The sequence below is a fragment of the Shinella yambaruensis genome, assembly GCF_022899355.1.
GTDB lineage: Bacteria > Pseudomonadota > Alphaproteobacteria > Rhizobiales > Rhizobiaceae > Shinella > Shinella yambaruensis.
Window position 1 is genome coordinate 1 of sequence record NZ_JALJCK010000014.1, and the last position, 54,269, is coordinate 54,269.

Genomic DNA, 54,269 nt, shown 5'->3' on the forward strand with positions numbered 1-54,269 from the left:
GGCCTGGCGACGCTGCGCCAGCTCGCCATCGCCGACGACGCCGGCCACGTCAATCCGAACGGCGGCGCCATCGCGCTCGGCCATCCCCTCGGCATGTCCGGCGCCCGCATCACCGGTACCGCCGCGCTCGAACTGCAACTGACCAGCAAGAAACGCGCGCTCTCCACCATGTGCATCGGCGTCGGGCAGGGCATCGCCGTCGCGCTGGAGCGGGCGTGACGGACGTTCACCACTCTTGCCGCCGCCGCGAGCCCCCCTCTGCCCTGCCGGGCATCTCCCTCAAGGGGGGAGATTGAATGGGGGATCGTCTCGCCCACCTTCAGCGGTGCCGGTTAAGCAAGGTTTTCGCGTCTTGCCAATCTCCCCCCTTGAGGGGGAGATGCCCGGCAGGGCAGAGGGGGGTAGATCGGGCCACCGCGGCGCTCCTCCCCTCACGCAAGTCTTGCCCCCAGGCAATCCAACATTGACAGCACCCCCGGGCTCCTGCACCCATGCGGACCGTATTTTTCGCATCGATGACGGGTCCGCCATGTCCAAGACCACCCGCGCCACCCAGGCCCTTGCCAAGGCCGGCGTTTCCTTCACCGTCCATACCTACGACTACGACCCCGATGCCGACCGCGTCGGCATCCAGGCGGCCGAGGCGCTGGGGGAGGATCCGGGCCGGGTGCTGAAGACGCTGATGGCGGAGGTGGACGGCAAGCCGGTCTGCGTCATCGTGCCGTCGGACCGCGAGGTCAGCATGAAGAAGCTGGCGAGCGCCTTCAGGGGCAAGTCGGCCAACATGATGAAGCCGGCGGATGCCGAACGGCTGACGGGCTTCGTCGTCGGCGGCATCAGCCCGTTCGGCCAGAAGAAGCCGGTGCCGGCCGCGATCGAGGAGGCGGCGCTGGTCCATGACCAGGTCTACATGAACGGCGGGCAGCGCGGCCTGCAGGTGCGCCTTGCCCCGCGCGACGCGCTGGCGGCGCTGAAGGCGATCGCCGCAGCCGTCATCGCCTGATTGCGCCTTCTCTTTCGGCGCCGGGCACACTAAGTTTCCTTCATCCGAAGAGAACAGACAGGCATGCCATGACCTATCCCGCCAATTCCGCCCCCGCCGTCGATCCGCAAAAGCTCGACAAGCTCGCCGAAGTCGCCGTGCGTGTCGGCCTTCAGCTCCAGAAGGGGCAGGATCTCGTGATGACGGCGCCCATCGCCGCCCTGCCGCTCGCCCGCCTCATCACCAAGCACGCCTATATGGCCGGCGCCGGCCTCGTCAGCACCTTCTATGCCGACGAGGAAGCGACGCTCGCCCGCTACCACCATGCGCCGGACGAAAGCTTCGACCGGGCCAGCGACTGGCTCTACGAGGGCATGGCCAAGGCCTATGCCAACGGCGCCGCGCGCCTTGCCATTGCCGGCGACAACCCGATGCTGCTCTCCGGCGAGGACCCGGCCAAGGTCGCGCGCGCCAACAAGGCGAATTCCATGGCCTACAAGCCGGCGCTGGAGAAGATCGCCAATTTCGACATCAACTGGAACATCGTCTCCTATCCGAACCCGTCCTGGGCCAGGCAGGTATTCCCGAACGACCCCGAGGACGTGGCGGTCGAGAAGCTCGCCAATGCCATCTTCGCCGCCTCGCGTGTCGACGTCGCCGATCCCGTCGCCGCCTGGGCGGCGCACAATGCGGGCCTTGCCAGGCGCTCGGCCTGGCTGAACGGCGAGCGCTTTGCCGCGCTGCACTTCAAGGGGCCGGGCACGGACCTCACCGTGGGGCTGGCGGACGGCCACGAATGGCACGGCGGCGCCTCGACGGCCAAGAACGGCATCACCTGCAACCCGAACATCCCGACGGAAGAGGTCTTCACCACGCCGCATGCCCTGCGCGTCGAGGGCCATGTCTCCTCCACCAAGCCGCTCTCCCACCAGGGCACGCTGATCGACGACATCCAGGTGCGCTTCGAGGGCGGCCGGATCGTCGAGGCGAAGGCATCGAAGGGCGAGGCGGTGCTGAACAAGGTGCTGGACACCGACGAGGGCGCGCGCCGGCTCGGCGAGGTGGCCCTCGTGCCGCATTCCTCGCCGATATCGGAAAGCGGCATCCTCTTCTACAACACGCTGTTCGACGAGAACGCCTCCTGCCATATCGCGCTCGGCCAGTGCTATTCGAAATGCTTCCTTAACGGCGCGAGCCTGACGCCGGATCAGATCCGCGCGCAGGGCGGCAATGAAAGCCTCATCCATATCGACTGGATGATCGGCTCGGACAAGGTGGACATCGACGGCGTGCGCGCCGATGGCAGCCGCGTTCCCGTCATGCGCGGCGGCGAGTGGGCATGACCCATCTCGGCGTGATCGGCGGCGGCGGATGGCTGGCCGGGGCCTTGCTCCGGCCGGTGCTGGCCGACCGCCTCGTCATGCCGGCCGACCTCGTGCTGTCCTCGCGCTCGGGCAACATTTCAGGCTTCGAGGCCTGGCCGGGCGTGCACATGACGACGGACAACGCGATCCTCGTCGATGCCTGCGACATCATCGTCCTGTCCGTGCGCCCCGGCGATCTCGACGAGATCGACGTCGACCTGCGCGGGCGCTTCGTCATCTCCGTCATGGCGGGGGTGACGGTGGAGGAAATCGGCGACCGTTTCGGCGCCCGGCGCATCGTGCGGGCGATGCCGAATGCCTGCGCCGAGCAGCGCCTCTCCTTCACGCCCTGGTGCATGACCGACGACGTGCGCGATCCGGAGGCGGATTTCGCGCGACGCTTCTTTGCCGCTTCGGGCCGGCCGCATTTCATCACCGACGAGCAGGAACTCGACTATTTCACCGCGCTCACCGGATCGGGCGCGGCCTTTCCGGCGCTGATGGCGGATGCGATGATCCGCCATGCGATCGAGGCGGGCATCGGTCCGGAGACGGCGGTCCTTGCGGTACGCCAGCTCTTCCTCGGCGCCGCCACGCAGATGGCGAGCGTCAGCGACACGCCGGCCGATATCGTGGAACTGTTCATGGAGTATCATGGCACCACGGCGGCCGGCCTTTCCGCGATGATCGACGCCGATCTCGCCCATGCCGTCTTCAGCGGGCTGACGGCCGCGCGCCGGCGGGCGCAGGACGGCGCGGACTGACCTTGCCCGGCGCCGGGCGGGCGGCCTGGGCCTGCTGGCTGAGCCAGACGCTTCCAAGCACCACGAACATGCCGACGACCTGCAGGAGGCCGAGATCCTGCCCGAGCAGCACCCAGCCGAGCACGACGGCGACGAGGGGGCTCAGGAAGCCGAGCGGCGAGATCGTCGCCGGGTCGAGCCGCGCCAGGCCGCGGAACCAGACGATATAGGTGAGCGCGGCGCCGATCAGGCCGAGATAGAGGAAACCGAGCAGGTTTTCCGCCGTCGGCGCCGGCAGGGCCGGCTCGAACCAGAGCGCCACCGGCACCAGCAGCAGGCCGCCCGCGGTGAGCTGCCAGGCGGTGAAGGTGAGCGGCGGCACCGGCGGCTTCCAATGGTGCGACAGCACCGTGCCGAAGGCCATGGCGACCGCGCCGGCAAGGCCGGCGGCAATCCCGATCGGATCGAGGGCCGCCGAGGGCGTCAGCACCAGCAGCGCCACCCCGCCGATGCCGGCAAGGCCGGCGAAGACGGCGAGCGGCCGCACCGCCGTGCCGATCACGGCGCGGGAGAGCCCGAGCACGATCAGCGGCTGGATGGCGCCGACCGTCGCGGCGACCCCGCCCGGCAGGCGATAGGCCGAGACGAACAGCATCGCCCAGAAGAACGAGAAGTTCAGCGCGCCGAGCAGGACGGTCCGCGGCCACCACACACCCTGCGGCAGGCGCCGGACGAGGAGAAGCAGGAGAAGCCCTGCCGGCAGCGCGCGCAACATGGCGACGGTGAGCGGATAACCGGCCGGCAGAAGCTCTGTGGTGACGATGTAGGTGCTGCCCCAGATGGCCGGGGCGGTCGCGGTGAGAAGGACGTCGGAGGCGCGGGGCATAATTATCTCCAAACAAAGAATCTTGATATCAAGATATATCATTTTATCTTGACGTCAAGACAATGGCGCCGTTAAGTCGCGCCATGGATCACGTCGACAGAATTCTCGCGCAGTGGAAGCAGGAACGGCCGGACCTCGATGTCGAGCCGATGGGCCTGCTCGGCCGCCTCGCGCGGCTGCGCACCCGTCTTGCCCGGGAAACCGAGAAGGCGCTGGCGGCGCACGGGCTGAACGCCGCGAGCTTCGACGTGCTGGCGACCCTGCGCCGCGCCGGTCCGCCCTACCGGCTTTCGCCGGGCGACCTGCTCGCCACCACCATGGTCAGCTCGGGCACGATGACCAACCGGCTCGACCAGCTCGAAAAGGCGGGCCTCATCGAACGCGCGCACAATCCCGAGGACCGGCGCAGCGTCATCATCGCGCTGACGCCGAAGGGTTTCGCGCTGGTCGATGCGGCGGTGACGGCCCATGTGGAGAACCAGCATCGCCTGCTGGAGGCGCTCGGCACGGACGAGCGCGCGGCGCTGGACGGCCTGTTGCGAAGGTTCCTCGCCGCGTTCGAATAGCGCATGTCCGCTTTTCTCGACGCAGGACCGCTTGGCACCTTTGCTGGAATTGCTCCCGGTCAGATGCGGCCGGCGAGCCGCTCGACCCGCGCAAGATGCGCCTTGCGTTTTTCCTCGCTCGCGCGGTCCATGTCGTGCAGGCTCACCATCCTGAAATCGAGGCCCTTGGCGCAGAAGGCGGCGATGCCGCGCTTCAGGAGCCGCTTCACCGGATTGCCCATGTAGAGATGCACCACCCACCAGGGCGAGCCGGTCGTGGTGAACGCCCAGAACAGGCGGATATTGCCGAGCCGCGGCTGGATGCGCCCGCCGGCCGGATCGTTCTCGAAGGCGACGCCGGGCGCGAACACCCGGTCGAAGAAGCCCTTCAGGATGGCCGGGAAATTGAACCACCATTGCGGAAAGACGAGCACCAGCCCCTCCGCCTCTTTCAGGCGGGAAACGAAAGGTTCGGCTTCGGACGGGTCGTAGCCCGGCTCGAAGTAGCGGGCGCGCTCGGACGGCGTCAGGCGCGGGTCGAAGCCCTCGCGGTAGAGGTCGAGCAGATCGACCGCATGGCCGTTCGCCTCCAGCCGCCGCCGCACCGTGTCGGCGACGCTTGCGGCGAAACTTTCCTCCAGCGGATGGGCGAGCACGAGCAGGATGCGCATGCCGGCCTCAGAACAGCGAGCCCTGGCGGGGCGCGGGCTTCTCCTCCGCCTCGCCCTTCGCGGCCTTCCTGCGCGGCGGCGTGCCGCCGCCCGGCCCAGTGACGGCGTCCACCGTGCCGTCGGCGAACTCGATGGCGATGGCGCGGCCGGGGCCGAGGCCGGCGGCGCCCTTCACCGGCGCGCCCTCCTCGTCGCGCACCAATGCGTAGCCACGCTTCAGCACGTTGCGGTAGGAGAGCGATTGCAGCATGCGGTCCTGCGCCTGCAGGAGGGCGCGGCGGCGGGCGAGATCGCCGGCGAGCGCGCTTTCGGCGCGCAGCGCAAGGCCCGACAGGCGGTCGCGCGCCCGGCCGGTCTGCGCGGCGATGCGGGCGGGGGTCGCGCGCAGCGAGACGTCGAAGGCGGCAAGGCGCGCGCGGAGCTGGTCGAGCCGGCGCTCGACGATGCGTTCGGCGCGCTGCAGGCGGTCGGCGACGCGCTGGCGGCGCTCGGCGATGCGGGAGAGAAGCATGTCGGGCCGCAGATGCGCCGCCGTGCGCTCGAAGGCGCGGCGCTTGCCCGCCGTGTTCATCTGCAGGCCGCGGCCGAGGCCCGCCGCCGCCTCGTCGAACCGGCGGCGCGGCAGGGCGAGGAGCTGGTCGAGCGAGGGCAGCGCCCGGGCGAGCGCGCGAACGCCCTGCCGGCGGCTGTCCATCTGGCGCGCCGTGGCGCCGCGCAGGCGCGCGGTGAGCGAGGCGACCTCCGCATCGAGATCGGCCTTCACCGGCACTGCCATTTCGGCAGCCCCCGTCGGCGTCGGGGCGCGGCGGTCGGCGGCGTGGTCGATCAGCGTCCAGTCCGTCTCGTGGCCGACGGCGGAAATGAGCGGGATCGTCGAGGCGGCCGCGGCGCGCACGACGATCTCGTCGTTGAAGCTCCAGAGGTCCTCCAGGCTGCCGCCGCCGCGCGCGACGATCAGCACGTCCGGCCGCGGCACCGCCCCGCCGGGCGCAAAAGCGTTGAAGCCCTCGATGGCCGCGGCGACCTCCTGCCCCGAGCCCTCCCCCTGGACCTTGACCGGCCAGACGACGACATGGACCGGGAAGCGGTCGGCGATGCGGTGCAGGATGTCACGGATGACGGCGCCCGTCGGCGAGGTGACGACGCCGATCACCTTCGGCAGGAACGGCAGCGGCCTCTTGCGCTCCGCATCGAAGAGGCCTTCGGCGGCGAGCTTGCGGCGGCGCTCCTCGAGCAGCGCCATCAGCGCGCCGGCCCCGGCCGGCTCCAGCGCCTCGATGACGATCTGGTATTTCGAGGAGCCGGGGAAGGTGGTGATCTTGCCTGTCGCGATCACCTCCATGCCCTCTTCCGGCTTGAAGCGCAGGCGCGAGAAGCTGCCCTTCCAGATCACCGCGTCGATGCGCGCGCGATCGTCCTTCAGCGAGAAATAGGCGTGGCCCGAGGAATGCGGGCCGCGATAGCCGGAGATCTCGCCGCGCACGCGCACCTGGTCGAAGGCCTGCTCGACCGTGCGCTTGATGGAGCCGGAAAGCTCCGACACCGAATATTCGGCAAGATTGCTGGGCGAATCAGTCTCGGGGAAAAAGCTCATGCGGCAAAGTGTAGTGCGTTTGCCGGCGGATGACAGGGTGCCGCGGCCGGCATCCCCAGCCCACTTTGCCGTTCCCCCGCGCTATTCGGGCCTCACCCGGTAAAGACGCAGCACGGCGCCCTGCGTGGCTTCGACCGGTTCGAGATAGGCCGGCACCTCGCCCTTCAGGAGGCTGGCATAGAGCCCCTGCGGCTCCGCGTCGGCAATCAGGTTCGTCTGGGCGTTACGCGGGCAGAAGGCGAGCAGCGTCACATCGGCGCCGCGCAGGAACGCTTCGGCCTGCCGGGGATTGGACAGGCCGATATGCAGTTCCGTCAGCATGCCGCCCTGGTTGCGGTGGTAAGGCGCCGAGAGCACGCGGTGGCCGGTGAAGCGCAGGATCGGCGCACCGAGATCCGAGACGGCGGCGACCACGCCGACCGGCTCGCGGGCGAGCGGCGCCAGCACGGCCTCGTCGGTGCAGGAGGGCGGCTTCGCGCCCGCCGTAAACTGAGCGCGCAGCACGTCGCCCGACTGGCCGGGCAAGAGCGCGCCGGCAAGCGCCCAGGTGGCGGGCGTCGAGGCAAGCGTCAGGCCGGCAAAGGCAAGGCCAAGCTTCAGGTTCTTCGGCTCCGCATTGGCAGCGCTGCGCAGTTGGGCGATCATCCGGCCGAGCGGGATGGCCGCGAGCCCGTAGACGAAGATCGCGCCGCGGATCTGGATGATCGACACGGCGAAGGCGACGACCAGCAGCGCAAGCAGGATCAGGTGCATCTCGGCGGCTTCGCGGCGACGCACGCTCCAGAGGCAGGCGGCGATGGCGAGAAGGCCGGTGGCGTAGAAGCTGGCGATCGAGGCGGGATCGAGGCGGAACTGGGCGGCGGCCGACTGGGCCTCGATAACCATGTCGAGCCAGAAGGTCTTCAGAAGCGGGTCGAGCGCATCGAGCGGATTGGCAAGGCATCCGGGCGCGATCAGCAGCACCGCGGCGGCAACGACGCCGCCCGCGCCCGCAAGCGCGGCAAGCCGGCCGTAGAACGGCCAGGCGCTCGCCAGCGATGCCGTCAGGAACAGCGTGCCGCCGCCCAGCGTCGCCAGCGCGTAGAAACCATAGGACAGGCTGTCGCAGGTCACCTGCGTATAGTGCGACGGCGCGACGGTCGCGAAGAAGGCGCCGGTCACCGTCAGGGCGAGGGCGAGGCTGAAGGCGGTGGCCGCATCGCGGAAGGCACGGCCGTGCCAGGCCCAGCGCAGGGCGACGACGAGGCAGACCGTGCCGATCAGCGGCGTCGTTTCCGCGCCGATGGCGATGGCAAAGCCGGCAAGCACGCCGGCAAGGGCATGGTCGCGCGCCCGCATGTCGGGCGAGAGCAGCATCGCCGCAATGCCGGTCACCAGCGCGATCTGCACGTTGTGATGGTCGATCGAGCCGGGCTGGAAGCGATTGAGCGACACGACGAGGATGGCGGTCAGGACCAGCGTCGCATGCATCGCCATGGTGCCGCCCAGCCGGTAGCCGGCAAGCCCCGCGCCGAAGAGCACCGGCACGACGAGGAACGATGGCCAGACCGCGAGCGCCAGCGCCTCGGCCTGCCGCTGGCCGGCGAAAAGCGAGAAGAAGCTGATCAGGTTGGCGATCGGCAGGTCGACGAAGCGCGACCAGTGCATGGGCGTGCCGCCCGCAAGGCCGAGGCGGTATTGCGTCGTGTCGAACCAGCTCTGCCCGGCCAGGAGGTCACGCACCACGACGAGCCGCATCGTATCGTCATTGTCCGCCCCGACATAGTCGCTCGCGAAGGGCAGTGACAGCACGAGCAGCACCGCGATCGTCAGCAGGCTGTAGAAGGCGAGCACGCGCAAGGTCATCCCGGTGCGCCCGGCAGGCGCGTCCCCGGTTGCGAACGGCAGGGCCGCAGGCATGGATTTCGACACGTTTCGCCCCTTCGTCCGTCATTGGAAGCCAGCCGAAACCTAGCCTTAACCTTCTCAAGAAATAGTAAAACCGTGGGTCGCATGAGGCCGCCCCACACAGGAGAATGCACGCCATGACGGAAGCCTTGCTGGAAGACCTTGAGATCGCCGTGCTGCTGCCCTGCTACAACGAGGCGCAGACGATCGGCGACGTCGTGAGCGGTTTCCGCGCCGCGCTGCCCTCGGCCCGCATCTATGTCTACGACAACAACTCCACGGATTCGACCGCGCTGCGCGCGGCGCTGGCGGGCGCGACCGTCGTGCGCGAACGCCGCCAGGGCAAGGGCAACGTGGTGCGCCGCATGTTCTCCGACATCGAGGCCGACATCTACATCATGGCCGACGGCGACGGCACCTATGCCGCCTCCGACGCGCCCGAGCTCATCCGCACGCTGATCACCGAGGGTGCCGACATGGTGGTCGGCACGCGCCGCGGCGTCACCGCCGATGCCGGCCGGCAGGGCCACGCCTTCGGCAACCGCATCTTCAACACCCTCTTCCGCTCGCTGTTCGGCAACGATTTCTCCGACATCTTCTCCGGCTACCGCGCCTTCTCGCGCCGGTTCGCCAAGAGCTTCCCGGCCGTTTCCGGCGGATTCGAGATCGAGACGGAAATGTCGGTGCACGCCTCGCGCCTGCGCATGCCGATCGCCGAGCTGGAACTCGACTACGGCCGGCGGCCGGAGGGCTCGCATTCGAAGCTCTCGACCTTCAAGGACGGCGCGAAGATCCTCTGGATGTTCGCCATGCTGATGAAGGAGACGCGGCCCTTCGTGTTCTTCGGCGCGATCAGCGGCCTCTTCATGACGGCAAGCCTCACCTTCATGGCGCCGGTTCTGGCGGCCTATTTCCACACCGGCCTCGTCGAGCGCATGCCGACCTGGGTGTTTTCGCTCGCCCTGATGATGATCTCGTTCCTCGTCTTCTCCGCCGGCCTCATCCTCGATTCCCTGGCGCGCGCCAGAGCCGAGCAGCTGCGCATCCACTACATGAACCAGTCCGCCGGCCGGTACGTCCGCACCGCCCGCAAGGCGGACAAGGCGGCGCGGCATCTCGCGGCCTGATCGAACGGAAGACGACCATGAACAGGGAAACCACCAACCGCATCCGTTTCGTGATCGAGGACGTGCTGCCGCCGATCCTGCGCGATTCCGCGCTGTTCAAGCAGGCCGCAAGCCTCGTCTGGGGCAAGCATATCGGCAAGCTCGCGACGTTCCGCGAGCGCGCGCCCTTCCTCACCGCCGCGGAATATGAGGATCTTTATCGCGAACATCCGCGTGTCCATGCCGGCACGGACAATTCGCGGGCCTGCATCGACCGCATCGTCGCCTCCATCGTCGGGGACAGCGTCTGCGACGTCGGCTGCGGCACCGGCGCGCTGCTCAGCCACATCAAGGCGGGCAATCCCGGCCTGAAGCGGCTGACGGGCGTCGATTTCGTCGTGGAGGATGCCGCGAGCATCGCCGGTGTCGAATATGTCGCGGCGATGATCGAATCCCTGCCCTTCGCGGACGGCGAGTTCGACACGGTCGTCTGCACCCATGTCATCGAGCATGTGCTGGAATACCGCCAGGCGATCGCGGAGCTGCGCCGCATCGCCCGGCGGCGGCTGATCATCGTCGTGCCGCGGGAGCGGGAATACCGCTACAGCTTCAACCCGCACTTCAACTTCTTCCCCTATACGCATTCCTTCCTGCGCGCCGTGCATCCCGTGCCGCAGCGCCATGTCTGCGTCGATATCGGCCGCGACATCTTCTACATGGAAGACCGCGCGGAGCCGGACGCGTGACGACGAGCGCCTACAGCCCCGCGATCTGGGCCGGCCTCCTCGGCACGCCGCTCCTGATCGCGGCAGGACAGGTGCTGTTCAAGCTGACGAGCGGCACGACCGGCGACTTCGGCCTCAAGGGGCTGGCGGCGCTGGCGTTCAACCCGCTGCTGCTGCTGGCGCTCGCGATCTACGGGGCCGGCACAGTCATCTGGATCTTCGTGCTGAAGGCGGTGCCGCTGACGATCGGCTATTCCTTCATGGCGCTGACCTTCTGCTTCGTGCCGCTCCTCGCCAGCCTCTTCCTCGGCGAGGCGCTGACGCTGCGCTATGCGCTCGGCGCCTTTCTCATCATCGGCGGCATGCTCGTCATCAACGGCTGAGCCTATCCTTCGAAATGCGCCCGCGTCTCGGCATCCGCCGGGAAGAAGCTCTCGATCAGCACGCCCTGCACCAGCGCGTCCTGCGCCGAGCCGAAGGAAGTGAGCGTGGTGATCCAGTTGAAGTGCTTTGTCCCGATCTTCATCTCGATCGGCAGGATCGGCAGCCGGTCCGTCTCCGGAAAGGCCTCCAGCGCGGCCCGGATGTCGGCGGCGCCGGCCAGCCTTTCGATGCGCTTCGAAAGCGGGCTGCGCGGGCCCTGCAGCCAGGCCTCGGCGCGGATGCGATGCACGAGGTCGGCGGCCGATTGCGCCCAGTTGACGACGATCGAGCGCAGCGGCGTCGGGCCGAGATAGGCATCGAGGAAATTGTCGCCCGGCGAGACCGCGATGCCCGCCATGCCGGCAAGGCCGAGAAAGGCCTGGTTGGCGGCGAGCACGTTGTATTCATGGTCGAAGACGACGCCCGGATAGGGATCGTGCCGCGCGAGGATGAGGCCGATCGCCTCCGCCACGGCCGGCGGAAAGGCCGCAAGGCTCGCCGCCGGCGCCGTCGCGAAGCGCGGGCGGAAGCCGGCGGCGGAAAACAGCATGCCCTGGTCGCGCGCGGGAATGTCGAGCACGGCGGAGAGGCGAAGGATCATGCCTTCCGAGGGGCGCGAGCGGCCGGTTTCGAGGAACGAGAGATGGCGGGCGGAGATGCCGGCCTCGGTCGCCAGCTCCAGCTGGCTCATGCGCCGGTGGCTGCGCCATTCCTTCAGGTGTTCGCCGAATTCCATTGTCGCCTCCCGTTCGGTGCCCGCGTACTCAACAGGAAGCGCGGCATGATTTCCATTACCTCCAAGGTAATTGGTTTGCATCCCCGCCCTCGGCAGGATGGGCCCATCGAAACGAAAGGAGCCTACCATGTTCGCCACCCTCAACCGCAACCTTCTGAAGTCCGTCATGCTCTTCGACGGCGTCTTCTCGCTGGCCGTGGCCGCCGGCCTCTTCGCCTTCTCCGGCCCGGTCGGCGCCCTCGTCGGCCCGCATGCGACGCCGGCCGTCCTCCACGGCTTTGCCGCCTTCTTCGTCGTCTGGGGCGTCTTCCACGTCGCCGTCGGCCGGCAGGCGCGGCCTTCGCCCGCTGCCGTCCGCGTCGCCATCGCCGGCGATACGGCCTGGCTCATCGGCAGCCTCGCCGTCCTCGTCTTCGCCAGCGGCGGGCTGACCTTCGCCGGCATGGGCCTCATCGCGCTCGCCGCCGTCGCGGTCGCCGACATCATGCTGCTCAAGCAGATCGGCCTTGGCCGGCAGCAGCGCGCCGCGCTTGCCTGACCGCACCGATGCCCGCATCCCCTTCGCCCTCGCCAAAAGCGGGGGCGCTGCCGTTCCAGGTCCCGCGCAACGCGTCATCTATCACCTGGGGGAGATTCCCCTTCTCCGAAAAATGCACTACCGTCGCGCCCGATTGAACACGGGGAGCCTTTCATGCGCGTCATTTTTTCCGAGGACCACAAGCTCAGGAACGCCCGCAGCGAGCTTTACGGCGGCGAGCTGGTGGCGCCCTTCGAGGCGCCGTTCCGGGCGGAATGGATCCTGGCGGCGGTCAAGGATGCCGGCTTCACCGACGTTTCCGCGCCGGAACGCCACGGGCTCGAGACCGCGCTGAAGGTGCATGACGCCGGCTACCTTTCCTTCCTGGAAGGGGCTTGGGAGAAATGGAAGGCCGCCGGCTACAGGGGCGAGGCCATCGCCACCTCGTTCCCCGTGCGCCGCACCTCGCCGCGCATCCCGACCCAGATCGACGGCCTGCTCGGCTATTATTGCAACGCCACGGAAACGGCGATCTCGCCCGGCACCTGGGAAGCCGCCGTCTCCTCCATGCAGAGCGCGGTGACCGCGGCCGATATCGTCGCGGACGGCGCGAAGGCCGCCTTCGCGCTCTGCCGCCCGCCGGGCCACCATGCCGGCATCGACAGCTTCGGCGGCTATTGCTTCATCAACAACGCCGCCGTCGCCGCCCAGCGCTTCCTCGACAAGGGCGCGAAGAAGGTTGCCGTGCTCGACGTCGACTTCCACCACGGCAACGGCACGCAGGACATTTTCTACGAGCGGGGCGACGTCTATTTCGCCTCGCTGCACGGCGATCCGGCCGAAGCCTTCCCGCATTTCCTCGGTTATGCGGAAGAGACCGGCAAGGGCGCCGGCGAAGGCACGACGCAGAACTATCCCATGCCGCCCGGCACGCCCTTCTCCGTCTGGGAAGCGGCGCTCACCGATGCCCTGAAGCGCATTTCGGCCTTCGGCGCCGAGGTCATCGTGCTCTCGCTCGGCGTCGATACCTTCGAGAAGGATCCGATCTCCTTCTTCAAGCTGACCTCGCCGGATTACATCACGATGGGACGGGCGGTCGCGGCAAGCGGCGTGCCGGTGCTCGTCGTCATGGAAGGCGGCTACGGCGTGCCGGAAATCGGCCCCAACGTCGCCAACACGCTGAAGGGCATTGCCGGCTGAGGCCAGCATCAATTTTCCTGAAGCAAGGCGTCACGATTATCCATTTGCCGCGTGACGCCCCCTCCTCTAGAGCATTTCCAGCCGAAGCGAAGTCGCTTTTTGCGTCGGATAATGCGGTAAAAACAAGAATCTGGAGCACCGGGAGGGCTTTTCATGGCCGACCAACGGACAGCGACGGGCGGCGGGCTTTCGGGCTCGGGCAATGCGGGTCTCCTCACCGGCATCCTGCTATGCTTCGGCTCGATGTCGAGCATCCAGTTCGGCTCGGCTTTCTCGGCGACCGCGATCGATGCCTACGGCCCCTCGACCACCACATTCCTGCGCCTCGTCATGGCGGCTGCGATCCTGGCCCTGATCGTTCGTCCGCCGATGCGCGCCTACAGCCGCGACCAGTGGAAGAGCGCCATGCTGCTCGGCGCCACCATGGCGGCAATGACACTCTGTTTCTTCGCGGCGATCCACCGCATCCCGCTCGGCCTTGCCGTCGCCATCGAGTTCCTCGGGCCGCTGGCGGTCGCCACCTGGTCGCTCGGCGCGGGCTGGCGGTTGATCTGGCCTGGCGCGGCCTTTATCGGCGTCGTGCTGCTGTCGCATGACGGCGCGGGCTGGGTCGGCGATCCCATGGGCATGCTGTTTGCCTGCGGTGCCGGCGTCGGCTGGGGCACCTACATCATCCTCATGAAGAAGACCGGCGCAGCGTTCAAGGGGCTCGAAGGGCTCTCCATGTCGCTGGTCTTCGCGGCCATCGTCGCGGCCCCCTTCGGCCTGCCGCGCGCCGCCGAGGCGCTGAACCCGGAAGGGCTCGGCATGATCCTCGGCCTTGCCGTGCTCGTGCCGCTCCTGCCCTATGCGCTGGAGATGACCGCGCTGCGCCGCATGCCGATGTCGGCCTTCGGCATCCTGATGAGCCTGGAGCCGGCGCTCGGCGCGCTCGCCGGCTTCCTCGTGCTCAGCCAGCCGATGACGCCCCTGCAGATGCTCGGCACGGCGCTGGTGGTGGCGGCAAGCGCGGGTGTCACGTCCAGCGGAAAGGACGAAGGCGAGGGGAAAACCGCCTGAAAGCGGCCTCTTTCATGTTCCTGCCGCAATCGCTAGGTTGAAGCAGAATCATCGACGTTTCCGGGGACACTCCATGTACAAGAAAGTTGCGCTCGTCGCGCTCGCCGCGACCTACCTTTCCGCCTGCACGACGACGGATCCCTATACGGGCGAGCAGAAGGTTTCCAACACGGCCGGCGGTGCGGCGATCGGTGCGGGCGTCGGCGCGGTTGCCGGCCTCCTGATCGGCAACAACCCGGTGCAGCGCCGCAATGCCGCGCTGATCGGCGCCGGCGTCGGGGCGCTGGCGGGCGGCGCCATCGGCAACTACATGGACAACCAGGAAGCCGAGCTGCGCGCCCAGCTTCAGGGCACCGGCGTTTCCGTCACGCGCATGGGCGACCGCATCATCCTCAACATGCCGTCGAACGTCACCTTCGCCACCGACCAGGACCAGGTGATCCCGCCGTTCTATCCGACGCTCGATTCGGTCGCGCTCGTCTTGCGCAAGTTCGACAAGACGCTGATCGACGTCGACGGCCACACCGATTCGGTCGGCAATGCCGGCTACAACATGGACCTCTCCAACCGCCGCGCCAACTCGGTCGCCAACTATCTGGCCGGCCGCGGCGTCGACCCGCGCCGCATGTCGGCGATGGGTTACGGCCTGGAACGCCCGATCGCCTCCAACGCCTCGGAAGCCGGCCGCGCGCAGAACCGTCGCGTCGAGATCGCGATTTCGCCGCTCAAGCAGGGCTGATCCGTCGGCGGTTGGCGCGTCGGGCCGTCACGGCCCTTCGCGGCCCGGCCCCCATTCCAGCCGCTTGTAGTCGAAACCGTATTTCAAGGTCGGCTTGACGATCTCGAAATAGGGCGAGAGGTCGAAGTCGCGCGGCGTATAGAGCGAATGATGGCGGATATGCAGGATTTCCTCGCGCGAATAGGTCGAGGTCGCCGCGGCATGGCCGGGCGCGCGCGTGACGTCCGGCAGGATCGGGTAGCGGATCATCTCGAAGGCTTCCGCAATCAGCGTCGAGCAGATCGCCCGCGTCGGATCGCCTGAGCCGAAGGCGATCAGGCGGCGGCGCCAGCGCACCGGCACGGGCGGCGTCGGCAGGAAGTAGCGCAGCATGTCCGTGATGTTCTTCAGATCGTATTTCAGGCCGAGGCGCGAGACCATGAAGGCAATGAGCGCGTCGCGATCCTCCGGCGTCAGCCCGACCGGGCGGCAGATGCGCGTGTTGTAGGTACGGTACTTGGTGAGCGGCACGGCGACGCAGCCCTCGCCGAGATTGACCTCGATGAGCTGCGGGCGCTGCGTGGCGGGCAGCGCCGCCTGGTCCAGCGTCAGCGGCACCTCGTCGCCGACGAAGAACGCGGCATGGGACCAGGTGGACTGCGTCAGGTACTTGATCGCCGCCGAGACCTTCTGGTTGCCCTCCACCAGAAGCACGTCGCCGGGCCGCAGCGTGCGCGCCAGCGTTTCGGGGTCGGAGGGCGTATAGGGCTCGTAGCCGGAGGTCTGGCTTTGCAGCTTGTCGGCGAAACGGCGGCCGATGCGATCGAGCAGCGTGTCGCGGCTTGCGTTAAGCGGCTTCAGTCCGGCGGTCACGTCGCGTCCTTCGCAGTGTGGATCGTTTCCGCTTTTCCCCGAATCGCGAAAACGCTCCATCTGTTTGTCTTTACGCAATTCCGGACGCAAAACCGCTGCGCACTTTTGCTGGAATTGCTCCAGGCCCCGGCCACTCTAGCCTTACGCGCGACATCCTGTCGAGGTTGACCGGAGCAGCTTCGATCCTATATTTAGAATTATTCTAAACTGGATTGTCGTCAATGTTCTCCCGTCTTCTCCATCCCGGCAAACGCAGCCTCGAATCCCTCAGCGAACAGGAAATCCTCGCCCTCGCCATTTCCTCGGAAGAGGATGACGGGCGCATCTATCTCGCCTATGCCGATGCGCTGCGCGACGCCTATCCGCATTCCGCCCGCATCTTCGAGGAAATGGCGGAGGAGGAGAGCCATCACCGCCAGCTGCTGATCGACCGGCATGTGGCGCGCTTCGGCGACCGCATCCCGCTGGTGCGGCGCGAATATGTGCGCGATTTCCCCGAGCGCAAGCCGGACTGGCTGATCGCGAACATGCCGCTCGAGGCGATCCGCGCCCAGGCCGAGGCGATGGAGGAGGCCGCGCACCGCTTCTACCTCGCCGCCGCCTCGCGCACGCAGGACGCGGCGACGCGAAAGCTGCTCGGCGACCTGGCGCTGGCGGAAAAATCCCATGAATCGCTCGCCCGCCGGCTCGGCGAGCAGCACATACCCGCCGACGTGAAGGCGGAGGAAGACCAGACGGCGCGGCGGCAATTCGTGCTGACCTATGTGCAGCCGGGTCTTGCCGGCCTGATGGACGGCTCGGTCTCGACCCTCGCGCCGATCTTCGCCGCCGCCTTCGCCACGCAGGACACCTGGCAGACCTTCCTCGTCGGTCTCTCGGCCTCGGTCGGCGCCGGCATCTCCATGGGCTTCACCGAAGCGGCGCATGACGACGGAAAGCTCTCCGGCCGCGGCTCGCCGGTCAAGCGCGGCCTTGCCTCGGGCATCATGACGGCCTTGGGCGGCCTCGGCCATGCTTTGCCCTATCTCATCCCGAACTTCATGCTGGCGACGACCATCGCCGTCTTCGTCGTCTTCGTGGAGCTGTGGGCGATCGCCTTCATCCAGAACCGCTACATGGAAACGCCGTTCTTCCGCGCCGTTCTCCAGGTCGTGCTCGGCGGCAGCCTCGTCCTGGCCGCGGGCGTGCTGATCGGCAATGCGTAAAGGGATAAGTTCTACCGGCCTGTCGGGCGGTTCATGTCGCGCACCACCCAGCGGAAGAAAAGATAGACGCCGACGCCCATGATGGCGAGCGGCAGGAGATTGGCAGCAGAATCCATGTCGACCTCTATACCCTCCCGACAAGGGAATTAAGGTCTTGCTAACCAATCTTCAATCCACGAGCAGGCGACGGTCCGTTCACAAAATGCGACCGACGCTCACGAATTGGCAAGCGGGGCGTCGCCGCCCCGCTCCTGTCCCGGTCAGGCGCGCAGCGTGCCGCCCGTGGTCTTGGCGACATTGCCGACGATCCTGGCGGTGAGCGCCTCGAAATCCTCGTCGGTCAGCGTCTTGTCGGTCGGCTGGAAGACGACCTCGATGGCGACCGACTTCTTGCCTTCGCCGAGCGATGCGCCCTCGAAGACGTCGAAGACGTTGACGGCGGCGATCAGCTTGCGGTCGGCACCCGTTGCCGCGCGCACGATGGCGCCCGCTTCCACCGTCTTGTCGACGACGAAGGCGAAGTCGCGCCTGACGGCCTGGAAGGGCGAAAGGTCGAGCGCCGGCTTGGTGCGGGTCGCTTTCTTCTTCGGGTCAGGCATGGCGTCGACGAAGATCTCGAAGCCGCAGAGCGCGCCGGAGACGTCGAGCGCGCCGAGCGCCTTCGGATGGAACTCGCCGAAATATCCGAGTACGATCTTCGGCCCCATCTTGATCGTGCCGGACCGGCCCGGGTGATACCATGCGGGCGCGCCCGGCTCGATCTGCACATTGCCCATCGGCAGGCCGCAGGCCTCGATGACGGCAAGCGCGTCGGCCTTGGCGTCATAGACGTCGACCGGCTTGCCGCCGCCCTTGGCGGCGTTCGACCAGAGGCGGCCGGAACCGGAAAGCGAAGCCGTGCCGCGGCGCACGCCGCCGGCAACGCGGCGCTGCCCCTCGGGCCTGTCGTTTTCATAGGTGCCGGAGACCTCGAAGAGCGCGACGTCACTATGCCCCTTGTCGGCATTGCGCTGCGCGGCGGCGATGAGGCCCGGCAGCAGCGAGGGGCGCATGTCCGACATGTCCGACGCGATCGGGTTGGAGAGCGCCAGCGAGGCCGCGCCGCCGCCGAAGAGCTCCGCATGGGCCTTCGGGATGAAGGACCAGGTGACGGCCTCCAGCATGCCGCGCGCGGCAAGCGCCCGCTTGGCAAGGCGCGAGCGGATCTGCAGCGTGGTCAGGATGCGGCCGTTGACCGCCCCGTGGCTTTCGAGCGGCGCCGGCTTGATATTGTCGACGCCGTGGATGCGCATGACCTCTTCCACGAGATCCGCCTTGCCCTCGACGTCGGGACGCCAGGAGGGCACCGCGACGGAGACGCGCTCGCCCGCGCCCGTGACGGTGAAGCCGAGGCGCGTCAGGATGTCCACGCTCTCTTCCGGGGAGACGTCAAGGCCCGTCAGGCGCTTGACCTCGGAGAAGGGGAAGTCGACGACCTTGGCCGAAAAGCCCTTGTAGCCGACGACGTCGGTTTCGGCGGCCACGCCGCCGCAGAGCTCCAGCACCAGTTCGGTGGCGCGTTCGAGGCCGGGCACCATGTATTGCGGGTCGACGCCACGCTCGAAGCGGTAGCGCGCATCGGTGATGATGCCGTGCGCGCGGCCGGTCTTGGCGATGTTCATCGGGTCCCAGAGCGCCGATTCGATCAGCACGTCGACGGTGTTCTCGTCGCAGCCCGAATGCTCGCCGCCCATGATGCCGCCGATCGATTCGACGCCGTCATCGTCGGCGATGACGACGTTGGACGGGTTCAGCGTGTATTCGCGTGTGTCGAGCGCCAGCACCTTTTCGCCTTCCGCCGCGCGGCGCACGACGAGGTTTCCCTTCACCTTGGCCGCGTCGAAGACGTGCAGCGGGCGGCCCTGGTCGAAGGTCATGTAGTTGGTGATGTCGACGAGCGCGTTGATCGGGCGAAGGCCGATGGCGAGAAGCCGCTGCTGCATCCAGCGCGGGCTCGGGCCGTTCCTGACGCCGCGCACGAGCCGGAGCGCGAAGCCCGGGCAGAGATGATCGTCGCCGCCGAGTTCCAGCCTGACCTTGACCGGCGTCTCGCCTTCGACCTTGAAGGACGGTGCCTTCGGGGCCTTCAGCGTGCCGAGGCCGGCGGCGGCGAGGTCGCGGGCAATACCGAAAATGCTCGTGCAGTCCGGGCGGTTCGGCGTCAGGTTGATCTCGATGACCGGATCGTCGAGGCCGGCATAGGCGGCGTAGCTCGTGCCCACCGGCGCATCGGCCGGCAGGTCGATGATGCCGTCATGGTCGTCGGAGATCTGCAGCTCCTTTTCCGAGCACATCATGCCGCGGCTCTCGACGCCGCGGATGGTGCCGACGGCGAGCGTCACGTCGATGCCGGGCACATAGGTGCCGGGCGCGGCGAAGGCGCCGACAAGGCCGGTGCGCGCATTCGGCGCGCCGCAGACGACCTGGATCGGGTCGCCCTTGCCGGTGTCGACCATCAGAAGCTTGAGCTTGTCGGCGTTCGGATGCTGCTCGGCGGAAACGACCTTGGCGATGACGAAGGGCTTGAAGGCCGCCTTGTCGTCGACGTCCTCCACTTCGAGCCCGATCGCCGTCAGCTTCGCGCAGATCTCTTCGAGCGTGGCGTCGGTGTCGAGATGGTCCTTCAGCCAGGAGAGGGTGAATTTCATGATCTTTCTCCTTGGATGCCGGTTACGCGCTGAGGCCGCCGAACAGGGTCGGCATGTCGAGCGGGCGGAAACCGTAGTGGCTCAGCCAGCGGACGTCGGCGTTGAAGAAGTCGCGCAGGTCCGGCATGCCGTATTTCAGCATGGCGATGCGGTCGAGGCCCATGCCCCAGGCAAAGCCCTGGTATTCGTCGGGATCGAGCCCGCCGGCGCGCAGCACGTTCGGGTGCACCATGCCGCAGCCGAGGATCTCCATCCAGTCCGTACCTTCGCCGAACTTGACGATCGGACCCGACGAGCGGTCGCACTGGATATCGACCTCGAAGGACGGCTCGGTGAAGGGGAAGAAGGACGGGCGGAAGCGCATGGTGACGCTGTCGACCTCGAAGAAGGCCTTGCAGAATTCCTCCAGCACCCAGCGCATGTTGGCGACGTTCGCCTTCCTGTCGACCACGAGGCCCTCGACCTGGTGGAACATCGGCGAATGGGTGGCGTCCGAATCCTGCCGGTAGGTCTTGCCGGGAATGATGATGCGGATCGGCGGCTGCTGCGCCTCCATGGTGCGCACCTGCACGGGCGAGGTGTGCGTGCGCAGCACCTTGCGCTCACCCTTCTCGTCCGCCGGGAAGAAGAACGTGTCGTGCATCTCGCGGGCCGGATGGCCCTCCGGGAAGTTCAGCGCCGTGAAATTGTAGTAGTCCGTCTCGATATCGGGACCCTCGGCGATGGAGAAGCCCATATCGGCGAAGATCGCGGTGATCTCGTCGACGATCTGGCTGATCGGATGGATGCGGCCGCGCTCGGCGGGCGAGGAGCGCACCGGCAGGCTGACATCCACCGTCTCGGCCGCAAGGCGCGCCTCGATGGCGGCGTCGCGCAGCGCCGACTTGCGCGCGGTGATCGCGTCGGTGACGCGGGTCTTCAGCGCGTTGATCGCCGCGCCGCGGGTCTGGCGCTCTTCCGGCGACATGGTGCCGAGCGTCTTCAGGAGTTCGGAGACGGAGCCCTTCTTGCCGAGGGCGCCGACGCGCACGGCTTCGATCGCCGCCTCGTCGGACGCTTCGGCGACGGCGGAAAGGAGGCCATGTTCCAGTGTGTCGAGTTCAGTCATCTTTACCTGCTTTGCTTGCGTCGGCCGCGCGGGGCGGCAGGAGAACCTGCGACAGATAGCGGGTTGCGGCGAGGAAACGCCGCAGATCACTACCCATGTGCACGCGCCCGATCAATCGGGTGAGCCATAAAAACTTGGCGAGGAACGCCACGAGAAGACAGAGTTCGGCAAGCGCATCGCCCGGCGCGCTCTCCATCCAGGCGGAAAGGGCCCGGCCGGCGGTCGTCTCGCCCTCCAGCGCACTCGGCACGAGCTGGAGGAACAGCAGCCAGAGGTCGCGCGCCTGGGCGGTCGGCAGCGGCATGACGGCTTCCGGCTCCTCCTCGAAATCCATGTAGCCGACACGGCCGCCCTCAAGGAAGAGATCGCGCGGGTGCGGGCGACCATGACAGAGCCTTTTGGCATGCAGCGCGCCGAGATCGGCGGCGCAGGCGACAAGCAGGTCGTCGTGGTCGGCCGGATCGGCCGATTTCAAAACCCCGAGCTGCGCGCCGATCGTCGGACCGGCATCGGAGAGCACGAGCGCGCTGCCGGAGCGGTAGAGCACCTTCGGCACCGGCAGGCCCGCAGCCGCGAAGGCCGCGATCCGCCGCACCTCGCGGTCGACCATCGCCTTCCTGTCGAGCTGCGGCGAGGGCCGCAGGAAGGGTTTGCGGAACAGAAGGGCGAGAGCGTTTTGCGCCCACAACCAGAAAACCGGCCGCTCCGTGCCGTAGCGCTTCACCCAGACGGTGCCGAACGACATCTCCACGCGCTCGATACGGCGCGCGCCACGGGCAAGGACGGCGAGAAGCGTCTCGATATCCTTGGCCGTCGCGTCCGGGATCGCGGAAAGATCGTTCAGCCTGCCATCCATCTCCAGTCCTTTAGCGAGGCCGGTCCACAAAGCAAAACCCGCACCGGTTCCCCGGCGCGGGTTTCACAACGAAACGATGTTTTGGTTGTGGAAGCGCCGGTCAGTTGACGGCGGCTTCAAACTCGTTCTTCGTGCCGGCATCCTTGAGGTATTCCAGCGCCTTCTTGGCGGCTGCGACGAGCGCGCCGAACGCTGCGGTCTCATGGATCGCCATGTCGGACAGAACCTTGCGGTCGACTTCGATGCCGGCCTTGTTGAGGCCGTCGATGAAGCGGCCATAGGTCAGGCCGTGCTCGCGGACGGCAGCGTTGATGCGCTGGATCCAGAGCGCGCGGAAATTGCGCTTGTTGACCTTGCGGTCGCGGTAGGCGAACTGCTTGGAACGATCAACCGCGGCCTTGGCGGCGCGGATGGTGTTCTTGCGGCGGCCATAGAAGCCCTTGGCTGCCTTCAGCGTCTTCTTGTGCTTGGCGTGGGAGGTTACGCCGCGTTTTACACGTGCCATGTCATGATCTCCTTAACGTATCAAATCGCGCGATTAGTCTCAGAGACCGTTCGGCAGGTAGTTCTTGATGACCTTCTTGCCATCGGGCTCGGCCAGCACCATGGTGCCGCGCGCGTCGCGAATGAACTTGTTGGTACGCTTGATCATGCCGTGGCGCTTGCCGGCAGCGGCAGCGACGACCTTGCCGGTCGCGGTGATCTTGAACCGCTTCTTGGCAGACGACTTCGTCTTCATCTTGGGCATTTTGCTACTCCATTCTTCTTGAATTCGAGATGGCTGACGAGGCCATCTCCAGCGTAAAGAACGGCCACGGCATGCCCTGCCGGACCGTTCGGACGGCGGCTTGTAACCGATGTCCCCCAAAAGCGCAACCGGAATCCGTGAATTGCGGCATCCGGCGCGCAGAAACGGAAAAGCCGCCCCGAAAGGCGGCTTCGATCCGGTGGTCGTGAGGTCGCGATTACCGCGGAGCCAGCACCATCATCATCTGGCGGCCTTCGAGCTTCGGCTCGGCCTCCACCTTGGCGATGGTCAGCGTGTCTTCCTTGACCTGCATCAGGAGCTTCATGCCGAGTTCCTGGTGGGCCATTTCGCGGCCGCGGAACTTCAGCGTCACCTTGACCTTGTCGCCCTCTTCGAAGAAGCGATTCATCGCCTTCATCTTCACGTCATAGTCATGCGTGTCGATGTTCGGGCGCATCTTGATTTCCTTGATCTCGACGATCTTCTGCTTCTTGCGCGCTTCGGCCGCCTTCTTCTGGTTGGCGTATTTCAGCTTGCCCAGGTCAAGGATCTTGCAGACGGGCGGTTCGGAGTTCGGCGAAATCTCCACGAGATCGAGGCCGGCTTCTTCGGCCATGCGGAGCGCCTGATCGGTCGGGACGATACCGTGGTTGTTGCCGTCGGCATCGATAAGCTGAACCCGGGGAATCCGGATTTCCTTGTTGGAGCGCGGGCCGTCCTTGACGGGAGCTTCCGCTTTGAAGGGTCTGCGAATGGTCGTGTTCTCCTCGAACTGTTTCGATAGGTATGGATCTGCGTCGACCGGGCCGTTTGCCCGCCTGGCGGCGTTTTCCGGCAATGTGTTGATCGCGCTTGTGAAGTCAATAGCATGCCGCGTGGAAAAAATCACCACCTGTCCTTGCAGGCGCGAATCTGGTCTAGCTCTCGGCAAAAGACCGGCCAACGGGCGGTTTGCCGCGGTCGGGACACAGGACAAGGAGATAGGCATGACGGCGGCGAACGGCAATGGGACCCCGACAGAATTCATCACCGTCGGCGCGGGCGACGACGCCCGCAGGATCGCCGTCGCGCTGCAGCCGGCGGCCGGCGGCAACGGGCTTGCGCATTTCGTCTGGCTCGGTGGCTACCGCTCCGACATGACGGGCACCAAGGCGGTGGAACTTGCCGGGCTTGCCGCCCGTCTCGGCACCGGCTGCGTGCGCTTCGACTATTCCGGCCACGGCGCCTCGGGCGGCGCCTTCGTCGACGGCACGATCTCGCGCTGGCTGGAGGAGGCGCTCGCGGTGATCGACCACGCGGCAGGGACGCTCGGCACGCGCCGCGCCGTGCTCGTCGGCTCCTCGATGGGCGGGTGGATCGCGCTGCGCGCCGTGGCAGAGCTTGCCGCACGCGGCGGCATCGAGATTGCCGGCCTGGTGCTCATCGCGCCGGCGCCGGACTTCACCTCGGAGCTGATCGAGCCGAACCTGACGGAGGCCGAACGCACGGCGCTGGCCGAGCGCGGCCAGTTCGAGGAGCCGACGCCCTACGGCCCCGACCCGAACATCTACACGAGAAAGCTCATCGAGGACGGCCGCGACAACCGCGTGCTGACCGGCGCGATCGAGACCGGCTGCCCCGTGCATATCCTGCAGGGCATGGCCGATCCGGACGTGCCCTATGGCCATGCGGTGCGCCTGATGGAGCACCTTTCCGGCGACGACGTGGTGCTGACCATGATCCGCGACGGCGACCATCGCCTGTCGCGCCCGCAGGACATCGCCAAGCTCCTCGAGGCGGCGGAGGCCCTTGCCCGCGGGCAATGAGACCCCGGCCGAATCACATTTTAACCATATTCCCGCATCGCCAATTCTCATGATTGACGAAGGCCCCACCTGACCGTTAACTCTTTGTTAACGATTAGGGGACGTTTCATGGCACGAATGATTGGTGCGAAGGCTGGGGTTGCGGCGGTGCTCGCCCTCCTCGCTTCTTCTTCCTCGGCTTTCACCGCGCCGGCTTCGGCACTTGCCATGCAGACCGGCGGCATAACCTCCCAGCCGATCGGCCATTACGAGTTCTGTCAGGCCAACGCTTCGGAATGCCGCGCCGGCGTGCGCGGCCAGGCGCCCGCCAAGGTGACGGCGTACGGCTGGACGGTGGTGCGCGAGATCAACGCCGGCACCAACAACGCCATCACGCCGATGACCGACAAGGACCTCTACGGCAAGGACGAGGTCTGGTCCTATCCGGACGGCGCGGGCGACTGCGAGGATTTCGTGCTGCTCAAGCGCAAGAAGCTGATGGAAAAGGGCTTTGCCGCCGGCGACCTGCTGATCACCGTCGTGCGCAAGCCGGACGGCGAAGGCCATGCCGTGCTGACGCTGCGCACCACGCAGGGCGACTTCGTCCTCGACAACCTCAACAACGACGTCAAGCTCTGGACGGAAACGCCCTATCGCTACCTGAAGCGCCAGGCCTCGTTCCATGCCGGCCGCTGGGTCTCGATCGAAAACGGCGATGCCGTCATGGTGTCGTCGGTCGGCCAGTAAGACACGTTTTTCGCAGGGGGACTGCGAGGGCCGCGGAGCGATCCGCGGCCTTTGTCTTTTCCGGAGCCGCCTCGTCACGCCGCCAGGGCGGCCGCGCCGATCCGCTTGTAGAAGAAGGTCGTCGCGCAGAAGCGGCCGTCCGGATAGAGCGCATAGTCGGGGATGACGCCGGCGCGCTGCCAGCCGAGGCGCTCGTAGACGGTCTCGGCGGGGCTGCCGGTGGCCGTGTCGAGCACCAGCACGGTCTTGCCGCGCCGGGCGGCTTCCGCCTCGGCGGCGGCCATCAGCGCGCGGGCAATGCCGCGGCCGCGCTCGCTTTCCATGACGAGCAGCTTCTTCACGTCCGCCCGGTGCGGCTGGTTCGGCATCTGGCGGATGCCGACCTGCACCGTGCCGACGATGCGCCCCGCCCGCTCGGCGGCAAAGAGCAGCGTCGCCCCCTCGCCGACCGCCGCCGCCACGTCCCGCCAGAAGGGCAGCGCATCGGCCGGCCCATAGGGCGCCATGAAGCCGACGGAGGCCCCGCCGGTCACGCAATCGGCAAGCACATCCGCCAATTCGCCCATCCGGGCCCGGGTTTCCTCGGCATCGAGCAGCCTGATCTCGCTCATCTCGTCCTCATGGCTCAGGGGCGGCCGCGGTCCAGCACCACGGCATAGTGCGCCGGCGCGTCGCCGGGATTGTCGAAGACATGGCCCTCGGTGATGCTCATGTAGAGGCAATCGCCGGGGCGCAGGTCATGCACCGTCTCGCGAAGGGTCATGCGCAGGCGGCCCGAAAACAGCCAGACATGCTGCGTCATGCCCGCCCTGGCCGTTTCCGGCGGATAGGCGATGCGCGCGCCCGGCGGAAACGTCACCTCGATCACCTCGACGCGCGAGGCCGTGTTGGGCGCCGAGACGGCGCGGCGCTGGTAGCCCGTCTCGGGATCCCGCCAGACCACCTGGTCCTCGCGCCGCGACAGGGGATCGCCCGCCTCCCCGGAAAAGGCGAAGAAGGCGGAGAGCGTCAGGTCCAGCGCCGCGCAGAGCCTTGCAAGCAGCTGCGCCGTCGGGCTCGCCTCGCCGCGCTCGATGCGCGAGATCATCGCCCGGCTCACGCCGGAGGCCCCGGCGAGATCGTCCAGCGTCAGGCCGCGCGCCGTGCGCAGCAGCCGCACCCGCTCGCCGATGGCACTTTCCAGAGGGTCGATTCCATTTTCCATTATCATGGAATAATTCTCCCTTATAATGGAGTCAACGGGCAAACCCGTCCCGAAAATATTTTCCGGCCATGCCGCTCCGGCGACAATGCGACATCCTCCCGCCGGATAAGGTGCCGCAGCGAGAATCGGAGGGCGGGCGGATGACGGGTGAAGCACAGCGGGCGTCCTCGCTCTTTTCCATCACCGCCATCGTCGTTTCGATGACCTTCGTCGCCATCGGCAACGGGGTGATGCTGGCCTATGTGCCCTATGTGCTGTCGCAGGCCGGTGCGCCCTCCTGGACGCCGGGCGCGGCCGTCACGGCGATCGCCTTCGGCGGGCTGGTCGGCTGCGTCATCGCCGGTCCCGTCATCCGCCGCGTCGGCCATGCCCGCGCCTTTTCCTGCTCGCTGGCGCTGGTCATCATCGCCGCCTTCCTCGTCGCGCTCGGCGTCAACCCGATCCTGTGGATCCTCGCCCGCGGCCTCTACGGCGTGGCCGGCAACGCGAACTTCATCATCGCCCAGAGCTGGCTGAACCATGCCAGCGACAACCGCTGGCGCGGCAAGGCCATGTCCTTCTTCTACATGGCCTATGTGCTGGGGCTCGGCATCGGTGCCTGGCTGTTCGGCCGCATGCCGGCGGACGGCAACCTCGCCCCGCTCGTCACCATCTTCGTCACCACGATCGCCCTGCTGCCGATCGGCCTCACCAAGCTGCCCACCCCGCCGGCGCCCGCCCGGGTCAGCGTCGACTTCGCCATGGCCTGGCGCAACTCGCCGGTCGCGCTGATCGGCGTGCTGGCCGCCGGCGGCCTTTCCATGGTGGTGCAGGGTTTCACCCCGATCTACGCCGCCACCAACAAGGTCGGCCAGGCGGATGTCGCGCTCCTGATGTTCGTCATGCAGTTCGGCCTCATCTTCGTGCAATACCCGCTCGGCACGCTCTCCGACCGCATCGACCGGCGCATCGTGCTGATCGCCACCTGCCTGCTGATCGCCGGCACCGCGGTCGCCGCCCTCTTCGTCTCCTTCCAGGCCTTCGTCGTCCTGATGATCGTCTTCGCGCTCTGGGCGGGCGCCGTCGAGAGCGTCTATTCGATCGCCAATGCCCATGCCAACGACCGGACCGACCCGGAGGACTTCGTGCCGCTCGCCTCGACGCTGCTCGTTGCCTGGTCGACCTCGGCGACGCTGGTTCCGCTGGCCGTGACGGCGCTGACGCCGGCTTTCGGCCCGAAGACCTTCATCTATGCCGCCATGGCCGTGGCGCTCGCCTATGCCGCCTTCGTCGCCCAGCGCCTGCGCCTGCGCGAGACGGTGCCGCCGGAGGCGCGGGAGACCTTCGAGATCCGAAGCGCCCAGGTGCCGAATGCCGGCGCGCTCGTCGAAGGCGAAAAAGCCCCGGAATAGCGGCGTTCGCGCGCACGAAACCCTTCATTTACCGCTTTGCGGGAATCTTCCCCGCTGCTATATGGCGCGCATGAGCACCAACACTTCGACGCCCCTCGACCATATCCGCAACTTCTCGATCGTGGCCCATATCGACCACGGCAAGTCGACGCTCGCCGACCGGCTGATCCAGTCGACCGGCGGCCTTGCCGACCGCGAGATGTCGGAACAGGTCCTCGACAACATGGACATCGAGCGCGAGCGCGGCATCACCATCAAGGCCCAGACCGTGCGCCTGCACTACAAGGCGAAGGACGGCGAGACCTATGTGCTGAACCTCATCGACACGCCCGGCCATGTCGACTTCGCCTACGAGGTCTCGCGTTCGCTGTCGGCCTGCGAGGGTTCGCTGCTCGTCGTCGACGCCTCCCAGGGCGTGGAGGCCCAGACGCTCGCCAACGTCTACCAGGCGATCGACAACAACCACGAGCTCGTGACGGTGCTCAACAAGATCGACCTGCCGGCCGCCGAGCCCGACCGCATCAAGGAACAGATCGAGGAGGTGATCGGCATCGACGCCTCCGACGCCGTGCTGATCTCGGCCAAGACCGGCCTCGGCATCCCGGACGTGCTCGAAGCGATCGTGGAGCGCCTGCCCGCGCCGAAGAGCGAGGGCGGCGAGAAGGCCCCGCTGAAGGCCCTCCTCGTCGATTCGTGGTACGACACCTATCTCGGCGTCATGGTCCTCGTGCGCGTCATCGAAGGCCGCATCAGCAAGGGCCAGACCATCCGCATGATGGGCACGGACGCGAAATACACGATCGAGCGCGTCGGCGTGCTGACGCCGAAGATGGTGGCGATGGATAGTCTCGGCCCGGGCGAGATCGGCTTCATCACCGCCTCGATCAAGGAAGTGGCCGATACCCGCGTCGGCGACACGATCACCGAGGACAAGCGCCCGACGGCAAAGGCCCTGCCGGGCTTCAAGCCGGCCCAGCCTGTCGTCTTCTGCGGCCTCTTCCCGGTCGATGCCGCCGATTTCGAGGACCTGCGCTCGGCGATGGGCAAGCTGCGCCTCAACGACGCCTCGTTCTCCTTCGAAATGGAAAGCTCCGCCGCGCTCGGCTTCGGCTTCCGCTGCGGCTTCCTCGGCCTGCTGCACCTCGAGATCATCCAGGAGCGCCTGGAGCGCGAGTTCGACCTCGACCTGATCGCGACGGCCCCCTCGGTCGTCTACAAGCTCTTCATGACCGACGGTTCCGAGCGCGAGCTGCACAATCCGGCCGACATGCCCGACGTCGTCAAGATCTCGGAAATCCACGAGCCGTGGATCCGCGCGACGATCCTGACGCCGGACGATTATCTCGGCGGCATCCTGAAGCTCTGCCAGGACCGCCGCGGCATCCAGGTCGAGCTGACCTATGTCGGCACGCGCGCGATGCTCACCTACGACCTGCCGCTCAACGAGGTCGTCTTCGACTTCTACGACCGCCTGAAGTCGATCTCCAAGGGTTATGCCTCCTTCGACTACCAGATCACCGACCACAAGGAAGGCAACCTGGTGAAGATGTCGATCCTGGTGAACGGCGAGCCGGTCGACGCGCTCTCCATGATGGTGCACCGCATGGCCGCCGAAAAGCGCGGCCGCGAAATGTGCGAGAAGCTCAAGGAGCTGATCCCGAAGCACATGTTCAAGATCCCGATCCAGGCCGCCATCGGCGGCAACGTGATCGCCCGCGAGACCATCTCGGCGCTGCGCAAGGACGTGACCGCCAAGTGCTACGGGGGCGATGCCACCCGCAAGCGCAAGCTCTTGGAAAAGCAAAAGGCCGGCAAGAAGCGCATGCGCCAGTTCGGCAAGGTGGAGATCCCGCAGGAAGCCTTCATCGCCGCGCTCAAGATGGGCGACGAGTAAAGGCCGGCACCGCTGCCCTGTATCAGAACCCGAAAGCCCCGGATGCCCCTGCATCCGGGGCTTTCTCGCGATTGGAGGCAAGGGTTGTGCCGTGCGGGTGGATCCTCGGGTCGAGCCCGAGGATGACGGAGGGGAGGAGAAGCCCGGGACCCCATGGAACGGCACGGCATGCGGAACCGCTGCCTTCATCCGCCCCCCTTCCTTCTGTCGTCATCCTCGGGCTCGACCCGAGGATCCATCCGCACGGCACACCCTCTCCTCCCCGAAAAAACACGCCCCGTTTTCCCCGCCCGCCAGATCCGTGCCTACAATCCTCCCGTTCCGCCACGGATACGCTGCCAGGCGTGGCAGTGAGGCGGGGCCGGCGCTTGTGGCGGGGGAAGGACGTGAGCCCGCACCGCAAGGGCCTGCGGAAAATGGTCTCCCTCCGGCGACACGGGGGAAGCGGCGGGGCGTCGGACCGACCCTGCCGTTTCATGCCCCGGACGGCGCGCCGGGCGTGCCTGTGCGGCACACAAGGGGGCCGGGTCCGGCGGATGCGTCGGCATCGTCCGCCGGGGTGAAGCTTCTCCGGGAAGGGTGCGAGAGCGCCTTTCCGTCCGCAATCGCCATGGCGCGCGATCGCGGATGCCAAAACGGAGACGCCCATCCCGGAAACCGGCGACAGACATCCACGGGTCCGGCCCCTGCAGAGGGACCGCAGTCGCGGGCAAAAACCGCCGAACGGGGCGCTGAAAGGTGCCGCAGATACAATTTTTCAGATGAGGCAGCTTCCAGCGCCCCGTCCGATGCTCTTTGACAACCCCACGGGCGAGATCCGCCGCGTGGACCGTGGCGCATGGACTTCAGGCATTCTCGTAGAGCTGCTGTCCCGTCCGCAGCGCGGCGTCCAGCCGGCCGCCCTCGGGGAAGATCGCCAGCGTTTCGGGTTTCTCCACGCCCGCCACCAGCCGGTGACAGGTCTCGGCGGGGCCGAGCACGGTGGTGACGGGGATGACGCCGGCCCAGATCGGCAGGGCGAAATCCGCCTCGTCGTCGCCGACGCCCTTGGCGCGCACCTTGGCCGCCGCCTCGTCGATCGGCATGGCGATGATCGTCGTCGCCTTGGCCTCCTGCGGCGTGAGGGGGCGCAACAGCGCGCTGCGGCCCGGATAGAAGCGGTCGACGACGTCGCGCATCGCCTCGATCTTCTCCGCCGGGTCCTCGACGAGCCGCGCCGTGCCGAAGCACATGGCGGAGCGGTAGTTGGCCGAATGGTTGAAGCCGGAGCGGGCGAGCACCAGCCCGTCGAGATGGGCGACGGTGAGGCAGGCGGGCGTGCCGGCCTTCAGGTGCCGCAGCATGCGGCTGGCGGAGGAACCGTGCCAGTAGAGCGTGTCGCCCCTGCGCCAGAAGAGCGTGGGCGTCGCATAGGGCTGGCCGTCGATGACATAGGCGACGTGACAGAGCATGGCGGCGTCGAGAATGGCATGGACGCTTTCGCGGTCATAGCTGCCGCGCTCGTGCATGCGCTTGACGCGGTTGCGCGGGGTGACGGGATAGGCGGCGGTCTCGGTGCTCATCTGCGGGGCTTGCCTTTCAAGGGAGAGGCCGCCATGGTGCGCCATGGCATTGGATCGAAAAAGCACCAATTCCGAGCAAAAAATTCGGACCATTCTGCCGGACTGGTCCTCGCTCGTTCCCGTTCTTCCGGCGGCGGGCCGGCGCACGCCGGCGCTCTACCGCGAACTGCGGCGGCTGATCGAGGCGGGGGACATTCCGCCCGGCAGCAAGCTGCCGCCGACGCGGGACCTCGCGCAGCGGCTGAAGACCTCGCGCGGCAGCGTGGTCGCCGCCTTCGAGACACTGATCGCCGAGGGCTTCGCGGTCGCCCGCACCGGGGCCGGCACCTTCGTTGCCGACCGGGTGCCGACGATGAGGCCGACGGAACCGGTCGAGCGGGAGAGACACGCCCCGACAATGCCGCTGCCCGGCACGCTCGGCGTCGCCATGGCCGACGCACGCACGCTGAAACAGTTCCGCACGCTGCTGGCGCGCCATCTCGCCCGGCCGGGCCCCGAGCACTTCCACTATGGCGATCCGCGCGGCGGCGAAGCGCTGCGCCAGGCGGTCGCCGCCTATCTCCGGCAGGCGCGCGGCGTGCGCTGCGCGGCGCGCTCGATCGTCATCACCACGGGCACGCAGCAGGGCATCGACCTCGTCATCCGCAGCGCGCTGGCGCCGGGCGACCGGGTGATGATCGAGGACCCGTGCTATCCGAGCGCCCGGGCGGCCTTTTCCGGCAACGGCCTGGTGCTCTGCGGCCTTGCCGTCGACGGCGAGGGGGCGGATATCGCCCTGGCGGCACCGGGCGCCCGCGCGGTCTATGTCACGCCGTCGCACCAGTTCCCGCTCGGCGTCACCATGAGCATGCGCCGGCGGCTCGCCCTGATCGACTGGGCGCGGGAGACCGGCGGCTGGATCATCGAGGACGACTATGACAGCGAGTTCCGCTTCGCCGGGCCGCCGCTCGCCGCCATGCAGGGCATGGATGACAGCGGGCGCGTGATCTATCTCGGCACCTTCTCCAAGGTGCTCTTCCCGGGCCTCAGGCTCGGTTATGCCGTCATTCCCGATCCGCTGCTCGAGACGGTGGTGGCGCTGCGCGGCCGCAGCGACCGCAGCCCGCCGACGCTGGCCGAGGCCGCCCTCACCGACCTCATCCGCGAGGGCCACTTCGCCGCGCATCTGCGCCGCGCCCGGCGGCAGGCGCAGGCGGCACGCGACGCGCTGGTGGCCGGGCTCTCGACGGCGGGCGCGCTTTCGGTCGGCGTGCCGGACCAGGGCCTGCACCTCGTCGCCGGCCTGCCGGCCGCGCTTGCCGATACGGATGCGGTGGAGATTGCCGCGCGCGCCGGGCTCGGCGTGCGGGCGCTGTCGGCCATGGCCGTCACCAATCCGCCGCGGCAGGGCCTGGTCATCGGCTTTTCCGGCTTCGCCCCGGAAATCCTCAAGACCGCCGCATCGCGATTCGCGGCGGCGCTGTCCGGGTCCTAAGGCCGTATCCGCTTCAGGCGACCCGGCGGGTTGCGGCGGCGGCGATCGTCGCCACCCAGGCCCGCGCGATGGCAAGGCCCGTGGCGTCGGCGCGCGGGCCGTTCTCGTCGGCCAGCGCGGCACGCCGTGCAAGCCAGCCGGGCTGGAGCGTCTCGATGAGCTGCGGGAAGGTCTCCGCCCAGCCGTCCACCACCGCGCGGCTCGCCTCGAAATGGAACTGGGTGCCGTAGGTGGCGCGGCCGATGCGGAAAGCCTGGTTCTCGGCGGCACCGTTGGTGGCGAGGCGCACGGCCTTGTCCGGCAGCGTGAACGTGTCGCTGTGCCACTGGAAGATCGGGAATGCGCCGGCCGCCGCCGACAGGACCGGATCGCCGGCGCCGTCCTTCGTCAGCGCCACCGTGCACCAGCCGAATTCCGGCGCCGCGCCGATCAGGTTCTCCGCGCCATAGGCCCGGGCGAGAAGCTGGCTGCCGAGACAGACGCCGAGCACCGATTTGTCCGCGTCGCCGAAGCGGCGCATCAGCGCGGCGAGCGCCGGCAGGTAGCCGTGGCGTTCGTCGTCGCGGGCGTTCTGCGGGCCGCCCATGACGACGATGGCATCATGGGCCGCGTCGTCCGCCGGGATGGTGTCGCCGGCATGGGGGCGGCAGAGGTCGATCTCGGCGCCCGCCTCGTCCAGCGCGACGCCGATCTGCCCGAGCAGCGTCACCTTGTCGTTTTCCACCACCAGCACGCGCATGCGATACTCCCATTCTTCGACATGGCGCGAGACAAACACGGCCCTCCCCTTCATTCAAGGGCCAAACAAAAAGAACCCGGCTCTTTCGAGCCGGGCAAGTCGGGGGAGGATCGACGGAAGGAAGGGATCAGTGGCAGACGCGGATCTTCTTGACGATGACGTTGCCGTAGTAGTCGTAGGACTTCACCTTCTTGATGAAGCAGGAGGGCTGGTAGCCGTAGCTGTAGTAACCGGCCTGCGAGGGGGCCGCGAAGGAAACGGCGGCAACGAGGGCGACGGTGGCGGAAACGATGATCTTGCGCATGGGGTCTCTCCTGATCGGTTGGGGATGAGCCTCTCTCATCCGGTGATCAGAAGGTCTCACATCGCCCCGCCCCGCGCTGTTCCTCGGGAAACAGGGTCAGGGATAGATGACGCCCTTGCGCAGGATGACATTGGCATAGAGCCGCGGCTCGCTGGTCTGCACCAGCGTGTGGGCGGCGCGCACGCGGCCATAGAAGTCGGCACCGACGAGCGGCACGACCGCGCGATCCGGCGCATGGCGGGCGCAGCAGTCGATGATCTCGCGGTGCACGGGCTCCAGCGTGTCGCGCTCCTGGCGGAAGGTGGAGCGGAAGATCGCCTCCTCGACGAAATCGTCGATCGGCAGCACCGAAAGCACGGCATTGAGCGCGGGGACGAGCGGCACGCCGTCAAGGCGGATAAGGCGGCGGGCGTGCTCGACGCCCGGATAGTTGCCGTCGACGATGGCGATCTCGTCGCCGTGGCCCATGGCGCGCAGCGTCGCGAGCAGCTCCGGGCCCAGGATGGGGTCAAGACCTTTCAGCATTCAGGCAAGCTCCTTGAAGAGGACGTTCTGGTCCGGAAGATAGCGGGAAAAGAGCGGCAGGCTGGCTCCGCCGATCGAGCGCGCGGCGCTGCCGACCGCGCCCTCGACGATCTCGGGCAGGGTGACGCCCTGGAGGTCGAGGCGGGCGACGGCGGCCTGCGTCGCCGCGACCACGCGCTCGCGCACCCAGGCGGGAAAGCCGCCGTCGATGATGACGGCGGAGAAATCGATGACGGAGGCGGAGGCGACCACGGCCTGGGCAAGCGCGGCCGCCGTGTCCTCGATCCAGATTGCGAGCGGCGCACCGAAATCGATCCATCCGTCCGGCGAATACCAGAGCGGTTTGGGATCGATGCCATGCTCGCGCAGCAGGTTTTCCAGGCGGTAGATCGAGGCGATCTTCAGGAGCTGCACCGTCTCGCCGTCACGACCCTGCACCGGCAGGGGGCCGATGGCGCCGGCCGTGCCGGTGCGGCCCGTGAAGAGCGCCGAATTCAGCACCACGCCGCCGCCGATGAAGGAGCCGATGAAGAGATAGAGGAAATCGGGATATTGCGGGCCGAGGCCGAAGACGAGCTCGGCGGCGCAGGCGCTCGTCGCGTCGTTCTGCAGCACGACGGGATAGGGCACGCGGCTTGCGATCTCCGCCCCGAGGTCGACGCCGCGCCACTGGTCCATGTCGGCCTGCGGCGCGCCCACTTCGCTCGCCCAGCTCCAGAGCTCGAACGGCGCGGCGACGCCGAAGCCGGCGATGCGGGCGCGCTCCTCCGGCGTGATCGCGGCCTCCAGCTCGGCAAGCCCCTCCACGACGAAGGCGAGCAGCGGGCCGGGCATCGGATAGGGGTAAGTCCGGCGCACCTGCCGGCGGATGCCGCCGACGAAATCCATCATGACGATATCGGCGCTGCGGCGGCCGATCTTCAGGCCGAAGGAATAGACCGCATCGGGATTGAGCCGCATGGGCACGGAGGGCTGGCCGACCTTGCCGCGCATCGGCTCGCCGCGCATCAAAAGCCCCTCCGCCTCCAGCGCGCGCATGATGACGGTGACGGTCTGGGCGGAAAGGCCGCTGCGCCGGGCGATCTCGGCCTTCGACAGGCTACCGTGCCGGCGCACCAGCGACATGACCAGGCGTTCGTTATAGGCCCGGACGCGCACCTGGTTCGCGCCCCCGCTCGGATCGAGGATTTCGGCCGGCACGGCGTGTGCCGTCGCGTCCTTTCTGATCATCGTCTCCTCCCGTGCCGGACCGGGCGCCCGCGCCCTTTCCGGTCCTCTTATCGGCTGGCGTTCCGCTCTTCCACCGGAAACGCGCAGCCGGGCTTTTCGCCCGATCTTTCCTGCAGCATGCCACATCGAATTAATAATTCAATTCGATTTATTTATTGACAGGCATTTCTTTTGGTGTTCTCTTTATGGCCGGAAGCAAGGATCGGCCGGCGGAGGAGCCGCCCGCCACCCTGCGACCGGATGGCCCCAGGAGAGGGGTGCATCCCGTTTTGTCCTTGGGAGGATCTTATGAAGAAAACCGTGATTTCCGCCGCTCTCGGCGCGCTTGCGCTCGGCGTCGCCTTTGCCGCGCCGGCCTCCGCCGCCGATGTCGGCGCCTGCCTGATCACCAAGACCGACACCAACCCGTTCTTCGTCAAGATGAAGGAAGGCGCCGAGGCGAAGGCCAAGGAACTTGGCGTGACGCTGAAGTCCTATGCCGGCAAGATCGACGGCGATTCGGAAAGCCAGGTCGCGGCGATCGAGACCTGCATCGCCGATGGCGCGAAGGGCATCCTGATCGCCGCATCGGACACGAAGGGCATCGTTCCCTCCGTGCAGAAGGCGCGTGACGCGGGCCTGCTCGTCATCGCGCTCGACACGCCGCTGGAGCCGCTCGACAGCGCCGACATGACCTTTGCCACCGACAACCTGCTCGCCGGCGAACTGATCGGCAAGTGGGCCGCCGCAACGCTCGGCGATGCCGCCAAGGACGCCAAGATCGCCTTCCTCAACCTGACGCCCTCGCAGCCCTCGGTCGACGTGCTGCGCAACCAGGGCTTCATGAAGGGCTTCGGCATCGACGTGAAGGACATTTCCAAGATCGGCGACGAGGACGATGCCCGCATCGTCGGCCACGACGTGACCAACGGCAACGAGGAGGGCGGCCGCACCGCCATGGAGAACCTTCTCCAGAAGGATCCGTCCATCAATGTCGTGCACACGATCAACGAACCGGCCGCTGCCGGCGCCTATGAAGCGCTGAAGGCCGTCGGCAAGGAAGGCGACGTGCTGATCGTTTCCGTCGACGGCGGTTGCCCGGGCGTGCAGAACGTCGCGGACGGCGTCATCGGCGCCACCTCGCAGCAGTACCCGCTGATGATGGCGGCCCTCGGCATCGAGGCCATCAAGACCTTCGCCGACACCGGCGAGAAGCCGAAGGCCACCGAAGGCAAGGACTTCTTCGACACGGGCGTGACGCTCGTCACCGACAAGCCGGCAGCCGGCGTCGAGTCCATCGACACCAAGGCCGGCAAGGACAAGTGCTGGGGCTGATGCCCCCGCCGGCCCGGCTTGACCGGGCCGGCTTTCCGCTACGGACGCGGCCCGGGTCGCGGGTAAGACCGACCCTGCTTTGACATTCGCAACAAGACATGGGCACCCTTCTCCATGGGGCACGGCAACAGCCGGGGCCGCATAGGGAGGAGACCGCCCGGCGATGGCGGAAGGTGCGCAAGGCGCCCGACCGGTGCGTCCGTCTACCATTTCATCCGGTCAGCCGCGACGGTCGGCGCCGGAAGGGGAGGAACAGGATCATGAGTGAGACATCGACGGTCCCGCAGGGCGCGCAGCCCTCGCAGGGTTCGCAACCCTCGCAGGAATTCGAGAAGGTGCTGACCGGCAGCGCGACGCAGGTCGCCTCCTTCGATACGCACGACAAGACGCCCATTCAGAAATTCCAGCATTTCCTGCACGGCAGCCCCTCCGCGGTGCCGCTGATCGTGCTGGTGCTCTCGGTGGCGGTATTCGGCATCATCCTCGGCGGAAAATTCTTCTCCGCCTTCACGATGACGCTCATCCTCCAGCAGGTGGCCATCGTCGGCATCGTCGGCGCGGCGCAGACGCTGGTCATCCTCACCGCCGGCATCGACCTGTCGGTCGGCGCCATCATGGTGCTTTCCTCCGTCGTGATGGGCCAGTTCACCTTCCGCTACGGCCTGCCGCCGTCGCTCGCCGTGCTCTGCGGCCTCGCCTGCGGCGCGCTCTGCGGCTATATCAACGGCCTGCTCGTCGCCCGCATGAAGCTGCCGCCCTTCATCGTCACGCTCGGCATGTGGCAGATCATCCTCGCCTCCAACTTCCTCTATTCGGCCAACGAGACGATCCGCTCGCAGGACATCTCCGCGCAGGCCCCGCTGCTGCAGTTCTTCGGCAACAACATCCGCTTCGGCGGCGCGGTCTTCACCTACGGCGTCATCGCCATGGTGCTGCTGGTGGCATTGCTCTGGTACGTGCTGAACCACACCGCCTGGGGCCGCCATGTCTATGCGGTCGGCGACGACCCGGACGCGGCGGAGCTGGCCGGCGTCAACGTCAAGCGCATGCTGATCTCGGTCTATACGCTCTCCGGCCTCATCTGCGCGCTCGCCGGCTGGGCGCTCATTGGCCGCATCGGCTCGGTCTCGCCGACGGCGGGGCAGTTCGCCAACATCGAATCGATCACCGCCGTGGTGATCGGCGGCCTCTCGCTGTTCGGCGGGCGCGGCTCGATCCTCGGCATGATCTTCGGGGCACTGATCGTCGGCGTCTTCTCGCTCGGCCTTCGCCTCATCGGCACGGACCCGCAATGGACCTATCTCCTGATCGGCGTCCTCATCATCTCGGCTGTCGCAATCGACCAGTGGATCAGAAAGGTAGCAGGCTGATGGCTCTCGAACCCATTCTCACCGCCCGCGGTCTCGTCAAGCGCTACGGCCGCGTCACCGCCCTCGACCATGCGGACTTCGACCTCTATCCCGGCGAGATCCTCGCCGTGATCGGCGACAACGGCGCGGGCAAGTCCTCGATGATCAAGGCGATCTCCGGCGCCATCACGCCGGACGAGGGCGAAATCAAGCTGGAGGGCCAGCCGGTGCACTTCCGCTCGCCGATCGAGGCGCGCAGCGCCGGCATCGAGACGGTCTACCAGAACCTCGCGCTCTCCCCGGCCCTCTCGATCGCCGACAACATGTTCCTCGGCCGCGAGATCCGCAAACCCGGCGTCATGGGCCAGTGGTTCCGCAAGCTCGACCGCACGGCGATGGAGAAATTCGCCCGCGACAAGCTTTCCGAGCTCGGGCTGATGACGATCCAGAACATCAACCAGGCGGTGGAGACGCTTTCGGGCGGCCAGCGCCAGGGGGTCGCGGTGGCGCGGGCCGCCGCCTTCGGCTCGAAAGTGATCATCCTCGACGAGCCGACGGCGGCACTCGGCGTCAAGGAGAGCCGGCGCGTCCTGGAACTCATCCTCGACGTGCGCCGGCGCGGCATCCCGATCGTGCTGATCTCGCACAACATGCCGCATGTCTTCGAGGTGGCGGACCGCATCCACATCCACCGGCTCGGCCGGCGGCTCACCGTCATCAACCCGAAGGACTACACCATGTCCGACGCCGTCGCCTTCATGACCGGCGCCAAGCTGCCCGCGGAGGCGATCGCGGCATGATCGCCCCTGCGACGATCGTCGATGCCCTGCTGCGGCGCGCGGGGAACGCGCGCCGCTTCCTCGTCGGCCTTGCCGGCCCGCCGGCCGCCGGCAAGTCGACGCTGGCCGAAGCGCTGCGGGACGGCCTCGTCGCCCGCGGCGAGACGGCCGAGATCCTGCCGATGGACGGCTTCCACATGGACGACGGCATTCTCGCCGCACGCGGCCTCCTGCCGCGCAAGGGCGCGCCGGAATCCTTCGACGGCCGCGGTTTCATCGATATCGTCACGGCGCTGAAACGCGCCGAGGGCGAAGTCCTCGTGCCGGTCTTCGACCGGTCGCGCGAGCTGGCGATCAACGCCGCCCGCGCGATCCCCGGGGAAACCCGCTTCATCCTCGCCGAAGGCAATTACCTGCTCTTCAAAGATGCGCCGTGGGACAGGCTGGACGGCCTCTTCAACTTCACCATCTTCGTCGGCCCGCCCTACAAGATCCTGGAAGAACGGCTTCGCCAGCGCTGGATGCGCTACGCGCTGCCGGAGGACCAGATCCACTGGAAGCTCTACGGCAACGACCTGCCGAACGGAAGGCGCATCCTGGAGAACTCCCGCCCCGCCGACCTCTCCATCGACATGTTCTGAAACGATTGTCGTTCCGCCCCGCGGATGCTATCGCAGCCGCCAGAGCAATTTTCGCAAGGATGCCTGAACGTCTTGCGTGCGGGATTGCCGCAAACGCAAAGCCAAGGGCGGGAGCGACACCGATGACCACAGAACTCACCATCCGCCGGCCGGACGACTGGCACCTGCACCTGCGCGACGGCGCCATGCTCGAAGGCGTGATCGGCGATACCAGCCGGCATTTCGCGCGCGCGATCATCATGCCGAACCTCGTGCCGCCGGTCGTGACCACCGCGGACGCCGCCGCCTACCGCGACCGTATCCTCGCCGCCCTGCCGGAGGGCGACCGGTTCGAGCCGCTGATGACGCTCTATCTCACCGAGCATACCGACCCCGACGACGTCGAAGCCGGCTACGAAAGCGGCCTGATCCGCGCCGTCAAGCTCTATCCGGCCGGCGCGACGACCAACTCCCACGGCGGCGTGCGCGACATGGACAAGGCAATGCCCGTGCTGGAGCGCATGGCGAAGATCGGCCTGACGCTCTGCGTGCATGGCGAGGTGACGACGCCCGACGTCGATATCTTCGACCGCGAGGCCGTGTTCATCGAGACGGTGCTCGATCCGTTGCGCGCGCGCCTGCCGGAGCTGCGCGTCACCATGGAGCATGTGACGACGAAGAACGGCGTCGACTACATCAAGTCCGCCAAGGCGAACCTTGCCGGCTCGATCACCACGCATCACCTGATCATCAACCGCAACGCCATCCTGGTCGGCGGCATCAAGCCGCACTACTATTGCCTGCCCGTCGCCAAGCGCGAGGAGCACCGGCTGGCCCTGCGCGCCGCCGCAACCTCGGGCGACGGGCGTTTCTTCCTCGGCACCGATTCGGCGCCGCATGTCGATCCGCTGAAGGAATGCGCCTGCGGCTGCGCCGGCATCTACACCTCGATCAACACGATGAGCTGCCTTGCCCATGTCTTCGAGGAGGAGCGCGCCCTGGACAAGCTCGAAGCCTTCGCCTCGCTGAACGGCCCCGCCTGGTATGGCCTGCCGGCCAACGCGGAGACGATCCGTCTCGTCAGGCGCGCGCAACCCGCCGCCTTCCCGGCAAAGATCGAGACGGGCGCGGGGCCGGTGACGGTGTTCGACCCGATGTTCCCGCTGCACTGGGACGTCGCCTGAGCCATTCCAGCGGAACCGCACGCCGGTTTGCGTGCCGGGAACTGCGTTGGCGAGAGGGTCAGATGAAGGGACGGGGCTGCTTCTTCAGCCCCTCCCAGCCGGCCAGCGCCAGAAGTCCGTCGCCGTCGAGGATCTCGCACCCCTTGTCCTGCCAGCGCATCAGCTTGCGGTCGGCCAGCTTGCGCAACGTCTTGTTGGTGTGCACGAGCGAGAGGCCGAGCGTATCGGCGACATGCTGCTGGGTGATCGGGATGACCCGCCGCCCGCCATCAACGCCCGCCGAACGGGCACGCTGGTGGATGAAGGAGAGCAGGTAGGCCGTGCGCTCCAGCGCCGAGCGCCGGCCGACGCTGAGCAGGTGCTCATCGAGGATACGCTCCTCGTGCGCGGCGATCCAGGTGAGGTCGTAGGCGAGGGAGGCATGGCGCTCGAACAGCCGCTCCAGCTTCGAGCGCTCGAAGACGCAGAGCGTGACGGGCGTCAGCGCCTCGATGGAATGGTCCATTTCACCCAGCAAGCTGCCCTGTAGGCCGATGAGATCGCCGGGCAGCACGTAGTTCATGATCTGCCGGCGCCCATCCGGCAGCAGCTTGTAGCGGAAGGCCCAGCCGGAGAGCACCGTGAAGAGATGGGCGCTGTGCATGCCCTCGACGAGAATCGTCGCGCCCCGTTCGCTGGAAAGCTCGCCGCTCTTGAACTGCGAGACGAAGTCCAGCTCCTTCGCCGAAAAATCCCGGAAGGTCGAAAGGTTGCGCAGGGGACATTGCTGACAGGGCGTGCGCCATCTGGATTGCTGGTTGACCGCCGTACTGCCCGCCATTGCGCCCCCGCCTGTTCCGATCCCGCCCAGCCCCATGAGCTGGCCCGGAAAACGCGCAGCATGCGCGGTTGTTCCATCGCGCGGGCACTATGTCTTTTTTAAATGACACCCCCGGCAGGCAAGCCCAAAGTCCGCCTCCCGAACCGCCGCTTCTCCGGCGGTCGCACATGGACGAGGAGTGCGGCGCCATGAACCATTCACTTCCGCACATATTGATCGCCGAACGCGAATTCCTGATCGCGCTCGACGCGGAATACCTGATCAAGGCGGCGCTGGATTGCCGCACCACCCTGCTGCGGCCCGAACAGCTCGACCAGTGGGGCGCGGCCGCGCTGGCCGATGTCGACCTCTGCCTGCTCGACGTGCCGCTCGATGCCACGCAGATCACGGCGCGCATCGAACGGCTGGTGGCAGAAGGCGTGCCGCTTCTCTTCACGACCGTCGGCGACATCCATCGCGACGGCGTCAAGGGCTTCGAGGCCATTCCCGTCGTCATGAAGCCCCATGACGCCGAGACGCTTGCCGCAGGGGTCAAGCGGCGGCTGCGGCAGAGACCGCCACCGCCGGAAGAGGCCAATCAGAACTGACGGCCGAGCCTGGCGTCGACCGAATGGCTGTTGGCGCCCCGGATCACGAAATAGAACATGATCAGCGTCCACAGGATCGACTTTTCCGCGCCCATCAGGCCCTCGGCCTGCACGATGCCGTGGAAGTAGACGGTGACGGCGAGCACGATCATCGCCGCGAAGGCGGCCGGGCGCGTGAAGAGGCCGATGGCGATCAGGATGCCGCCGAAGAATTCCGTCGCGGCGAGCAGCGGCGACCAGAAGACGCCCGGATAGAAGCCGAGGCTCTCGACCATGCCGCTGGCGCCGAAGGGATTGAGGATCTTGCCATAGCCGTGCGTGACGAGCAGCAGGCCGGCGGCAACGCGCAGGATCGTTTCCGCGCTCTCGCCGAGCGCCGCGTAAATGCTGCCAAGCGAGGGGATGATGAGGCGCGGGTGATTGGTGGCAAGCTCTGACATGGGATCTCCTGTGGGATGTTGCAGTGCACCACGTCTCCTCCACGAATCGGGCTGCGACAAGATGTCCGCCAACAAAACATGATGAATTGAGTTGACAATTCTGTGAGAGGCGCGCGAGCCGGCGCGTGCCAAGACGCCCCCGCTACTATATGCTTTCGTCATCGATCAGGAGGTGACCATGTCCGGGGAAAAGCCGCGCGTTTCCATTCTCTACTGCACCCAGTGCAACTGGCTGCTGCGCGCCGGCTGGATGGCGCAGGAGCTGCTCTCGACCTTCTCCGACGGGCTCGGCGAAGTGGCGCTCATTCCCGGCACCGGCGGCAGTTTCGAGATCCGCGTCGGCGAGGCGCTCGTCTGGGAGCGCAAGCGCGACGGCGGCTTTCCGGGACCGAAGGAACTGAAGCAGCGTGTGCGCGACGTCATCGAACCGGGCCGGGACCTCGGCCACACGGACCGCGTCACCGACGCCGGCCAGGGCTGAAACCAAAACGGCGGGCCGAAGCCCGCCGTTCCCGCCGTGCTTATCGATAGGGCGAATAGCACAGGCGATACACCCCGCCGCCGGCATGGTAGCGGTTGGTGTAGGGGTCGTAGGTGCGGTAGCGGTTGGCGCACCAGTTCACATGCGCCCGGCGTCCGCCGTAATAGCGCGGCCGCTCGTAGCGCGGGCGATAGTAGCGACGCTCATAGCCGTAGTTCGGGCGATAGTGGCGACGATAGTAACGGCGGTCGCAGCCGTAACCATAGCAGAACTGCACCTGCGCCTGGGTGACGTCACTTTTCGTCTGTACCTTCATGTCCGGCACGGCGAGCGGAACGGCCTGGGCCGCACCCATGGGCGCGATCGCGGAGGCAATCCCCATCGCGCAACCGAAAACGAGATTTCGAATCTTCGACATGTGATCCTCACTGTTCTGGCGGGATTTTTCCCTGTCACGTCCCTGCTTTGCATTACGTTCACGCATTTTGTTTTATTCATGTCGCGCCCTTCACCGGGCCGGACCGCGAGCGACAGGAGGTGCTGCATGAGCCTGAAATTCGGAACCAGCGGCCTGCGCGGCCTTTCGGCGGATCTCGAAGGGCCGGCCACCGCGCTCTATGCCACCGCCTTTGCCCGTCATCTCCTCACCGCGGGCATCGCCCGGCCGGGCGACGAGGTTCTGATCGGCCGTGATTTCCGCGCCTCCAGCCCGGCCATCGCGGCCATCGCGATCGCGGCCCTTGGCAGGGCGGGCCTTTGCCCGCGCGATTGCGGCACGCTGCCGACACCGGCGCTGGCGCTGCTCGGCCTTGCCCGCAAGGCCGCCTGCCTGATGGTGACGGGCTCGCACATTCCCGCCGACCGCAACGGCATCAAGTTCTACCGGCCGGACGGCGAGATCGACAAGGCGGACGAGGCCGCCATCATCGCCGCCGCCGCGGCACTTCGCAGCGAAGGCGCGGACCTTCCCGCCACGCCGGAGACCGCCGACGACCTCCATGACGCCGCCATCGCGCTCTACACCGCCCGCAACCACACGCTATTGCCCGAGCGGGCGCTGGCCGGCCTCCGCGTCGGCGTCTACCAGCATTCGACCGTGGCGCGCGACCTTCTCGCTTCCGTGCTCGCCCATTACGGCGCGGACGTCGTCGCGCTCGGCCGCTCGGAACGCTTCATCCCCGTCGACACGGAGGCCGTCTCCGCCGAGACGATCGCCCTTCTAGAGGGCTGGGCCGTGCAGCACGGGCTGGCCGCCATCGTCTCCGCCGACGGCGATGGCGACCGGCCGCTCGTTGCCGACGAGACAGGAACGCCCCTGCGCGGCGACCTCGTCGGCCTCATCGCCAGCCGCTTCCTCGGCGCCACCGTGATCGCAACGCCGGTCACCTCGAATTCCGGCATCGAGGCCGCCGTTTCCGGCACGGTGCTGCGCACCCGGGTCGGCTCGCCCTTCGTGATCGCCGCGATGAACGAGGCGGTCGCCGCCGGCGAGACGGCCGTCGCCGGCTTCGAGGCCAATGGCGGCACGCTGACGGCGACGCCCTTTGCCGTGAACGGCCGCACGCTCGCCGCGCTCCCCACCCGCGACAGCCTGATGCCGGTGCTCGCCGTCCTGGCGCTCGCGGCGGCAGAAGACCGGCCGCTTTCCGCCATCGTCGCCGGCTTCGCCCTGCCGGCGGCGGCCAGCGACCGCCTGGAGAACATGCCGGTGGAGACCAGCGCCGCCCTGATGGCGGAGCTGCGCTCGGGCGCCGGGCCCCTTGCCGCCTTCCTCGCGCCGATCGGCGTGCCGGCCAAGGTGAGCGACCTGGACGGCCTGCGCGTCACGCTGGAGGACGGCAGCGTCGTCCATTTCCGCCCCTCCGGCAATGCACCGGAAATGCGCTGCTATGTCGAGGCGAAGAGCGAGACCGCCGCCGCGGACCTGCTTGCGGCCGGGCTGGAGCGTGTTCGCGCCTGGGCCACGAGCCGCTGAGCCTTTTCCGGCGGCCCGGTTTCCCCGCAAAACCGCCGCGCGCTTTTGCGGAAAAGGCATTTTTTGCCAAGCTGTTGCGAAAACTTCAAAAAGCCTGTTGACACCGGCGAGCGCTCCTTCTACATGCCTCTCCGTCGCCCAGATGGCGGAATTGGTAGACGCGCAGGTTTCAGGTACCTGTGCCGCGAGGCGTGGAGGTTCGAGTCCTCTTCTGGGCACCATTTCCTAGTTTTTCAACGTCCAAGGACGTTTGCTAGTGTCTTTTGGCATCCACAAAATTTGCTGGTACGATTGCTGGTATCGGAATCACGGTACCAACGACGCACCAGCACATGGCGACGGACAGACCCGGTGATGCGGCGCTCCGATCCATCAAGCCGCGCGACAAACAATTCAAGCTGTCGGACGGTGGCGGCCTGTTTCTGCTCGTAACCCGAACGGCAGTCGGTTGTGGCGACTTGCTTATCGTTTTTGGAAGTCGCCAGAAGCAACTCGCTCTCGGTTCATATCCGGCAACGCTGCTTGCCGATGCGCGGGAAGCACGCCGGAAGGCGAAAGGGCTGCTTGAGGCCGGCATCAATCCGGGCGCAGAAAAGAAAGAGCGCAAGGTCGCCGTAAAGGCTGCCAGAGAGGCAGCGGAGAATACATTTGCGGCCGTCGCGGAAAAGTATCTGACCAAGGCGGAGAGAGAAGGTCGAGCGGCCATCACGATGAGCAAGGCGCTATGGCTGCTGATCGACCTGACAAAGGGTTTGGCGGATAAGCCGGTGCATGAGGTCGCACCGAAGGACATTCTCGCCGTGCTTCGCCCTGTCGAAGCCAAGGGGAACTACGAAACGGCCCGGCGCTTGCGATCGACAATCGGCCGCGTCCTGCGGTTTGCCGTTGCCAACGGTTGGGCGGAACGGAATGCGACAGCTGATCTCAAGGGTGCGCTGACAGCCCCCAATGTCCGGCATCGTGCTGCAATCGTGAAGCCGGAACCGCTCGGTACGCTGATGCGCGCCGTCTATTCGTGGGAAAGCGGCCAACCGACCACCATCGCGGCGCTGAAGCTGATGGCGCTTCTCGCCTTCGGCTTTGGCGAAGTCGATTGCCGCACCAAGACACAACCATTCAGTGCATTGCCTGCCTGATCTGCGTCATGCATTCTTCAAGCGCTGGGGGAATGCATGGAATTTTATGCACATTCTGGTCGTGATCCGGGCAAATCCGACTGGCAGACCTTGAAGGAGCATTTGTTTGCCGTTGCACGGCTGGCGGGAGAGAAGGCTCGTCCGTTCGGACTTGAGCGAGCAGCGTTTATCGCAGGGCTTTTTCACGATCTCGGCAAATACAACCCGGCTTTTCAACGGCGCCTGGACGGCGCGACGGAGCCTGCCGATCATTCCACGGCCGGCGCGCAGGTTTTGCGCGATCTTGCCAGGGGGAACGATGCCACCATGGCACAGGTCGTCGGCTACGGCATCCTCGGGCACCATGCAGGCCTGCCCGACAGGCTGGACGGACCCGGCACCTTCGATCATCGCATGAAGCAGCCGCAGGCAATCGATCCGGTCTGGATGGAAGAGCTGCATGTCGAGATTTCCGGCCTCGTGCCCGACATGATTCAACGCTTTCCCACCGACCGGGCCGGCCATGCCTTCTCCTGGGCCTTCATGGGACGCATGCTGTTCTCGACGCTGGTGGATGCGGATTTTTCGGACACCGAGCGCTACTATGTGACGCTCGGCGAGAAGAAGGCGGACCGCGACTGGCCGGCGCTGGCCGCGCTGATCGATGATTTCACCGCGCGTTTCGATGTGTACACGACCGCGCTCTCGGGACGGGAGGGGGCGTTGAATTCCTTGCGCCGTGAGGTGCTGGCCCATGTGCGTAGAGGGGCCGAACGGGAGCCGAGCCTGTTCACTCTCACGGTGCCGACCGGCGGGGGCAAGACGCTGTCCTCCCTCGGCTTCGCGCTGGATCATGCCCGTCGGTACGGGCACCGCCGGATCATCTATGTCATTCCCTTCACCAGCATCATCGACCAGACGGCGGCAATCTTTCGCTCCGTGCTCGGAGAGGACAATGTCCTCGAACACCATTCCTCCATCGAGGAAGAATCGTTCGACGCGAAGCAGCGTGAGCGCAAGGATAAATTGAAACTGGCGATGGAGGATTGGGCGGCGCCGGTCATCGTGACGACGACCGTACAGCTTTTCGAAAGCCTGTTCACGGCCCGCCCGTCACGGGCGCGCAAGCTGCACAATATCGCCGGTTCCATCCTGGTTCTGGACGAGGCGCAGACCTTGCCGAAGGCCTTGCTGATGCCGATCATGCGGGCGCTGGAGGAACTGGCGCGCAACTACGGCTGCACGATCGTCCTGTGCACGGCGACACAGCCGGCGCTCGGCAGGCGTCCGGAATTGCCCGGCGGCTTGCCGTTGGAAGGCCGGGAACTGGCGCCGGACCCGCCGGGTCTGGCAACGAGACTTGCGCGCACGCGTATCGTCCATGCCGGTGATATGGACGACGGCGCACTGCTGGATGCCCTTGCCGGTCATGAACAGGCGCTGGTCATCGTCAACAGCCGGCGCCATGCGCTGGAACTCTACCGGAAGGCGTCCGAGGCCGGGCTGGAGGGAATCGTCCACCTGACGGCACGGCAATATGCGACGCATCGCCGGCGGATTCTGGCGGATGTGCGGGACCGCCTGAAGGACGGGCGGCCCTGTCGCCTGATCGCCACCAGCCTGATCGAGGCTGGAGTCGATGTCGATTTTCCCGTTGCCTGGCGGGCCGAGGCAGGCCTGGACCAGATCATACAGGCTGCCGGAAGGGTCAATCGGGAAGGCAGGCGCGACCGTGAAAGCAGTATCGTTACGGTCTTCAATCCACCCGCCCACCGGCCTCCTGCCGAAATCCGCGGCCTGATCGGCGATATGAAGCGGATCATCGACAAGCACGCCGATCTCACCTCGCTCGCCGCCGTGGAGGATTATTTCGGCGAGGTCTACTGGCGTATGGGCGAGGGCATGGACGGCAAGAATATCCTCGACCGGTTTGCGCTGAGCGGCCGTACGGGCTGCCATTTCGATTATCGCACGGTCGGCCGGGATTTCCGCATGATTGAAAGCGGTCTGGCGCCGGTGATCGTGGCACTGGACGAGGGGGCAAAAGAAGCCGTTGATCAACTGGGAGTGGAGGCGATTCCGTCTGGAATGTTGGCGCGGAAGCTGCAATCCTCGGTAGTGTCGATGCCTCCGAAAGCGAGGGACCTGCTGATCAGGAGCGGCCATGTCGCGTTCGCTGCGCCGCAATGGAGGGGAGACCAGTTTGCTGTTCTGCAGACAGCCAGCCTGTACGTTCAGGAGGTAGGTCTGCTTTGGGAGGATGCGGGCTATCTCGGCGTGGAAGACATGATTTTCTAGCTGAATCCGCTCTGCAGCGGTGTTCTCATGCGTTTTCGAATGTTTTTGGGAGGGCGCCAATGACCTACGGAATTCGCCTGAAAGTCTGGGGTGATTATGCTTGTTTCACGCGCCCGGAGATGAAGGTCGAGCGTGTCTCCTACGATGTCATGACGCCTTCCGCGGCGCGCGGCCTGCTGGAGGCGATCCATTGGAAGCCGGCGATCCGCTGGGTGATCGATGCGATCCATGTGCTGCAGCCCATCCGCTTCCAATCGATCCGGCGCAACGAGGTCGGCCACAAGGCGCCGGCGGGCAAGATCAGGTCAGCGATGAAACGCGGCGATCTGCAGGGGTTGAACCTGCTGGTGGACGAGGATCGCCAGCAGCGTGCCGCCACCGTGCTGGTGAAGCCGGCCTATGTGATCGAGGCGCATTTCGAGCTGACGAAGAGGGCCGGTCCCGATGACAACGAGGGCAAGCATCTCGATATTTTCAACCGTCGTGCGGCGCGGGGTCAGTGTTTCCATCAGCCTTGTCTCGGCACGCGGGAATTCGCGGCGCATTTCGAGTTGCTCCCGCCCGATGCGCCGCTGCCGCAGGCCATCGGCGAGAGCCGCTATCTCGGCTTCATGCTGTTCGACATCGATCACGCGACGGACGGGCGGCCGTCGCTGTTCTTTCGCGCCGCGCTGGAGAATGGCGTGGTGAGGGTTCCGTCGCCGAGTTCCCCGGAGGTTCGGCGATGACGATCCTTTCCGCGCTTGCACGGGCCTATGATCGCCTGCCGAATGCGCCGCCATTCGGGTATTCTTCGGAAAAGATCGGCGTCGTCGTCGGCCTGAACCGTGATGGATCCGTCGCCAGCGTCACCGACTGGCGCGATGGCGAGGGCAGGAAGGCGCGGCCTCGGCCGATGCCGGTGCCGGTGCCGCAGCCCGTGAAGCGCACGGCAGGCATCGCGCCGAACTTTCTCTGGGACAAGACCTCTTATGCCCTGGGGGTGACGGCTGGCGAGGGGCGACGCACCGCAGACGAGCACCGGGCTTTCGTGGAACGACATCTGGGGGACTTAGGGGAAAGTGACGATCCCGGTCTGCGCGCTTTCCTGTCGTTCTTGACGGCGTGGTCGCCGGAACAGTTCACGGTTTCGCCCTGGCAGGACGACATGAAAGACCAGAACGTGGTTTTTGCGCTGGAAAGCGACCGGCGCGCGAACATCTTCCTGCACGACCGTCCCGCGGCCAGGACCCTATGGGAGCGCCTGTCGAGCCGGGGAAGCGGCAGGGAGGAAATCTGCCTCGTTCGCGGAGAGCCCGGAGCGGTCGCGCGCCTTCATCCATCGATCAAGGGTGTCTGGGGCGCGCAATCTTCCGGCGCGGCGCTTGTCTCCTTCAATCTCGACGCCTTCACCTCCTACGGCCACGAACAAGGTGACAATGCTTCCGTCTCCGAGGCAGCGGCCTTCGCCTATACGACGGCGCTCAACCGGTTTCTGGAAAGGGACAGCGGACACCGCATCCAGATCGGTGATGCCTCCACGGTATTCTGGGCGGATGCGTCCGAGGCGGGTGCGGCGGAGGAGGCGGAGATGCTGTTTCCCGTCTTCTTCGATACCGTCGATCAAGAGCAGGAAGCAGAAGAGAAGATCGGGGCGAAACGTATCCGCGAGCGGCTGGAGCAGATCCGCAAGGGGGTGCCGCTGGAGGAAGTGGAGCCGAACCTCGGCAAGGTGCAGTTCTACGTGCTGGGACTTGCGCCCAATGCCGCCCGGCTCTCCATCCGTTTCTTCCATTCCGGCAATTTCGGCGAACTGACCCGGCATTACCAGCAGTTCGTCTCCGACATGCGGATCGAGCCGCCGCCGCGCGAGCCTTTCCCGCCGCTCTGGCGCTATCTTCGCGAAACCGCCGTGCTGGGCAAGAGTGAGAATGTCACGCCGAACCTGGCCGGGGAGTGGATGCGTTCGATCCTGTCGGGCACGCATTATCCGCTGACGCTCCTGTCGTCGGTCCTGACGCGCATCCGCGCCGATGGCGAGATCAATGTCCTGCGCGCCGGCATTCTCAAGGCTTTGCTCATCCGTAATTTCAAAAGCAAGGAGGCATCCGTGGCGCTCGATCCGGCAAATACGAACAAGGGCTATCTGCTGGGGCGGCTGTTTGCCGTTTATGAGCACATCCAGGCTGCGGCGCTCGGTCCGAAGGTCAACGCCACGATCAAGGACAAGTTCTATGGTTCGGCCTCCGCGCAACCGCGCAAGGTGTTCCACCTGCTCGAAAGCGGTTCTGCCAATCATCTGTCCAAGGTCGGCAAGCAGAAGCCCGGCTACAAGGTCGTTCTGGAAAAGCGGGTCGGCGCCATCATGGAACTGATGAGCCCCGGTGCGGACCCTTTCCCGGCTTCGCTTTCTGCCGAGGACCAGGCGCTTTTCGGCCTCGGCTACTATCATCAACGCAACGAGTTTTTCAAAAAGCCGGCTGAAGCCGCTGTTTCGAGGGAGACTGACGCATGACCGCGATTGCCAACCGCTACGATTTCGCGCTGATCTTCGAGGTCGTCAACGGCAATCCCAACGGCGATCCGGATGCCGGCAACCTGCCGCGGCTCGATCCGGAGACGAACAGGGGGCTGGTGACGGATGTCAGCCTCAAGCGCAAGATCCGCAATTATGTCGACCTCGCCCGCCACGGTGAGGACGGTTTCCACATCTATGTCGAGGAAGGCGCAATCCTCAACCACAAGCACCGGCAGGCCTATCGGGCAATCCGCGAGGGCGACCCGAAGGTCGAGAAGGACGCCAAGCTGAATCCGAGGGACGATACGGAGGCGAAGGCCATCACCGCCTTCATGTGCCGGAACTTCTTCGATGTGCGCACCTTCGGCGCCGTCATGTCCACCGGCGTCAATGCCGGCCAGGTGAAGGGGCCGGTGCAAATGACCTTCGCGCGCTCCGTCGAGCCGATCCTGCCGCTCGAGATCTCGATCACCCGCATGGCCGCCACCAACGAGGCTGAAAAGAAGCAGAAGGCCGAGGGCGACGACTCCAGCGAACGCACCGACAACCGCACCATGGGACGCAAGCATATCGTTCCCTACGGTCTTTACGTCGCGCACGGCTTCATTTCCGCCAAGTTCGCGGAGCGCTCGGGCTTTTCGGAAAGCGACCTTTCCCTGTTGTTCGAGGCCCTTGCGACCATGTTCGAGCACGACCGTTCTGCCGCGCGCGGCGAAATGGCGACGCGCAGGCTGGTGGCGTTCAAGCATGACAACGCGCTCGGCAACGCGCCGGCGCATGCCCTGTTCGAGCGCATCCGTATCGGCCGCAATGTGGAGGGCGAATTTCACGTCATCGACCAGCGGCTGGACAATCTGCCGCCGGCGAGAGCCTTTTCGGATTATATCGTGACGATCGATCGTGACGGTCTGCCCGAAGGTGTAGAGGTTCTGGAATTGCTTTGAACCATGGCCATCGATGACGGTGACGAGGGGCAGGATGCAGGAGAGCCCATTCCACTCTCTGCCCTTCAACATGCCATCCATTTGTCTGCGCCAGGCGGCGCTGATCCATGTCGAGAGGTTTTAGGCCCGACAATCGCTTCACGGCGGAAGGCAACGTGCTGCATGCCGTGGCCGATAGGGGCGGATCGCGACGGGTGGGAGGGCTTCGGTGCGTCATGTCGTTGCCCGTCGCATCGCGTCGCCTCATCAGGCGCAAGCCGAACTGCATGAGATCATCGTGGGGATAGTCGCTAGGAGCCACCGTTAGCCGGCTATCGGCGGGCTAAGCCGCGCAAAGCCCTCTTGCCGGCGATAGGGGAAATGGGGATAGGGCGCAGTGACGGCGCTGGCTTCATCCAGCTTTGCCACCTGTTCGGGTGTCAGGCTCCAGCCGACCGCGCCGAGGTTCTGGCGAAGCTGTTCCTCGTTGCGCGCGCCGACGATGACGGAGGAAACGGTCGGGCGTCGCAGCAGCCAGTTCAGCGCGATCTGCGGGACCGTCTTGCCCGTTTCCTCGGCAATAGCATCGAGCGCATCGACGACGCGATAGAGGTGTTCGTCGTCCACCGGCGGGCCGAAACTTGCGGTCTCATGCAGGCGGCTGCCTTCGGGCAGCGGCGTGCCGCGCCGGATTTTTCCCGTGAGCCGACCCCAGCCGAGCGGACTCCAGACCATCGCGCCGAGGCCCTGATCCGCACCCAGCGGCATCAGATCCCATTCGTAGTCGCGCCCGACCAGCGAATAATAGACCTGATTGGCGACATAGCGCGGCCAGCCGTAGCGATCGGCGACGGCCAGCGATTTCATGATCTGCCAGCCGGAGAAGTTGGAGACGCCGACATAGCGGACCTTGCCGGCGCGCACGAGCGTATCGAGCGTCGAAAGCACCTCCTCGACCGGCGTGCCGGCGTCGAAGGCGTGCAGTTGCAAGAGGTCGATATAGTCGGTCTGGAGGCGGCGCAGCGCATCCTCGACCGCCCGGATCAGCCGGAAGCGGGAGGAGCCTGCGTCGTTCGGCCCGTCGCCCATCGGCAGGCCGGTCTTGGTCGAGATCAGCACCGCATCGCGCCGACCCTTGATGGCCTCGCCAAGCACCTCCTCCGAAGCGCCGTTGGAATAGACATCGGCCGTGTCGAACAGGTTGACGCCGGCCTCCAGGCAGATGTCGACGAGCCGGCGGGCCTCGGTGGCGTCGGAATTGCCCCAGTTGCCGAAGAGCGGGCCGGAGCCGCCGAAGGTTCCGGCGCCGAAGCTGAGGACCGGCACCTTGAGGCCGGATTTTCCGAGAGGTCGATAGTCCATGGGAATGCTCCTTAGTGAACGGGATTGCAGGAAGGTGAGAGGGCCACGCCCTTGCTCACCCAGACGGCAATCAACGCGGTGGCGATGGCGAATAGCGGAAACAGCGCAGCCGTGATCGGCACCACGGCGAGGCCCGGCCCTTTGTCGATGACCACGCCTCCGGACCATGCGCCGGTGGCGTTGCCGAGATTGAAGGCGCCGATGTTGAAGTTGGATGCAAGGCTCCGGACCGCGCCTTCGGCCTTGGACAGCACCCACATCTGCAAGGGCGCGACGGGCATGAATGGTATCCGATGATGTTCCTTTGCCCGGAAGATAGACGCTGCGTGTTGGATGAAGTAGCCTGCGCTTAGGAATATCATTCATGAATTGAATTCAAAGGATGCCATGGAACTCACGCTTGAAAAATTCGGTCCGCGAGACTTCGCCGACTATTTCCGGCTGGCGAGCGACCCCAAGGTCATGGCCATGATCACGGAGCGGGCCATTCCCGCCGAAGAGGCGCGGCGCAACTACGAAGAGCTTCTGGCCGATAATGCCCTCCATCCGGAGCTCGGCCACTTCCGCGTCCTCGATGAGCGAGGAACGTTCATCGGTCTGGGCAAGCTGGCGGTGAAAGCAGCGGCGGCGGATCAGGCCGAGCTGGGCTACATGCTCGCCCCGGAATATTGGGGCAAGGGAATAGCCAGTCGGATCGCCAGGCTTTTGGTGGCGCGGGCCGAGCGGCAATCCGCATTGCGAAGCCTCTTCGCCATCATCGATCCGGCCAATGTTCCGTCGAGGAAAATCCTGATCAACAATGGTTTCGTCTCAAGGGAAGGATTTCGACGGCCTGCCGGGCGAAGTGCTGGAAAGGACATGGTAGGACATGGGAAGCCCGCATCACAACCGGTCCGGCGAGATGGAAGTGTTCGTGCGCGTGGTCGAGCTCGGCGGGTTCTCGCCTGCCGCGCGCGCCGAGCGCATGACGCCTTCGGCGGTCAGCAAGCTGATCGCGCGGCTGGAATCCCGGCTCGGCGCGCGGCTGCTCAACCGTTC

At 66.6% G+C, this 54,269-nt stretch carries 55 protein-coding genes, 1 tRNA gene and 2 pseudogenes (1 of these 58 running past the window's edge); 34 read left to right on the forward strand and 24 right to left on the reverse strand.

Features of this window, described 5'->3' with window-relative positions; all coding sequences use genetic code 11:
• From MUU56_RS26530 to MUU56_RS26545, 4 genes and pseudogenes are all read left to right on the forward strand, one after another.
• Positions 1 to 219: pseudogene (locus tag MUU56_RS26530) on the forward strand (3-oxoadipyl-CoA thiolase); the annotation flags it as partial.
• A gap of 310 nt (positions 220 to 529) precedes the next feature.
• Positions 530 to 1,003: a Cys-tRNA(Pro) deacylase gene (gene ybaK, locus MUU56_RS26535; RefSeq protein WP_244770289.1), complete on the forward strand. Its 474-nt coding sequence runs from the start codon at positions 530 to 532 to the stop codon at positions 1,001 to 1,003.
• A gap of 68 nt (positions 1,004 to 1,071) precedes the next feature.
• Positions 1,072 to 2,325: an aminopeptidase gene (locus MUU56_RS26540; RefSeq protein WP_244770290.1), complete on the forward strand. Its 1,254-nt coding sequence runs from the start codon at positions 1,072 to 1,074 to the stop codon at positions 2,323 to 2,325.
• Positions 2,322 to 3,110 carry a pyrroline-5-carboxylate reductase family protein gene (locus tag MUU56_RS26545; protein ID WP_244770291.1) on the forward strand — a complete coding sequence of 263 codons (789 nt, stop codon included), beginning with the start codon at positions 2,322 to 2,324 and terminating at the stop codon, positions 3,108 to 3,110. The genes MUU56_RS26540 and MUU56_RS26545 overlap by 4 nt, the downstream gene beginning before the upstream one ends.
• On the opposite strand, the gene MUU56_RS26550 is transcribed toward MUU56_RS26545, so the two are convergent.
• Positions 3,061 to 3,975 carry an EamA family transporter gene (locus tag MUU56_RS26550; protein WP_244770292.1) on the reverse strand — a complete coding sequence of 305 codons (915 nt, stop codon included), beginning with the start codon at positions 3,973 to 3,975 and terminating at the stop codon, positions 3,061 to 3,063. The genes MUU56_RS26545 and MUU56_RS26550 overlap by 50 nt on opposite strands.
• A gap of 83 nt (positions 3,976 to 4,058) precedes the next feature.
• On the opposite strand from MUU56_RS26550, the gene MUU56_RS26555 reads away from it, so the two are divergent.
• On the forward strand, positions 4,059 to 4,541 hold the full coding sequence (locus MUU56_RS26555) for a MarR family winged helix-turn-helix transcriptional regulator (RefSeq protein ID WP_244770293.1): 483 nt from the start codon (positions 4,059 to 4,061) through the stop codon (positions 4,539 to 4,541).
• 59 nt (positions 4,542 to 4,600) lie between these two features.
• Here MUU56_RS26555 and MUU56_RS26560 read toward each other — a convergent pair whose 3' ends face one another.
• From MUU56_RS26560 to MUU56_RS26570, 3 genes are all read right to left on the reverse strand, one after another.
• Positions 4,601 to 5,191 (reverse strand): NAD(P)H-dependent oxidoreductase, encoded by a 591-nt coding sequence (locus MUU56_RS26560; RefSeq protein WP_244770294.1) that lies wholly within the window; start codon positions 5,189 to 5,191, stop codon positions 4,601 to 4,603.
• 7 nt (positions 5,192 to 5,198) lie between these two features.
• Positions 5,199 to 6,785: an exodeoxyribonuclease VII large subunit gene (gene xseA, locus MUU56_RS26565; protein WP_244770295.1), complete on the reverse strand. Its 1,587-nt coding sequence runs from the start codon at positions 6,783 to 6,785 to the stop codon at positions 5,199 to 5,201.
• A gap of 81 nt (positions 6,786 to 6,866) precedes the next feature.
• Positions 6,867 to 8,630: a hypothetical protein gene (locus MUU56_RS26570; protein ID WP_244770296.1), complete on the reverse strand. Its 1,764-nt coding sequence runs from the start codon at positions 8,628 to 8,630 to the stop codon at positions 6,867 to 6,869.
• A 179-nt stretch (positions 8,631 to 8,809) separates the two neighbouring features.
• On the opposite strand from MUU56_RS26570, the gene MUU56_RS26575 reads away from it, so the two are divergent.
• Genes MUU56_RS26575 through MUU56_RS26585 form a run of 3 tightly spaced genes read left to right on the forward strand, consistent with a single transcriptional unit; the run spans position 8,810 to position 10,886 of the window.
• On the forward strand, positions 8,810 to 9,799 hold the full coding sequence (locus MUU56_RS26575) for a glycosyltransferase (RefSeq protein WP_244770297.1): 990 nt from the start codon (positions 8,810 to 8,812) through the stop codon (positions 9,797 to 9,799).
• A gap of 17 nt (positions 9,800 to 9,816) precedes the next feature.
• Positions 9,817 to 10,524: a class I SAM-dependent methyltransferase gene (locus tag MUU56_RS26580; protein ID WP_244770298.1), complete on the forward strand. Its 708-nt coding sequence runs from the start codon at positions 9,817 to 9,819 to the stop codon at positions 10,522 to 10,524.
• Positions 10,521 to 10,886, forward strand: coding sequence for a DMT family transporter (locus MUU56_RS26585; protein WP_244770299.1), 366 nt, complete (start codon positions 10,521 to 10,523; stop codon positions 10,884 to 10,886). The genes MUU56_RS26580 and MUU56_RS26585 overlap by 4 nt, the downstream gene beginning before the upstream one ends.
• Before the next feature lie 2 nt (positions 10,887 to 10,888).
• On the opposite strand, the gene MUU56_RS26590 is transcribed toward MUU56_RS26585, so the two are convergent.
• Complete coding sequence (locus MUU56_RS26590) at positions 10,889 to 11,662, reverse strand: helix-turn-helix domain-containing protein (RefSeq protein WP_244770300.1); 774 nt, start codon at positions 11,660 to 11,662, stop codon at positions 10,889 to 10,891.
• Positions 11,663 to 11,789: 127 nt separating this feature from the next.
• Here MUU56_RS26590 and MUU56_RS26595 point away from each other — a divergent pair, with 127 nt between their 5' ends.
• The 4 genes from MUU56_RS26595 (at position 11,790) to MUU56_RS26610 (ending at position 15,177) form a co-directional block, all read left to right on the forward strand.
• A complete protein-coding gene (locus MUU56_RS26595; protein ID WP_244770301.1) occupies positions 11,790 to 12,200 on the forward strand; it encodes a hypothetical protein in 411 nt (136 codons plus the stop codon).
• A 153-nt stretch (positions 12,201 to 12,353) separates the two neighbouring features.
• The gene (locus tag MUU56_RS26600) at positions 12,354 to 13,379 is read left to right on the forward strand and encodes a histone deacetylase family protein (protein ID WP_244770302.1); all 1,026 of its coding nucleotides are present in this window, start codon (positions 12,354 to 12,356) and stop codon (positions 13,377 to 13,379) included.
• Positions 13,380 to 13,532: 153 nt separating this feature from the next.
• Positions 13,533 to 14,438, forward strand: coding sequence for an EamA family transporter (locus MUU56_RS26605; RefSeq protein ID WP_244770303.1), 906 nt, complete (start codon positions 13,533 to 13,535; stop codon positions 14,436 to 14,438).
• A gap of 73 nt (positions 14,439 to 14,511) precedes the next feature.
• A complete protein-coding gene (locus MUU56_RS26610) occupies positions 14,512 to 15,177 on the forward strand; it encodes a YiaD family glycine zipper/OmpA-like lipoprotein (RefSeq protein ID WP_244770304.1) in 666 nt (221 codons plus the stop codon).
• Between the two features lie 27 nt (positions 15,178 to 15,204).
• Here MUU56_RS26610 and MUU56_RS26615 read toward each other — a convergent pair whose 3' ends face one another.
• Positions 15,205 to 16,029 carry a C40 family peptidase gene (locus MUU56_RS26615; protein WP_244770305.1) on the reverse strand — a complete coding sequence of 275 codons (825 nt, stop codon included), beginning with the start codon at positions 16,027 to 16,029 and terminating at the stop codon, positions 15,205 to 15,207.
• Between the two features lie 221 nt (positions 16,030 to 16,250).
• On the opposite strand from MUU56_RS26615, the gene mbfA reads away from it, so the two are divergent.
• The gene (gene mbfA, locus MUU56_RS26620) at positions 16,251 to 17,234 is read left to right on the forward strand and encodes an iron exporter MbfA (RefSeq protein WP_244770306.1); all 984 of its coding nucleotides are present in this window, start codon (positions 16,251 to 16,253) and stop codon (positions 17,232 to 17,234) included.
• Positions 17,235 to 17,494: 260 nt separating this feature from the next.
• Here the strand turns inward: mbfA and pheT are convergent, their stop codons facing one another.
• The 6 genes from pheT to infC all read right to left on the reverse strand — a co-directional run bounded on the left by pheT (position 17,495) and on the right by infC (position 23,387).
• A complete protein-coding gene (gene pheT / locus MUU56_RS26625) occupies positions 17,495 to 19,921 on the reverse strand; it encodes a phenylalanine--tRNA ligase subunit beta (protein WP_244770307.1) in 2,427 nt (808 codons plus the stop codon).
• Between the two features lie 22 nt (positions 19,922 to 19,943).
• Positions 19,944 to 21,029: a phenylalanine--tRNA ligase subunit alpha gene (gene pheS, locus MUU56_RS26630; RefSeq protein WP_244770308.1), complete on the reverse strand. Its 1,086-nt coding sequence runs from the start codon at positions 21,027 to 21,029 to the stop codon at positions 19,944 to 19,946.
• A complete protein-coding gene (locus MUU56_RS26635) occupies positions 21,022 to 21,885 on the reverse strand; it encodes a BUD32 family EKC/KEOPS complex subunit (protein WP_244770309.1) in 864 nt (287 codons plus the stop codon). Before MUU56_RS26635 ends, pheS begins: the two co-directional genes overlap by 8 nt.
• A 100-nt stretch (positions 21,886 to 21,985) precedes the next feature.
• Positions 21,986 to 22,390: a 50S ribosomal protein L20 gene (rplT, locus tag MUU56_RS26640; RefSeq protein WP_064332218.1), complete on the reverse strand. Its 405-nt coding sequence runs from the start codon at positions 22,388 to 22,390 to the stop codon at positions 21,986 to 21,988.
• A gap of 39 nt (positions 22,391 to 22,429) precedes the next feature.
• Positions 22,430 to 22,633, reverse strand: coding sequence for a 50S ribosomal protein L35 (gene rpmI, locus MUU56_RS26645; RefSeq protein ID WP_024270153.1), 204 nt, complete (start codon positions 22,631 to 22,633; stop codon positions 22,430 to 22,432).
• A 217-nt stretch (positions 22,634 to 22,850) separates the two neighbouring features.
• Positions 22,851 to 23,387, reverse strand: coding sequence for a translation initiation factor IF-3 (gene infC, locus MUU56_RS26650; protein WP_244770451.1), 537 nt, complete (start codon positions 23,385 to 23,387; stop codon positions 22,851 to 22,853).
• A gap of 232 nt (positions 23,388 to 23,619) precedes the next feature.
• Between infC and MUU56_RS26655 the strand changes: the two genes are divergently transcribed.
• Positions 23,620 to 24,438 carry an alpha/beta hydrolase gene (locus tag MUU56_RS26655; RefSeq protein WP_244770310.1) on the forward strand — a complete coding sequence of 273 codons (819 nt, stop codon included), beginning with the start codon at positions 23,620 to 23,622 and terminating at the stop codon, positions 24,436 to 24,438.
• A 108-nt stretch (positions 24,439 to 24,546) separates the two neighbouring features.
• Entirely contained in the window at positions 24,547 to 25,164 is a 618-nt protein-coding gene (locus MUU56_RS26660; RefSeq protein ID WP_244770311.1) for a transglutaminase-like cysteine peptidase, read from the forward strand.
• A gap of 74 nt (positions 25,165 to 25,238) precedes the next feature.
• Here MUU56_RS26660 and MUU56_RS26665 read toward each other — a convergent pair whose 3' ends face one another.
• Positions 25,239 to 25,775, reverse strand: coding sequence for a GNAT family N-acetyltransferase (locus MUU56_RS26665; RefSeq protein WP_244770312.1), 537 nt, complete (start codon positions 25,773 to 25,775; stop codon positions 25,239 to 25,241).
• Positions 25,776 to 25,789: 14 nt separating this feature from the next.
• Positions 25,790 to 26,368 carry a helix-turn-helix domain-containing protein gene (locus MUU56_RS26670; RefSeq protein WP_244770452.1) on the reverse strand — a complete coding sequence of 193 codons (579 nt, stop codon included), beginning with the start codon at positions 26,366 to 26,368 and terminating at the stop codon, positions 25,790 to 25,792.
• Positions 26,369 to 26,508: 140 nt separating this feature from the next.
• Here MUU56_RS26670 and MUU56_RS26675 point away from each other — a divergent pair, with 140 nt between their 5' ends.
• Together MUU56_RS26675 and lepA are read left to right on the forward strand one after the other, a co-directional pair.
• Entirely contained in the window at positions 26,509 to 27,759 is a 1,251-nt protein-coding gene (locus MUU56_RS26675; protein ID WP_244770313.1) for an MFS transporter, read from the forward strand.
• A gap of 61 nt (positions 27,760 to 27,820) precedes the next feature.
• A complete protein-coding gene (gene lepA, locus MUU56_RS26680; RefSeq protein ID WP_244770314.1) occupies positions 27,821 to 29,653 on the forward strand; it encodes a translation elongation factor 4 in 1,833 nt (610 codons plus the stop codon).
• An 845-nt stretch (positions 29,654 to 30,498) separates the two neighbouring features.
• Here the strand turns inward: lepA and MUU56_RS26685 are convergent.
• Positions 30,499 to 31,215 (reverse strand): pyridoxamine 5'-phosphate oxidase family protein, encoded by a 717-nt coding sequence (locus MUU56_RS26685; protein WP_244770315.1) that lies wholly within the window; start codon positions 31,213 to 31,215, stop codon positions 30,499 to 30,501.
• A 43-nt stretch (positions 31,216 to 31,258) separates the two neighbouring features.
• Between MUU56_RS26685 and pdxR the strand changes: the two genes are divergently transcribed.
• Positions 31,259 to 32,689: a MocR-like pyridoxine biosynthesis transcription factor PdxR gene (gene pdxR / locus MUU56_RS26690; protein WP_244770316.1), complete on the forward strand. Its 1,431-nt coding sequence runs from the start codon at positions 31,259 to 31,261 to the stop codon at positions 32,687 to 32,689.
• 13 nt (positions 32,690 to 32,702) lie between these two features.
• On the opposite strand, the gene MUU56_RS26695 is transcribed toward pdxR, so the two are convergent.
• The 4 genes from MUU56_RS26695 to MUU56_RS26710 form a co-directional block, all read right to left on the reverse strand.
• Complete coding sequence (locus tag MUU56_RS26695; protein ID WP_244770453.1) at positions 32,703 to 33,428, reverse strand: type 1 glutamine amidotransferase; 726 nt, start codon at positions 33,426 to 33,428, stop codon at positions 32,703 to 32,705.
• 127 nt (positions 33,429 to 33,555) lie between these two features.
• On the reverse strand, positions 33,556 to 33,732 hold the full coding sequence (locus MUU56_RS26700; protein ID WP_244770317.1) for a hypothetical protein: 177 nt from the start codon (positions 33,730 to 33,732) through the stop codon (positions 33,556 to 33,558).
• Positions 33,733 to 33,828: 96 nt separating this feature from the next.
• Positions 33,829 to 34,257, reverse strand: a complete 429-nt coding sequence (locus MUU56_RS26705) for an RbsD/FucU family protein (RefSeq protein WP_244770318.1) — start codon at positions 34,255 to 34,257, stop codon at positions 33,829 to 33,831.
• Complete coding sequence (locus MUU56_RS26710; RefSeq protein ID WP_244770319.1) at positions 34,258 to 35,487, reverse strand: ROK family transcriptional regulator; 1,230 nt, start codon at positions 35,485 to 35,487, stop codon at positions 34,258 to 34,260. It lies immediately after the preceding gene.
• Positions 35,488 to 35,775: 288 nt separating this feature from the next.
• On the opposite strand from MUU56_RS26710, the gene MUU56_RS26715 reads away from it, so the two are divergent.
• The 5 genes from MUU56_RS26715 to pyrC all read left to right on the forward strand — a co-directional run bounded on the left by MUU56_RS26715 (position 35,776) and on the right by pyrC (position 40,733).
• The gene (locus MUU56_RS26715) at positions 35,776 to 36,801 is read left to right on the forward strand and encodes a sugar ABC transporter substrate-binding protein (protein ID WP_244770320.1); all 1,026 of its coding nucleotides are present in this window, start codon (positions 35,776 to 35,778) and stop codon (positions 36,799 to 36,801) included.
• A 260-nt stretch (positions 36,802 to 37,061) separates the two neighbouring features.
• Positions 37,062 to 38,171, forward strand: a complete 1,110-nt coding sequence (locus tag MUU56_RS26720; protein WP_244770321.1) for an ABC transporter permease — start codon at positions 37,062 to 37,064, stop codon at positions 38,169 to 38,171.
• Positions 38,171 to 38,950, forward strand: coding sequence for an ATP-binding cassette domain-containing protein (locus MUU56_RS26725; RefSeq protein WP_244770322.1), 780 nt, complete (start codon positions 38,171 to 38,173; stop codon positions 38,948 to 38,950). Before MUU56_RS26720 ends, MUU56_RS26725 begins: the two co-directional genes overlap by 1 nt.
• Positions 38,947 to 39,570 carry a nucleoside triphosphate hydrolase gene (locus tag MUU56_RS26730; protein ID WP_244770323.1) on the forward strand — a complete coding sequence of 208 codons (624 nt, stop codon included), beginning with the start codon at positions 38,947 to 38,949 and terminating at the stop codon, positions 39,568 to 39,570. Before MUU56_RS26725 ends, MUU56_RS26730 begins: the two co-directional genes overlap by 4 nt.
• A gap of 122 nt (positions 39,571 to 39,692) precedes the next feature.
• Positions 39,693 to 40,733, forward strand: coding sequence for a dihydroorotase (gene pyrC / locus MUU56_RS26735; protein ID WP_244770324.1), 1,041 nt, complete (start codon positions 39,693 to 39,695; stop codon positions 40,731 to 40,733).
• A gap of 58 nt (positions 40,734 to 40,791) precedes the next feature.
• Here the strand turns inward: pyrC and MUU56_RS26740 are convergent, their stop codons facing one another.
• On the reverse strand, positions 40,792 to 41,553 hold the full coding sequence (locus MUU56_RS26740; RefSeq protein ID WP_244770325.1) for a Crp/Fnr family transcriptional regulator: 762 nt from the start codon (positions 41,551 to 41,553) through the stop codon (positions 40,792 to 40,794).
• Between the two features lie 188 nt (positions 41,554 to 41,741).
• Here MUU56_RS26740 and MUU56_RS26745 point away from each other — a divergent pair, with 188 nt between their 5' ends.
• On the forward strand, positions 41,742 to 42,140 hold the full coding sequence (locus tag MUU56_RS26745) for a response regulator (RefSeq protein WP_244770326.1): 399 nt from the start codon (positions 41,742 to 41,744) through the stop codon (positions 42,138 to 42,140).
• Here the strand turns inward: MUU56_RS26745 and MUU56_RS26750 are convergent.
• Complete coding sequence (locus MUU56_RS26750) at positions 42,131 to 42,580, reverse strand: DoxX family protein (protein WP_244770327.1); 450 nt, start codon at positions 42,578 to 42,580, stop codon at positions 42,131 to 42,133. The genes MUU56_RS26745 and MUU56_RS26750 overlap by 10 nt on opposite strands.
• Before the next feature lie 178 nt (positions 42,581 to 42,758).
• Here MUU56_RS26750 and MUU56_RS26755 point away from each other — a divergent pair, with 178 nt between their 5' ends.
• The gene (locus MUU56_RS26755) at positions 42,759 to 43,061 is read left to right on the forward strand and encodes an Rdx family protein (RefSeq protein ID WP_244770328.1); all 303 of its coding nucleotides are present in this window, start codon (positions 42,759 to 42,761) and stop codon (positions 43,059 to 43,061) included.
• Positions 43,062 to 43,101: 40 nt separating this feature from the next.
• Here MUU56_RS26755 and MUU56_RS26760 read toward each other — a convergent pair whose 3' ends face one another.
• A complete protein-coding gene (locus MUU56_RS26760; protein WP_244770329.1) occupies positions 43,102 to 43,479 on the reverse strand; it encodes a BA14K family protein in 378 nt (125 codons plus the stop codon).
• Between the two features lie 126 nt (positions 43,480 to 43,605).
• Between MUU56_RS26760 and MUU56_RS26765 the strand changes: the two genes are divergently transcribed.
• The 7 genes from MUU56_RS26765 to cas7c all read left to right on the forward strand — a co-directional run bounded on the left by MUU56_RS26765 (position 43,606) and on the right by cas7c (position 51,890).
• Positions 43,606 to 45,036: a phosphohexomutase domain-containing protein gene (locus MUU56_RS26765; RefSeq protein WP_244770330.1), complete on the forward strand. Its 1,431-nt coding sequence runs from the start codon at positions 43,606 to 43,608 to the stop codon at positions 45,034 to 45,036.
• A 136-nt stretch (positions 45,037 to 45,172) separates the two neighbouring features.
• Positions 45,173 to 45,257: transfer RNA gene (locus MUU56_RS26770), tRNA-Leu, on the forward strand.
• Positions 45,258 to 45,368: 111 nt separating this feature from the next.
• A complete protein-coding gene (locus MUU56_RS26775) occupies positions 45,369 to 46,172 on the forward strand; it encodes a tyrosine-type recombinase/integrase (RefSeq protein ID WP_244770331.1) in 804 nt (267 codons plus the stop codon).
• Between the two features lie 36 nt (positions 46,173 to 46,208).
• Entirely contained in the window at positions 46,209 to 48,449 is a 2,241-nt protein-coding gene (gene cas3 / locus MUU56_RS26780) for a CRISPR-associated helicase Cas3' (protein WP_244770332.1), read from the forward strand.
• A 59-nt stretch (positions 48,450 to 48,508) separates the two neighbouring features.
• Positions 48,509 to 49,177: a type I-C CRISPR-associated protein Cas5c gene (gene cas5c / locus MUU56_RS26785; RefSeq protein WP_244770333.1), complete on the forward strand. Its 669-nt coding sequence runs from the start codon at positions 48,509 to 48,511 to the stop codon at positions 49,175 to 49,177.
• Positions 49,174 to 50,943: a type I-C CRISPR-associated protein Cas8c/Csd1 gene (cas8c, locus tag MUU56_RS26790; RefSeq protein WP_244770334.1), complete on the forward strand. Its 1,770-nt coding sequence runs from the start codon at positions 49,174 to 49,176 to the stop codon at positions 50,941 to 50,943. The genes cas5c and cas8c overlap by 4 nt, the downstream gene beginning before the upstream one ends.
• Positions 50,940 to 51,890: a type I-C CRISPR-associated protein Cas7/Csd2 gene (gene cas7c, locus MUU56_RS26795; protein WP_244770335.1), complete on the forward strand. Its 951-nt coding sequence runs from the start codon at positions 50,940 to 50,942 to the stop codon at positions 51,888 to 51,890. Before cas8c ends, cas7c begins: the two co-directional genes overlap by 4 nt.
• A 303-nt stretch (positions 51,891 to 52,193) precedes the next feature.
• On the opposite strand, the gene MUU56_RS26805 is transcribed toward cas7c, so the two are convergent.
• Positions 52,194 to 53,231 (reverse strand): aldo/keto reductase, encoded by a 1,038-nt coding sequence (locus tag MUU56_RS26805; protein ID WP_244770336.1) that lies wholly within the window; start codon positions 53,229 to 53,231, stop codon positions 52,194 to 52,196.
• 11 nt (positions 53,232 to 53,242) lie between these two features.
• Positions 53,243 to 53,512, reverse strand: coding sequence for a hypothetical protein (locus MUU56_RS26810; RefSeq protein ID WP_398432426.1), 270 nt, complete (start codon positions 53,510 to 53,512; stop codon positions 53,243 to 53,245).
• A gap of 106 nt (positions 53,513 to 53,618) precedes the next feature.
• Between MUU56_RS26810 and MUU56_RS26815 the strand changes: the two are divergent.
• Both MUU56_RS26815 and MUU56_RS26820 read left to right on the forward strand, forming a co-directional pair.
• Positions 53,619 to 54,029: pseudogene (locus MUU56_RS26815) on the forward strand (GNAT family N-acetyltransferase); the annotation flags it as partial.
• A gap of 70 nt (positions 54,030 to 54,099) precedes the next feature.
• Positions 54,100 to 54,269 carry the 5' portion of a LysR family transcriptional regulator gene (locus MUU56_RS26820; RefSeq protein WP_244770337.1) on the forward strand. 736 nt of this gene lie beyond the right edge of the window, so the window shows 170 of its 906 coding nt (coding positions 1-170); its start codon is at positions 54,100 to 54,102; its stop codon lies beyond the right edge, outside the window.

Bases quoted from the DNA above. Each gene is read 5' to 3' on its own strand.
- MUU56_RS26660 (WP_244770311.1), top strand. From the start codon at position 24,547: ATGGCACGAATGATTGGTGCGAAGGCTGGGGTTGCGGCGGTGCTCGCC.
- MUU56_RS26765 (WP_244770330.1), top strand. From the start codon at position 43,606: ATGAGCCTGAAATTCGGAACCAGCGGCCTGCGCGGCCTTTCGGCGGAT.
- MUU56_RS26610 (WP_244770304.1), top strand. From the start codon at position 14,512: ATGTACAAGAAAGTTGCGCTCGTCGCGCTCGCCGCGACCTACCTTTCC.
- MUU56_RS26570 (WP_244770296.1), bottom strand. From the start codon at position 8,630: ATGACCTTGCGCGTGCTCGCCTTCTACAGCCTGCTGACGATCGCGGTG.
- MUU56_RS26655 (WP_244770310.1), top strand. From the start codon at position 23,620: ATGACGGCGGCGAACGGCAATGGGACCCCGACAGAATTCATCACCGTC.
- MUU56_RS26675 (WP_244770313.1), top strand. From the start codon at position 26,509: ATGACGGGTGAAGCACAGCGGGCGTCCTCGCTCTTTTCCATCACCGCC.
- xseA (WP_244770295.1), bottom strand. From the start codon at position 6,785: ATGAGCTTTTTCCCCGAGACTGATTCGCCCAGCAATCTTGCCGAATAT.
- MUU56_RS26540 (WP_244770290.1), top strand. From the start codon at position 1,072: ATGACCTATCCCGCCAATTCCGCCCCCGCCGTCGATCCGCAAAAGCTC.
- MUU56_RS26745 (WP_244770326.1), top strand. From the start codon at position 41,742: ATGAACCATTCACTTCCGCACATATTGATCGCCGAACGCGAATTCCTG.
- mbfA (WP_244770306.1), top strand. From the start codon at position 16,251: ATGTTCTCCCGTCTTCTCCATCCCGGCAAACGCAGCCTCGAATCCCTC.
- MUU56_RS26580 (WP_244770298.1), top strand. From the start codon at position 9,817: ATGAACAGGGAAACCACCAACCGCATCCGTTTCGTGATCGAGGACGTG.
- pyrC (WP_244770324.1), top strand. From the start codon at position 39,693: ATGACCACAGAACTCACCATCCGCCGGCCGGACGACTGGCACCTGCAC.
- cas8c (WP_244770334.1), top strand. From the start codon at position 49,174: ATGACGATCCTTTCCGCGCTTGCACGGGCCTATGATCGCCTGCCGAAT.
- MUU56_RS26755 (WP_244770328.1), top strand. From the start codon at position 42,759: ATGTCCGGGGAAAAGCCGCGCGTTTCCATTCTCTACTGCACCCAGTGC.
- MUU56_RS26695 (WP_244770453.1), bottom strand. From the start codon at position 33,428: ATGCGCGTGCTGGTGGTGGAAAACGACAAGGTGACGCTGCTCGGGCAG.
- lepA (WP_244770314.1), top strand. From the start codon at position 27,821: ATGGCGCGCATGAGCACCAACACTTCGACGCCCCTCGACCATATCCGC.
- MUU56_RS26685 (WP_244770315.1), bottom strand. From the start codon at position 31,215: ATGAGCACCGAGACCGCCGCCTATCCCGTCACCCCGCGCAACCGCGTC.
- MUU56_RS26720 (WP_244770321.1), top strand. From the start codon at position 37,062: ATGAGTGAGACATCGACGGTCCCGCAGGGCGCGCAGCCCTCGCAGGGT.
- cas7c (WP_244770335.1), top strand. From the start codon at position 50,940: ATGACCGCGATTGCCAACCGCTACGATTTCGCGCTGATCTTCGAGGTC.
- MUU56_RS26575 (WP_244770297.1), top strand. From the start codon at position 8,810: ATGACGGAAGCCTTGCTGGAAGACCTTGAGATCGCCGTGCTGCTGCCC.
- cas3 (WP_244770332.1), top strand. From the start codon at position 46,209: ATGGAATTTTATGCACATTCTGGTCGTGATCCGGGCAAATCCGACTGG.
- MUU56_RS26805 (WP_244770336.1), bottom strand. From the start codon at position 53,231: ATGGACTATCGACCTCTCGGAAAATCCGGCCTCAAGGTGCCGGTCCTC.
- rpmI (WP_024270153.1), bottom strand. From the start codon at position 22,633: ATGCCCAAGATGAAGACGAAGTCGTCTGCCAAGAAGCGGTTCAAGATC.
- MUU56_RS26550 (WP_244770292.1), bottom strand. From the start codon at position 3,975: ATGCCCCGCGCCTCCGACGTCCTTCTCACCGCGACCGCCCCGGCCATC.
- rplT (WP_064332218.1), bottom strand. From the start codon at position 22,390: ATGGCACGTGTAAAACGCGGCGTAACCTCCCACGCCAAGCACAAGAAG.
- MUU56_RS26715 (WP_244770320.1), top strand. From the start codon at position 35,776: ATGAAGAAAACCGTGATTTCCGCCGCTCTCGGCGCGCTTGCGCTCGGC.
- MUU56_RS26740 (WP_244770325.1), bottom strand. From the start codon at position 41,553: ATGGCGGGCAGTACGGCGGTCAACCAGCAATCCAGATGGCGCACGCCC.
- MUU56_RS26635 (WP_244770309.1), bottom strand. From the start codon at position 21,885: ATGGATGGCAGGCTGAACGATCTTTCCGCGATCCCGGACGCGACGGCC.
- pdxR (WP_244770316.1), top strand. From the start codon at position 31,259: ATGGCATTGGATCGAAAAAGCACCAATTCCGAGCAAAAAATTCGGACC.
- MUU56_RS26775 (WP_244770331.1), top strand. From the start codon at position 45,369: ATGGCGACGGACAGACCCGGTGATGCGGCGCTCCGATCCATCAAGCCG.
- MUU56_RS26590 (WP_244770300.1), bottom strand. From the start codon at position 11,662: ATGGAATTCGGCGAACACCTGAAGGAATGGCGCAGCCACCGGCGCATG.
- MUU56_RS26545 (WP_244770291.1), top strand. From the start codon at position 2,322: ATGACCCATCTCGGCGTGATCGGCGGCGGCGGATGGCTGGCCGGGGCC.
- cas5c (WP_244770333.1), top strand. From the start codon at position 48,509: ATGACCTACGGAATTCGCCTGAAAGTCTGGGGTGATTATGCTTGTTTC.
- pheS (WP_244770308.1), bottom strand. From the start codon at position 21,029: ATGACTGAACTCGACACACTGGAACATGGCCTCCTTTCCGCCGTCGCC.
- MUU56_RS26705 (WP_244770318.1), bottom strand. From the start codon at position 34,257: ATGCTGAAAGGTCTTGACCCCATCCTGGGCCCGGAGCTGCTCGCGACG.
- MUU56_RS26760 (WP_244770329.1), bottom strand. From the start codon at position 43,479: ATGTCGAAGATTCGAAATCTCGTTTTCGGTTGCGCGATGGGGATTGCC.
- MUU56_RS26725 (WP_244770322.1), top strand. From the start codon at position 38,171: ATGGCTCTCGAACCCATTCTCACCGCCCGCGGTCTCGTCAAGCGCTAC.
- MUU56_RS26665 (WP_244770312.1), bottom strand. From the start codon at position 25,775: ATGAGCGAGATCAGGCTGCTCGATGCCGAGGAAACCCGGGCCCGGATG.
- MUU56_RS26670 (WP_244770452.1), bottom strand. From the start codon at position 26,368: ATGGAAAATGGAATCGACCCTCTGGAAAGTGCCATCGGCGAGCGGGTG.
- MUU56_RS26600 (WP_244770302.1), top strand. From the start codon at position 12,354: ATGCGCGTCATTTTTTCCGAGGACCACAAGCTCAGGAACGCCCGCAGC.
- pheT (WP_244770307.1), bottom strand. From the start codon at position 19,921: ATGAAATTCACCCTCTCCTGGCTGAAGGACCATCTCGACACCGACGCC.
- MUU56_RS26605 (WP_244770303.1), top strand. From the start codon at position 13,533: ATGGCCGACCAACGGACAGCGACGGGCGGCGGGCTTTCGGGCTCGGGC.
- MUU56_RS26710 (WP_244770319.1), bottom strand. From the start codon at position 35,487: ATGATCAGAAAGGACGCGACGGCACACGCCGTGCCGGCCGAAATCCTC.
- MUU56_RS26750 (WP_244770327.1), bottom strand. From the start codon at position 42,580: ATGTCAGAGCTTGCCACCAATCACCCGCGCCTCATCATCCCCTCGCTT.
- MUU56_RS26700 (WP_244770317.1), bottom strand. From the start codon at position 33,732: ATGCGCAAGATCATCGTTTCCGCCACCGTCGCCCTCGTTGCCGCCGTT.
- MUU56_RS26560 (WP_244770294.1), bottom strand. From the start codon at position 5,191: ATGCGCATCCTGCTCGTGCTCGCCCATCCGCTGGAGGAAAGTTTCGCC.
- MUU56_RS26595 (WP_244770301.1), top strand. From the start codon at position 11,790: ATGTTCGCCACCCTCAACCGCAACCTTCTGAAGTCCGTCATGCTCTTC.
- MUU56_RS26730 (WP_244770323.1), top strand. From the start codon at position 38,947: ATGATCGCCCCTGCGACGATCGTCGATGCCCTGCTGCGGCGCGCGGGG.
- ybaK (WP_244770289.1), top strand. From the start codon at position 530: ATGTCCAAGACCACCCGCGCCACCCAGGCCCTTGCCAAGGCCGGCGTT.
- MUU56_RS26810 (WP_398432426.1), bottom strand. From the start codon at position 53,512: ATGCCCGTCGCGCCCTTGCAGATGTGGGTGCTGTCCAAGGCCGAAGGC.
- MUU56_RS26555 (WP_244770293.1), top strand. From the start codon at position 4,059: ATGGATCACGTCGACAGAATTCTCGCGCAGTGGAAGCAGGAACGGCCG.